The 57,671-nt window shown below is 40.9% G+C and carries 35 protein-coding genes, 2 tRNA genes, 3 rRNA genes and 5 pseudogenes (1 of these 45 running past the window's edge); 9 read left to right on the top strand and 36 right to left on the bottom strand.

Going from position 1 to position 57,671, the window contains the following annotated elements; translation table 11 throughout:
• Positions 1–41 precede the first annotated feature (41 nt).
• From rrf to DX009_RS10650, 8 genes are all read right to left on the bottom strand, one after another.
• Positions 42–156, bottom strand: a 5S ribosomal RNA gene (rrf, locus tag DX009_RS10615).
• A 144-nt stretch (positions 157–300) separates the two neighbouring features.
• Positions 301–3,202: ribosomal RNA gene (locus DX009_RS10620) — 23S ribosomal RNA — on the bottom strand.
• Positions 3,203–3,399: 197 nt separating this feature from the next.
• Positions 3,400–3,473: transfer RNA gene (locus tag DX009_RS10625), tRNA-Ala, on the bottom strand.
• Between the two features lie 101 nt (positions 3,474–3,574).
• Positions 3,575–3,648 (bottom strand) — tRNA-Ile (locus DX009_RS10630).
• 153 nt (positions 3,649–3,801) lie between these two features.
• Positions 3,802–5,332 (bottom strand): 16S ribosomal RNA (locus DX009_RS10635).
• Together the 16S, 23S and 5S rRNA genes with 2 tRNA genes alongside form the textbook arrangement of a ribosomal RNA operon.
• 647 nt (positions 5,333–5,979) lie before the next feature.
• Entirely contained in the window at positions 5,980–9,000 is a 3,021-nt protein-coding gene (locus DX009_RS10640; RefSeq protein ID WP_115084074.1) for a T9SS type A sorting domain-containing protein, read from the bottom strand.
• Positions 9,001–10,310: 1,310 nt separating this feature from the next.
• Entirely contained in the window at positions 10,311–10,481 is a 171-nt protein-coding gene (locus DX009_RS13395; protein WP_181792358.1) for a hypothetical protein, read from the bottom strand.
• An 817-nt stretch (positions 10,482–11,298) separates the two neighbouring features.
• Complete coding sequence (locus DX009_RS10650; protein ID WP_115084076.1) at positions 11,299–14,166, bottom strand: CARDB domain-containing protein; 2,868 nt, start codon at positions 14,164–14,166, stop codon at positions 11,299–11,301.
• 1,736 nt (positions 14,167–15,902) lie between these two features.
• Here DX009_RS10650 and DX009_RS10655 point away from each other — a divergent pair.
• Together DX009_RS10655 and DX009_RS13400 are read left to right on the top strand one after the other, a co-directional pair.
• Positions 15,903–16,388 carry a hypothetical protein gene (locus DX009_RS10655; RefSeq protein ID WP_115084077.1) on the top strand — a complete coding sequence of 162 codons (486 nt, stop codon included), beginning with the start codon at positions 15,903–15,905 and terminating at the stop codon, positions 16,386–16,388.
• Positions 16,389–16,427: 39 nt separating this feature from the next.
• Positions 16,428–16,721: a hypothetical protein gene (locus DX009_RS13400; protein ID WP_181792359.1), complete on the top strand. Its 294-nt coding sequence runs from the start codon at positions 16,428–16,430 to the stop codon at positions 16,719–16,721.
• Between the two features lie 448 nt (positions 16,722–17,169).
• Here DX009_RS13400 and DX009_RS10665 read toward each other — a convergent pair whose 3' ends face one another.
• From DX009_RS10665 to DX009_RS10695, 7 genes are all read right to left on the bottom strand, one after another.
• A complete protein-coding gene (locus DX009_RS10665; RefSeq protein WP_115084168.1) occupies positions 17,170–19,992 on the bottom strand; it encodes a M16 family metallopeptidase in 2,823 nt (940 codons plus the stop codon).
• Between the two features lie 75 nt (positions 19,993–20,067).
• Positions 20,068–21,324, bottom strand: coding sequence for a DUF4876 domain-containing protein (locus DX009_RS10670; RefSeq protein ID WP_115084079.1), 1,257 nt, complete (start codon positions 21,322–21,324; stop codon positions 20,068–20,070).
• 32 nt (positions 21,325–21,356) lie between these two features.
• On the bottom strand, positions 21,357–22,889 hold the full coding sequence (locus DX009_RS10675) for a DUF6850 family outer membrane beta-barrel protein (protein WP_115084080.1): 1,533 nt from the start codon (positions 22,887–22,889) through the stop codon (positions 21,357–21,359).
• A gap of 161 nt (positions 22,890–23,050) precedes the next feature.
• Positions 23,051–23,428, bottom strand: a complete 378-nt coding sequence (locus DX009_RS10680) for a hypothetical protein (protein WP_040595746.1) — start codon at positions 23,426–23,428, stop codon at positions 23,051–23,053.
• 57 nt (positions 23,429–23,485) lie between these two features.
• On the bottom strand, positions 23,486–26,209 hold the full coding sequence (locus DX009_RS10685) for a TonB-dependent receptor (protein ID WP_115084081.1): 2,724 nt from the start codon (positions 26,207–26,209) through the stop codon (positions 23,486–23,488).
• A gap of 226 nt (positions 26,210–26,435) precedes the next feature.
• The gene (locus DX009_RS10690; RefSeq protein ID WP_245944639.1) at positions 26,436–27,566 is read right to left on the bottom strand and encodes a leucine-rich repeat domain-containing protein; all 1,131 of its coding nucleotides are present in this window, start codon (positions 27,564–27,566) and stop codon (positions 26,436–26,438) included.
• A gap of 435 nt (positions 27,567–28,001) precedes the next feature.
• On the bottom strand, positions 28,002–28,538 hold the full coding sequence (locus tag DX009_RS10695) for a cob(I)yrinic acid a,c-diamide adenosyltransferase (protein WP_115084082.1): 537 nt from the start codon (positions 28,536–28,538) through the stop codon (positions 28,002–28,004).
• A gap of 436 nt (positions 28,539–28,974) precedes the next feature.
• On the opposite strand from DX009_RS10695, the gene htpG reads away from it, so the two are divergent.
• The 6 genes from htpG (at position 28,975) to DX009_RS10725 (ending at position 37,451) form a co-directional block, all read left to right on the top strand.
• Complete coding sequence (gene htpG, locus DX009_RS10700) at positions 28,975–31,032, top strand: molecular chaperone HtpG (protein ID WP_115084083.1); 2,058 nt, start codon at positions 28,975–28,977, stop codon at positions 31,030–31,032.
• Positions 31,033–31,211: 179 nt separating this feature from the next.
• Positions 31,212–31,403: a DUF6722 family protein gene (locus DX009_RS10705; protein WP_115084084.1), complete on the top strand. Its 192-nt coding sequence runs from the start codon at positions 31,212–31,214 to the stop codon at positions 31,401–31,403.
• 685 nt (positions 31,404–32,088) lie between these two features.
• Positions 32,089–33,432 (top strand): YihY/virulence factor BrkB family protein, encoded by a 1,344-nt coding sequence (locus DX009_RS10710; protein ID WP_115084085.1) that lies wholly within the window; start codon positions 32,089–32,091, stop codon positions 33,430–33,432.
• A 1,490-nt stretch (positions 33,433–34,922) separates the two neighbouring features.
• Entirely contained in the window at positions 34,923–35,783 is an 861-nt protein-coding gene (gene map, locus DX009_RS10715) for a type I methionyl aminopeptidase (RefSeq protein WP_006045817.1), read from the top strand.
• Positions 35,784–35,855: 72 nt separating this feature from the next.
• Positions 35,856–36,890: a tRNA (adenosine(37)-N6)-threonylcarbamoyltransferase complex transferase subunit TsaD gene (tsaD, locus tag DX009_RS10720; protein ID WP_115084170.1), complete on the top strand. Its 1,035-nt coding sequence runs from the start codon at positions 35,856–35,858 to the stop codon at positions 36,888–36,890.
• Positions 36,891–36,902: 12 nt separating this feature from the next.
• On the top strand, positions 36,903–37,451 hold the full coding sequence (locus DX009_RS10725; protein ID WP_115084086.1) for a CinA family protein: 549 nt from the start codon (positions 36,903–36,905) through the stop codon (positions 37,449–37,451).
• A gap of 1,144 nt (positions 37,452–38,595) precedes the next feature.
• Here DX009_RS10725 and DX009_RS10730 read toward each other — a convergent pair.
• The 3 genes from DX009_RS10730 to DX009_RS10740 form a co-directional block, all read right to left on the bottom strand.
• Positions 38,596–38,817, bottom strand: coding sequence for a hypothetical protein (locus DX009_RS10730; RefSeq protein ID WP_115084087.1), 222 nt, complete (start codon positions 38,815–38,817; stop codon positions 38,596–38,598).
• A 706-nt stretch (positions 38,818–39,523) separates the two neighbouring features.
• Positions 39,524–39,688, bottom strand: coding sequence for a rubredoxin (gene rd, locus DX009_RS10735; protein ID WP_115084088.1), 165 nt, complete (start codon positions 39,686–39,688; stop codon positions 39,524–39,526).
• A gap of 109 nt (positions 39,689–39,797) precedes the next feature.
• Positions 39,798–42,185 carry a TonB-dependent receptor gene (locus DX009_RS10740; RefSeq protein ID WP_115084171.1) on the bottom strand — a complete coding sequence of 796 codons (2,388 nt, stop codon included), beginning with the start codon at positions 42,183–42,185 and terminating at the stop codon, positions 39,798–39,800.
• Positions 42,186–43,440: 1,255 nt separating this feature from the next.
• Between DX009_RS10740 and DX009_RS10755 the strand changes: the two genes are divergently transcribed.
• On the top strand, positions 43,441–46,467 hold the full coding sequence (locus DX009_RS10755; protein WP_115084091.1) for a C10 family peptidase: 3,027 nt from the start codon (positions 43,441–43,443) through the stop codon (positions 46,465–46,467).
• A gap of 984 nt (positions 46,468–47,451) precedes the next feature.
• Here DX009_RS10755 and DX009_RS10765 read toward each other — a convergent pair.
• The 18 genes and pseudogenes from DX009_RS10765 to DX009_RS13765 all read right to left on the bottom strand — a co-directional run.
• Positions 47,452–47,748: pseudogene (locus DX009_RS10765) on the bottom strand (RHS repeat-associated core domain-containing protein); the annotation flags it as partial.
• Between the two features lie 614 nt (positions 47,749–48,362).
• Positions 48,363–48,590 (bottom strand): annotated as a pseudogene (locus DX009_RS10775) (RHS repeat domain-containing protein); the annotation flags it as partial.
• 28 nt (positions 48,591–48,618) lie between these two features.
• The gene (locus DX009_RS10780; protein WP_115084094.1) at positions 48,619–49,104 is read right to left on the bottom strand and encodes a hypothetical protein; all 486 of its coding nucleotides are present in this window, start codon (positions 49,102–49,104) and stop codon (positions 48,619–48,621) included.
• A gap of 25 nt (positions 49,105–49,129) precedes the next feature.
• Positions 49,130–49,543 (bottom strand): annotated as a pseudogene (locus DX009_RS13785) (RHS repeat-associated core domain-containing protein); the annotation flags it as partial.
• A 49-nt stretch (positions 49,544–49,592) separates the two neighbouring features.
• Positions 49,593–49,958 carry a hypothetical protein gene (locus DX009_RS13190; protein ID WP_181792360.1) on the bottom strand — a complete coding sequence of 122 codons (366 nt, stop codon included), beginning with the start codon at positions 49,956–49,958 and terminating at the stop codon, positions 49,593–49,595.
• Positions 49,959–50,128: 170 nt separating this feature from the next.
• The gene (locus DX009_RS10795; RefSeq protein WP_181792361.1) at positions 50,129–50,551 is read right to left on the bottom strand and encodes a hypothetical protein; all 423 of its coding nucleotides are present in this window, start codon (positions 50,549–50,551) and stop codon (positions 50,129–50,131) included.
• 268 nt (positions 50,552–50,819) lie between these two features.
• A complete protein-coding gene (locus tag DX009_RS10800) occupies positions 50,820–51,311 on the bottom strand; it encodes a hypothetical protein (protein ID WP_115084098.1) in 492 nt (163 codons plus the stop codon).
• 194 nt (positions 51,312–51,505) lie between these two features.
• Positions 51,506–51,946 (bottom strand): annotated as a pseudogene (locus tag DX009_RS10805) (RHS repeat-associated core domain-containing protein); the annotation flags it as partial.
• A 13-nt stretch (positions 51,947–51,959) separates the two neighbouring features.
• Positions 51,960–53,117 carry a DUF2931 family protein gene (locus tag DX009_RS10810; RefSeq protein WP_115084100.1) on the bottom strand — a complete coding sequence of 386 codons (1,158 nt, stop codon included), beginning with the start codon at positions 53,115–53,117 and terminating at the stop codon, positions 51,960–51,962.
• A gap of 474 nt (positions 53,118–53,591) precedes the next feature.
• Positions 53,592–53,847 (bottom strand): annotated as a pseudogene (locus DX009_RS13895) (phage baseplate assembly protein V); the annotation flags it as partial.
• Between the two features lie 109 nt (positions 53,848–53,956).
• A complete protein-coding gene (locus tag DX009_RS10820; RefSeq protein WP_115084101.1) occupies positions 53,957–54,604 on the bottom strand; it encodes a hypothetical protein in 648 nt (215 codons plus the stop codon).
• Entirely contained in the window at positions 54,592–54,966 is a 375-nt protein-coding gene (locus DX009_RS10825; protein ID WP_040595737.1) for a hypothetical protein, read from the bottom strand. The genes DX009_RS10820 and DX009_RS10825 overlap by 13 nt, the downstream gene beginning before the upstream one ends.
• Positions 54,939–55,316, bottom strand: coding sequence for a cytidine deaminase-like fold-containing protein (locus tag DX009_RS13560; RefSeq protein WP_006045788.1), 378 nt, complete (start codon positions 55,314–55,316; stop codon positions 54,939–54,941). Before DX009_RS13560 ends, DX009_RS10825 begins: the two co-directional genes overlap by 28 nt.
• Positions 55,280–55,660 carry an RHS repeat domain-containing protein gene (locus DX009_RS13760; RefSeq protein WP_277354352.1) on the bottom strand — a complete coding sequence of 127 codons (381 nt, stop codon included), beginning with the start codon at positions 55,658–55,660 and terminating at the stop codon, positions 55,280–55,282. Before DX009_RS13760 ends, DX009_RS13560 begins: the two co-directional genes overlap by 37 nt.
• Positions 55,661–55,668: 8 nt before the next feature.
• Positions 55,669–56,298: a hypothetical protein gene (locus DX009_RS10835; protein ID WP_025000581.1), complete on the bottom strand. Its 630-nt coding sequence runs from the start codon at positions 56,296–56,298 to the stop codon at positions 55,669–55,671.
• 127 nt (positions 56,299–56,425) lie between these two features.
• Complete coding sequence (locus DX009_RS10840; RefSeq protein ID WP_115084102.1) at positions 56,426–57,073, bottom strand: RHS repeat-associated core domain-containing protein; 648 nt, start codon at positions 57,071–57,073, stop codon at positions 56,426–56,428.
• Positions 57,064–57,411: a hypothetical protein gene (locus tag DX009_RS10845; RefSeq protein ID WP_006046532.1), complete on the bottom strand. Its 348-nt coding sequence runs from the start codon at positions 57,409–57,411 to the stop codon at positions 57,064–57,066. The genes DX009_RS10840 and DX009_RS10845 overlap by 10 nt, the downstream gene beginning before the upstream one ends.
• An 8-nt stretch (positions 57,412–57,419) precedes the next feature.
• Positions 57,420–57,671 carry the end of an RHS repeat domain-containing protein gene (locus DX009_RS13765; RefSeq protein ID WP_338091494.1) on the bottom strand. It continues 411 nt past the right edge of the window, so only the last 252 of its 663 coding nucleotides appear in the window; its start codon lies beyond the right edge, outside the window; the stop codon is at positions 57,420–57,422.

Here is a 57,671-nt window from a genome sequence, read left to right on the forward strand (position 1 = left end):
AAAAAAGCCCTGACTACTTTCGTAATCAGGGCTATTAAGAAAAAAGGCAGCTACCTACTCTCCCCACATTGCATTGCAGTACCATCGGCGCAATCGGGGCTTAACTTCTCTGTTCGGAATGGGAAGAGGTGGAACCCCGACGCAATAACCACCTAAAATAATGCTAGTGTTAATAATATATACGATATTATAGAATAAATATAATAAACCAAATATAAAATACACTGTATAAGTGACTATGCCACAAGCAAAAACTAATAAAGAAAAGTAAAAATACGATTCTTAAAGTATAAACACACTGAATGAAAGTTTTGGGCAATTAGTAGTGCTCGGCTTTGACATCGCTGTCTTTACACCTACACCCTATCAACGTCATAGTCTATGACGACCCTTATGAGGAGTTCTAATCTTGCGGAAGGCTTCGCACTTAGATGCTTTCAGCGCTTATCCATACCAGACTCAGATACCCAGCGGTGCACCTGGCGGCACAACTGGTAAACCGGAGGTCTGTCCACCACGGTCCTCTCGTACTAGTGGCGGCACCACGCAAAACTCCAACGCCCACGATAGATAGAGACCGAACTGTCTCACGACGTTCTGAACCCAGCTCGCGTGCCACTTTAATGGGCGAACAGCCCAACCCTTGGACCTTCTCCAGCCCCAGGATGTGACGAGCCGACATCGAGGTGCCAAACCACCCCGTCGATATGAGCTCTTGGGGGGGATCAGCCTGTTATCCCCGGAGTACCTTTTATCCTTTGAGCGATGCAGTTTCCATACACTTGCACCGGATCACTATGCCCCAGTTTCCTGCCTGCTCGGCATGTCTGCCTCCCAGTCAAGCGCCCTTATGCCATTACACTCTATGAGGTCGGTTACCAATCGACCCGAGGGCACCTTTGGAAGCCTCCGTTACGCTTTTGGAGGCGACCACCCCAGTCAAACTACCCACCAAACAATGTCCACGAAAGTACGTGTTAGACCTCAGACAGCCAAAGGGCCGTATTTCAAGGATGGCTCCACACACACTGGCGTGCATGCTTCAAAGCCTCCGGCCTATCCTACACATCGGATGACCAAGGTCAATGCTAAGCTGTAGTAAAGGTTCACGGGGTCTTTTCGTCCCATCGCGGGTAATCGGCATCTTCACCGATACTACAATTTCACTGAGATCATGATTGAGACAGCGTCCGGATCATTACACCATTCGTGCAGGTCGGAACTTACCCGACAAGGAATTTCGCTACCTTAGGACCGTTATAGTTACGGCCGCCGTTTACTGGGGCTTCAATTCAAACCGTCGACATACATCTAAGCTCTCCTCTTAACCTTCCAGCACCGGGCAGGTGTCAGGCTGTATACATCATCTTTCGAGTTAGCACAGCCCTGTGTTTTTGTTAAACAGTTGCCTGGACCTATTCTCTGCGCCTCATTAAAAATGAGGACCCCTTATTCCGAAGTTACGGGGTCAATTTGCCTAGTTCCTTAACCATGAATCTCTCAACGCCTTAGTATGTTCTACCCGACTACGTGTGTCCGATTACGGTACGGGTTGCTCAAACATTAAGCTTAGCGGATTTTCTTGGAAGTATGATTACCTGTACTATCAAAGCTCTCCGAAGAAAACTCTGTACTATAGAAGATCAGCTCTAAATGCGGATTTGCCTACATCTATCTACACCTAACTTCTTTAACGCCCATATCCGTAAGGGCGCGACAGTGTCACTGCTCCGTCTCCACATCGCTGAATGAGCAAGTCACGGAATATTAACCGTGAAGCCATCGCCTTCGCCATTCGGCTGAGACTTAGGACCCGACTAACCCCAGGCTGATTGACATCGCCTGGGAAACCTTAGTCTTACGGCGAGGGGGAATCTTACCCCCCTTTATCGTTACTTATACCTACATTTGCGTTTCTATACGCTCCAGGATCAATCAATATCACCATTCAACGCATATAGAATGCTCCCCTACCGATACTTTTTATATACAATGCTATCCCGCGACTTCGGTATCTGACTTATACCCGATTATTATCCATGCCCGGACCCTCGACTAGTGAGCTGTTACGCACTCTTTGAATGAATGGCTGCTTCCAAGCCAACATCCTAGCTGTCACCGGGACCAGACTTCGTTAGACTAACTTAGACAGAATTTCGGGACCTTAGACGACGGTCAGGATTCTTCTCCTCTCGGGGACGGACCTTAGCACCCGCCCCCTTACTGCACGACTACAGTCCGTGAGCATTCGGAGTTCGTCAGGTCGCGATAGGCGGTGAAGCCCTCTTGACCTATCGGTCGCTCTACCTCTCACGGAGAACATCGCACGCGGCACCTAAATGCCTTTCGGGGAGTACGAGCTATCTCCAAGTTTGATTGGCCTTTCACTCCTACACTCAACTCATCGGGAAGCTTTTCAACGCTTATCCGTGCGGTCCTCCATTCTGTGTTACCAGAACTTCAACCTGGTCAAGTGTAGATCACTTGGTTTCGCGTCTACCCCATCCAACTATACGCCCTATTTAGGCTCGCTTTCACTACGGATACGGGGCTGAACCCCTTAACCTCGCTGGACATGGTAACTCGTAGGTTCATTATGCAAAAGGCACGCCGTCACATATATATATGCTCCGACCGCTTGTAGGCGTATGGTTTCAGGAACTATTTCACTCTCCTCATTGGAGTGCTTTTCACCTTTCCCTCACGGTACTAATTCACTATCGGTCTCACGGGAGTATTTAGCCTTACCGGATGGTCCCGGCAGATTCATGCAGAATTACTCGTGCTCCGCACTACTCAGGGATTCACTACGTCTCATCAAGCTTCGGATACAGGATTATCACCTTATATTATTGAACTTTCCAGAACATTCTCCTCACTTTCAAAGTACGATATCGTGACCCTACTACCCCTATCACGCATTACTACGTCATAGGTTTGGGCTTTTCCCCGTTCGCTCGCCACTACTAGGGGAATCATTAAATTATTTTCTTTTCCTACAGGTACTAAGATGTTTCAGTTCCCTGCGTTTGCTCCCATAAAAAATATATGGGTGACTATCCTTCAGACAGTCAGGTTGTCCCATTCGGAAATCCTCGGATCAAAGATTATTTGCATCTACCCGAGGCTTATCGCAGCTTATCACGTCCTTCATCGCCTCCGTGAGCCTAGGCATCCGCCATACGCCCTTAATTACTTTCTATTCATTTTATATACTACCAAACTATAATAATAGTGGTAGCACATTCATGCTCATACTTTCAGCTGTATTTTGAAATCTAATTCTAATCCTTCTTGTATAAACAAAAAGAAATTACTTTACTTTACAGTCTTGCTTGTGTCAATATGTCAAAGAACGATATCAATGATGCAACGGGAAAACGATGCAAAAATGATGAGTGGAGAATAACGGATTCGAACCGTTGACCCCCTGCTTGCAAAGCAGGTGCTCTAGCCAACTGAGCTAATCCCCCGAAAAGAAATTTTAAGAAGTATAGTCATCTATCAACATTGACTAACGTCGATGTGTTGTCATCTGCCTTGATGCCTAACAACATTGACTAACGTCGATGTGTAGTCCCAGGCAGACTTGAACTGCCGACCTCCACATTATCAGTGTGGCGCTCTAACCAACTGAGCTATAGGACTGAGTTGAGTAAGAGCCGAGTGGCTTCTACCTGGCTTCCTTCATTTCTATATTGTAGAACAAAGATGCGAGTACAAGAAGAGAAAACTTCCTAATATCTATTATTTATATGGTGATAAACATTTAGATAATACAAAAATAAAAGTCCTATCCAGAAAGGAGGTGTTCCAGCCGCACCTTCCGGTACGGCTACCTTGTTACGACTTAGCCCCAATTACCAGTTTTGCCCTAGGTCGCTCCTTACGGTTACGAACTTCAGGCACCCCCGGCTTTCATGGCTTGACGGGCGGTGTGTACAAGGCCCGGGAACGTATTCACCGCGCCATGGCTGATGCGCGATTACTAGCGAATCCAGCTTCGTGAGGTCGGGTTGCAGACCTCAGTCCGAACTGGGACCGGCTTTTAAGATTTGATGCAATTTACATTACACCATCCCTCTGTACCGGCCATTGTAACACGTGTGTAGCCCCGGACGTAAGGGCCGTGCTGATTTGACGTCATCCCCACCTTCCTCACACCTTGCGGTGGCAGTGTTCCCAGAGTGCCCAGCATTACCTGATGGCAACTAAGAAAAGGGGTTGCGCTCGTTATGGCACTTAAGCCGACACCTCACGGCACGAGCTGACGACAACCATGCAGCACCTTCACAGAGACCCCGAAGGGCATATTTATCTCTAAATAATTCCTCTGCAATTCAAGCCCGGGTAAGGTTCCTCGCGTATCATCGAATTAAACCACATGTTCCTCCGCTTGTGCGGGCCCCCGTCAATTCCTTTGAGTTTCACCGTTGCCGGCGTACTCCCCAGGTGGGATGCTTAATGCTTTCGCTTAGCCGCTAACGCCAGGCGCTAACAGCGGGCATCCATCGTTTACTGTGCGGACTACCAGGGTATCTAATCCTGTTCGATACCCGCACCTTCGAGCTTAAGCGTCAGTTACACTCCCGTATGCTGCCTTCGCAATCGGAGTTCTTCATGATATCTAAGCATTTCACCGCTACACCATGAATTCCGCATACGTTGCGTGTACTCAAGTCTGACAGTTCGCGCTGCAAGTTAAATGTTGAGCACCTAAATTTCACAACACGCTTAACAAACCGCCTACACTCCCTTTAAACCCAATAAATCCGGATAACGCCTGGACCTTCCGTATTACCGCGGCTGCTGGCACGGAATTAGCCGGTCCTTATTCATACGATACATGCAATAACGCACACGTGCATCAAATTATTCTCGTATAAAAGCAGTTTACAACCCATAGGGCCGTCTTCCTGCACGCTACTTGGCTGGTTCAGGCTTGCGCCCATTGACCAATATTCCTCACTGCTGCCTCCCGTAGGAGTTTGGACCGTGTCTCAGTTCCAATGTGGGGGACCTTCCTCTCAGAACCCCTACTGATCGTCGCCTTGGTGAGCCTTTACCTCACCAACAAGCTAATCAGACGCATCCCCATCCTTTACCGATAAATCTTTTATTCATATCTGATGCCATCAATGAACAATATCGGGTATTAGGCCGTCTTTCAACGGGGTATCCCCAAGTAAAGGGCAGGTTGGATACGCGATACTCACCCGTGCGCCGGTCGACGTCCAAAATGTGCAAGCACATAATGCCGTTTCCCCTCGACTTGCATGTGTTAAGCCTATAGCTAGCGTTCATCCTGAGCCAGGATCAAACTCTCCATTGTAAAATGTCTTTTATAAAAATATATAAACATCACTATAAAATAGTGATATATATATCTAAATTCAATATCTGCTCAGAACTAATTATCCAGTAATATCAAGTTTATACACCTATAATAAATTAACTAGGACGTTTCTTTTACCCATCTGATACTATATATAATAGCAACAGACGCTTCTTGTACTACTTCTCTGTCTATGTAAATCTTTTCAAAGAACGATGCCTTATTAACAACTAACAGATAAACTGCTTGCCGTAAAAGCGAGTGCAAAGGTATGACAAAAAATAATAACCACCAAACTTTTATAAGAAAAAAGATAAGCAGATGCTATATTTTTAGTTTCATTAACAGGCGAATTTGTTTTACACATTATATTATATAGGGGGGCATTATGCATTATATAGGGAGACATTCTGCATTATATAGGAGGACATTTGGTATTATATAGGGGGACATTCTGCATTATATAGGAGGACATTTGGTATTATATAGGGGGACATTATGCATTATATAGGAGGACATTATGCATTATATAGGGGTGACATTTGGTATTATATAGGAGGAGCATTTTGTATTTTAGTAGAAACTTTTATGGGGCACAAAGCAAACGTGCCCCATTTTTTTGTTATTGATTATCTATTTTTCTTTTAGTTGTTGATAATTATTTTCTGTGTTAGTTTTTGGTTATTATATTCTATTAATACAATGTAAATGCCTGATGGAATGCCTTTTAACTGAATGGCACCCTGTTTTTCTTTGGCTATTAGCTGTCCGTTTACAGCGTATAGACTCAGTTTTCCTTTTGCATTCAGTTTTATTTCGTTTTTGTTTACTGTTAGAATTGATTTGTTTATTACTGGTTTTATTTCGTTGGTTAAATTGGCAACGAATGGTATTGTTGGTGTTGATTCTCGCCCATCGTTGTAGTATGCCACAACGATATATTCTGCTTTGTCGATTGGTTTTCTATCGATGTAGCGTGTAGATTCGCAAGGAATGCAGGTATTATTCAGTTGAATGCCATTTCGAAAGATGTTATACCCAACAAGTCCATCGTCTTCTTGTTCTACAACATCGTCTGGGTTATCGGTTATATTACCTGTTATTCGCCAGCAACAAGAGCCTTTTTCTGTGTCGTTTCCATAAAAGTCGTGCACTGTTTGCCATGTTTTACCGTTGTCTTCAGAGTAGATATCGCTTTTTCCGGCTACGAAATATGTGGAGCTTTCGTAGGTTAGAGGTATTTGGTCGGCATCGTAATCGTGTATTTTAATACCTACAATTAGTTCTTTTGAACCGTCTATTTTGATGGGTTTATTAAGTTTTTGGGTTATATTTTCGTTGAAACTAATGTTCTCTATCTCTTGTTCGCAAACAAGTTTTCCATCTTCAAACACCACAACTGCCGCATGAATGCCTTTCTCTTCGTCCACATCGTCGTAATAATTAAGGTAGGTTGTTACCGATGTTAAGTATTTTCCATTATACGGTGCGAGTTCGTTTGGTGTGAATTTGTTTGCTCCAATAAGTTCGTTTCCTTCGTTTCCGAGCGTATATCCAGGTGCTTCTGGTTCGAAAAGATAGTTCAGCAGATAGCTGTTTTTATTGTTTTTCCACATCAGAAACACGTTGTTATCTATTATTTTTCCTGTAAATCCTTCGGGTGCATCTACGTTATTTCCGCTCCCTATCATAATATTGTCTAAATAGAAATAATAGCTTACTCCACCTTTTCCGTGTTTACGAAATTGTATTTGGAACACTTTTCCTGCCACTTGTTTTGTTAAATCGAATGTCAGAATGCCTTCTAAGTGTGGCAATTCTTTCACTGTCCACTCTTTAACCACATTCCACGACTTGCCACCATCTATAGAATAGTCTACGCTAAGTGTGTCTTTAGTTAGATCGGGTTCCTTATTTCCTTGTACATTTTCTTCGTTACAAAGTGCCAAAAACGAGCATTTCACATTGTTCACGTGTGTTGCATCAATAGGTCTACTTACCATTCTCGATGAATAAGGTTGTAGTGTACACGCACCAGAAGTTAGTCCCATTGTACCCATGTGCCCCACTTGGGCTGCCACTATCCATTCGGTGTCAGCCAAATCGCCATATTCTCTGGTTGTAGTCCAGTAGTTTGCTTGTAGCGAGCTCCGCTCAAAATTCTCGAAAAGTGGGAACGAATAGTTTTCAGGAATAGCTATTTCGTTAGGATTTGAACGTGGCGAAAGCAATTCTTTTCCCTGTTTATCGGTGTATATAGCCTCGATTGCGAACTTACGATAGCCTGCATAAACATCGTTTAATGTTACTTTCATTTCGTTTTTCAGTTCGTTCAGTGTTACTATTTTATCGCCGTCGCAATACACATTATATCCTTTCAGTGTTAGTTGCTTATATTTTTCTTTTTCCATTTCCCACGAAAGTTCTACCTTATGCAGTCCTGTTGATGTTGCTTTGGGTTTGTTTGGTGTAGCAGGAATTTCTATTTCGTGTTTGCTTACGCCCACTATCCATGCCTTGGGAGTTTGTCCAGACGCTACATTTACATCTTTATTACCTGCTATAATGTTGCCATCTGCCGACACTGCAGCAGGAAAAGCTTGTGCCTGAGCCTCGTAGTTTAAAGGAAATGGCAACCTTAATTGCTGATTGAAGAGGTAAAGATAATAGGTGAAATCGAATATTCTGTCAGACGAATACTGGTACCAGAAGTTTCTATACGACATTCCGCCCATGCTAAAAGCATCATACGTTATTGCGCCAAACACATCGCCATTGTCTGCCACAGTGGGTATGCGCATCTGTTCGTTACTTTCAAAGGTGGGCAAAATGCGGTATGTGCCTTTCTCTACCTCGAAAAGTCGATAGTCTGAGCGGCTTGAAAGCGAAAAAATAAAGTATTTTCCATTAGCGCTCATATCTATCATACGCATCTGTTTTAGCTTTGCCAGCTCGGCATCTTCGTCTTTACACTTCACCGTATAGCACGTTCCATCTATCCAATAGCACGCTATGGCTTGTCCGCCACCCATTGCCAAACCTGCAATAGTGTGTCCGTCAGCCGATACACTAATGGCTATACCATATTCATAGCCCGATGGTAGTGCCAACTTCTCCATTTTCCAGTTGCCATTTGCTGTGCACGTCCATTTCAATGGATAGGCAAACGCAAAGTTAGAACATTTGCAATAGCCCACAACCACCTTGCCATCGTTAGATAGTGATGTTGCAAACGTACCATCTTCGTGCTGTTTTATTTTACTCATATCTAAGTCGCCGTAAGGCAATTTCACTATTTTTCCATCTTCAAACACTGCTGCTATGTTGGTAGGAGCGGTTGTTCCGTAGAAATCTATATAGTGTTCTAAATCTTTTACCGACCCACATAGCATTCCAAAATCGTTTACATCTCTAAACATTCCACAGGTTTTCCAATCGTCTGAACTATCGGTTGTTATCCATTTTAGTGCTCCGCTACCCACATTATACACGAAACTCTCTGTGCCAACCCCCGATCGGATTTTCGATGGGTTATATCCTACAACGTATTTCCCATTAGGAGAAATGGCTAAAGAATAGGTGTCGTCGCCTAAAAGCTTCACATCGTCAGCCTGCATACCACAGAAAAAGAATAGTAATAACATTAATAAAGATGCTTTTTTCATTGTAATAAAGTTTTTAGTTCCTTAATTTAGCAGTTAAATAACTCTCTTAAAAAGTAAGCTATCATAGCATTTTTGGTTACTCTATGCTCACATTCACCAGACTTTAGTTTACTATTGCACTGCAAACAACCGTAACAAAGATATTCTGATATATGGCAAAGATAAACAAAAAAACTGATAAGTCAAATTTTTTTAAAAGTTTTTTATTTTACAAATACATAATATTCAAGCAATAAATGTGTGGCGAACACACACGAAATACGTGGCGAACGGTTTGCGATTACGTGGTGAACATTCCACAAAATGCCAACGAACAATCCGTGAAATGCCCACATACACCCACGAAATATGCAACGAACACACCGTTAGGCGTAGGGGACCGATTCATCGTGCCCGTATCCTGACATAAACAAAAACGTGTATTTCCATAACCAAATATGTGTATTCACATTATTAAATACACACATTCATTTCACCAAATACGTATTTCCACATTATTAAATATATGCATTCATTTCATGGAATACGTGTTTTCATATTATTAAATATGTGTATTCATTTCACCGCACGCACATTTCCGTTTGCCATTTTGTGGGTACATTCGTATATGCGGGCACGATAAATCCGCCCCTACGGCTGCTGACGGTCTGCCAAAACATTGCTGACGGATTGCCAAAACATTGCGAACATTCCACAAAATGCCAACGAACAATCCGTGAAATGCGCAACGAACACACCGTTAGGCGTAGGGGCCGATTCATCGTGCCCGTATCCTTACGTAATCAAAAACGTGTATTTCCATAACTAAATATGTGTTTCCACATTATTAAATATGTGTATTCAAATCACCGAATATGTATTTTTACATTATTAAATATGTATATTCATTTCACCACACGCACATTTCCGTTTGTCATTTTGTGGGTGTTTCCGTATATGCGGGCGCGATAAATCGGCCCCTACGGCTGCGAACGGATTGCCAAAACATTGCGAACGGATTGCCATTTTGTGGGTACATTCATATACGCGGGCACGATAAATCGGCCCCTACGGCTGCTGACGGTTTGCCAATTACGTGGCGAACGGATTGCGATAACGTTGCGAACACACACGAAATGGGTTGCGAAACACCCCGCCAGGCGTAGGGGCCGATTCATCGTGCCCGTATCCTGACATTATCAAATACGTATATTCACGTCATCAAATACGTGTATTCACATTATTAAATACACACATTCATTTCACCAAATACGTATTTCCACATTATTAAATATATGCATTCATTTCATGGAATACGTGTTTTCATATTACTAAATATGTGTATTCATTTCACCACACGCACATTTCCGTTCGTCATTTTGTGGGTGTATACGGATATGCGGGCACGATAAATCGGCCCCTACGGCTGCGAACGGATTGCCAAAATGTTGCTGACGGATTGCCAAAACATTGCGAACATTCCACAAAATGCCAACGAACATTCCGTAAAATGCGCAACGAACACCCCGTTAGGCGTAGGGGCTGATTCATCGTGCCCGTATCCTGACATAACCAAAAACGTGTATTTCCATAACCAAATATGTGTTTCCACATTATTAAATATGTGTTTTCATTTCATCGCACACGCATTTCCACATTATTAAATACACATTTCCACATCACCACACACGCATTTTCTTCCCCCATTTTGTGGGTGTTTTCATATACGCGGGCACGATAAATCCGTCCATACGGCTGCTGACGGATTGCCAAAACATTGCTGACGGATTGACATTTTGTGGGTACATTCATATACGCGGGCACGATAAATCGGCCCCTACGGCTGCGAACGGATTGCGATAATGCTGCGAACGGTCTGCCAATTACGTGGCGAACGATTTGCGGTTACGTAATATTCGTATAATACTAATACTGTGTTTGTTCCACGAATGTTTATTGTTGGCAAAACAAAAACCACCTTTTTCCAATGTAAAAACTACCCTTTTGCACGACAAAAACCATACTTTTGCAACGCAAAAACCACCCTTTTAACGAGCAAAAGGGTGGTTTCTGTTTTTTATGAGTTTGGGAATAGGAACACCAAACTAATTGAAGTTCGTTGCTGTCAGACCAATTTCGCAAATGGCTAACTATTATTTAATGCTGAATTTTCTACATTATTTAATTGCTGTCAGACCAATTTCGCAAATGACTGACTATTATTTAATGCTGAATTTTCTACATTATTTAATTGCTGTCAGACCAATTTCGCAAATGGCTGGCTACTTTTTCCCTACTCCATTGCAGCACTGTTATGGCTTATTTTGCTATGTGCTTCTTGCCCTTTGTTATGTAAATGCCTTTGTAGTTGGCGTTTACACGACGTCCGGAGATGTCGTAACGTGGAGCATCTGCATTGGTTTCGTGTTCGTTTGCCGACACTTCTGTTATGCCATCGGCTGTGGTTACTTCTGCCGAATTAGAGAAACGGGCTTCGCCTTTGTCGTAAACGGCAGTTACGTTGTAGGTGTGTGCACCGCCCACTTCGTCGGTAAACTGTGTGGTTGGTACGGGTGTGGCGTTCACTTTTATGCCATCTCGATAGATGTTATAGCCCACAAGCGACAACTGAAGGGCTGCCGACGATGCTGGAAGATAGTTTATATCGTCTATAAGTGTAGCATATCCGTCTGTGCTCGATGCCACGATGGCAAAATATTTTGTGCCTTCTGGCAGTGCATATTCCGACTTTGTCCATGATGTAGGCACAACGTGCTTATCTTTTAGCACCTTAAAGTCGGCACGATTGAAGGTTTCTGTTGAGTAGAGAACGTTATAAGTTTCGCTGCTTGTGCCGTTGAATGCTTTCTCCCAGAGACTTATTGTTTGAGCCTTACCCGGTAGTTCGGGCGATACCAGCCAGTTTTCTGTTATGGCGTATGGTGCTCCGAAGGCAATAAGAACCTTGTTTCCGGTGTGTCCTTTCCATGCTTCGCCACTGGCAGGAGTGGTTGCCGAATAGTTGAAAACCGTCCAAGCTTGTCGTTCTCCCATACCTGGGAAGGTGCTTTCGTTAAATCCATACACGGTATGATTGTCCATATCGTATAGCAACCAGTCGCCTATTGCAGTGCGAGTAAAGTCTGGATAGGTTTCAAAACTCTCTGTAACAGCCTCGTCTGTGGTGCGTTGTGCATCGGGAGCAACCCATGTTAGGGTGTTTTTAGCCCCGGCAGTGGCTTTCAGTTGTTTAGCGGTTGGATACACAGGATATGCCACTTGCAAACTAACGGTGTCGGTAACGTTGTTTGTTGGGTCCTCGTCGGCATTGCCTTCTATGCGTGCATATAGATTAACCGCATTGCCAATGTTGCGTTGTGGTGTGAATGTGAGTGTTGTTTCGGCAGTTTTTCCGGGTTCAATAGAGTTTCCTTTTGCTGTAGCCAACTGTGTTTCGCCATTGTAAACAGCTATATTATAGTTTGTTGCAGGTGTAGAACCGTTGTTCGAAACCGCAACAGTTACGTTAGCAGCATAGTCTACTCGCAGTTTTCCGGGTGCCTCTTTCATTTTTATAGATAGGTCGTTCGCCTTGCGGTCGAATATTTTCACATTATCTATATATATATTACTGTTATAGGCTGTGCCCTTATAATCGAATCCAATTTGTACGAATTTAGCCCCCACAAACTTCTTTAGAGGAAGCTCTACCTTAATCCATTCGCGCACATTAGTATTGTCTAAGTCTATGGTAGCAATGTTTTCGGGAGTTCCATAGTCCTTTGCTACCCATATATTAAATACATCTTCCGAGTTCTGATGGGTTTTATAGTAGAACGATATCATAGGGTCGGTAGCCTGATTAAGGTCTATTAAGCCTGTTTCTAATACCGACCATTCGCCCTCTACCATAGGTGTGAAACCAGCAAATCCACCATCTCCGTCTTGCGAATAGCTCGATTCGTCGTGGAAAGGCGTCCATCTGCTACGCTTATTGTAGTCTACCAACCAGAAGTAAGATAGCTTTCCGTTAGCAAACGATTCGTTTATGGGCAGCTTATAAGGCTTTCCTGTAACAACAATATTAGAGTAAGTGCGTTCTCCTTCGCCAGCTTCGTTCACCGGAGAAACCACGTATGCCAATGCTTCTTGTTCGTCTTGAGCAGGTGGAGTGTCCTCGAATGTGTTGCTTTTCAGGTTCTTTGCTATTTCGGTAGCCTTACCACGTCGCAGCGTATAGGTAATGTTTTCAGGGTTTACGTATGCTCCGTTCGCACCCGTAGCCACCTTTTCCCATGTTATATGTGCCTTTCCGTTAGCATAAGTAAAGCTTAGTTTTGGCACGGCAGCAGGTATATCAATCCCCACAAAGGTATCTATTTCGGTAGAAGCACCCTCTCCGTCGGCACTAAAAGGTGTAATTTTATAGGTTGTTTTGCCGTTTGGCACATTGCTATCGGTATAGTTTAAAGTAGTTCCCGGTGTGGGATTTGCAAAACTTTTCACTAGTTCTTCTCCTCTAAAAATATCTATTTTAGACAATGCAGACAGTGTTGCGCCTGCCTGATTTTGTGTTGGAGCGGTGAACGAAATATCGGCAAAGTGTCCTCCATTGGGGGCTGGTGTAACCTTAGCATTGGCAACTGCTGCCGGAACACCATTGCCAAGCTTCTCTTTTAGTGCCACATTATAAATGTTTAAAGCACCTGCTTCTAATTGCATTTCGGTGTTAAAGTGCCACCCCAAATAGTATTCGGCATCGCTATCAACCGAGAACAACACCGTAACGGTTTGTTTTTCAATAAAGTCGGCAGGGGCATTTGTTTTGGCAGCAATGGTTTTTGTTAGTGCCTCTACGGTTTTGTTAGTACCCAGTTTCACCTCGTATGTTTCTGTAGCATTGGCAGTTTCGCCACTCACGGTGTACGAAAGTTCGTAGGTTTTGCCAGCTTTCAGGGGTATGGCAGGACTTAACAGCCAGTCGTTAGCGTCTTGCGTGCGCACACAAGATGCAGCAAAAGCTGTGTTACTAAACTTAAATGCCTGGTCGTCTACATTGGCATCAATCACCGTAAAACGGTCTAACGATTGTTCGTTGGTGAACTCTTGCGTCCACGGAAGCTTTACATTCTGTGCCTGTATACCCATTGAGCACAGCAAAAAAGCAGCTATTACACTTCTCTTCATATTCAGTATAGATTTTAATTTAGATAGATTTTTCGCTTACAAAAGTAGCTATTATTTTCTATAAACCTGCAAATTATTTAGAGAAAAGTATAAAGCAATGGTACTATTTCTCAATAATTAATTATCGTTTGTCAATAAATCGGAGTATAACAACCGTACTATCATCGTTCAAAAGGCTAATGTTCTGTTTGGGTACACAGTAAAAAAAAGAGAAAAAAAAGTTGTTTTTATTTGACAATACCAAATAAATGCCTTATCTTTGCAGTACATGTTAGAGGTAGACAAAACTATTTGTTAAATCTAGTATATATATAAAGGTGTTTCGAACGCTACTCTACACATTACCTCGAAAGGGGTTTTCGAACCAAGAAGGCATAATAAAAGAGAGCACGAAACGGTACAAAGAGAGGGCAAAACAAGCCCGAAGACAACACAACGTCGTGGCTATTGCGATGAGTTGCCCGTACAAAAATTAAGTTGAAATACCACTACATGGTAGGTTTTAGCTAGCTCGAGTAGCACGAAACCTATGTTCGCAGAACACAAAAGGGTGTTTTTCGGACAAGAAAACTAAAGCGAACCAACTGCAAAAGCAGTGTACGCAAAGAAGTAAAGAGTGTTCATTTAAAAATTTTAATGTGTTCGGAGGCTCACAACAAAGGGGCGGAAGAATGCGAAAGGAGTATTTAAAAAACAACAAAAGAGTGTCTGAGGGAAGCCAAAGATGTACTCGGAAAGAGCTAAGAACGTGTTACAACATACATAAACACATGTTCGCAGCAATGCCAAAAGCCGTTTGCAGCAACACGGAAAGTTGTTAGAAGCAAGGCGAAAACGTGTTAGAAGCAAGGCGGAAAACCGCTGAAAGCAACATACAAACGTGTTAGAAGCAATGCGAAAAAGGCTATTCGAGAATACAAAAAAAGGTTAGGAAGACACAAACAGCTACTCTGCAGATTCGTTTATGGATATCTGAAAACAACAGAAACAGTATTTGATTACCACAAAAATTACGTTCATATCATAACCAAACTATGTTAGCTGGTATAAAACAGAGTCTGCAGCCAATTAAAAGATACTAAGAAATAGGCGTGTTGGGTAGTCTTGAGACTCTAAAAAGATGGCATTTATGGTGCTTTGGGTGTGCTATACCCCTGAAGAAAGCCATACATACACCAGTTTGCAAGGCATTCTATATGTTCTAAAACAAGTAGAAACAGTAGGTGCAATAGGTGTTTCAGCTTACTTAAGAATGCTAAGATAACTAACAGAAGTGGCGCATAGCCCTCTCAATGACTATAAAAACAACAAGCAAAAAAGGAAATGCCGCGCCCTAAGAAGCATGGCAGAGCGGGGTAAAATGTACACCGTGTATTTCATTACTAAATTTAATTAACACTAAGAAAACGGTGGGGGGACACAATTTAGGTTGTGTTCCCTTTTTATTTTTGTGTATTTTCAAATGTGGTTATATTCATTTTCAGTGGTCATTAGTATGTTTATTCACACAAGAAGCATCGTAAATGGAAATAAATAAACACACCAACGCACACACCATACCATTTGTTTATGGTGCAAAATATACAGCAGCAAACAATACGCAATATCCATATATTGCGTAAATGTATGGCAACGAACAATACGTAAGGCATAGGGGCAGATTCATCGTGCCCGTTCTTCAATACAACCCAAATGGTTTTGATATGTCGAAATGATGCGAATTGCAATGCCATTTTATGCAATTACGTGGGTGCGATACAATGAATTGCAATATCAACGATGGGAATATGCAACGCCATTTGGTGGGTGTTCATGGGTACGGTATGAGGTATTACAATGCCATTTTGTGGGTGTTCGTGGGTACGGGCACGATAAATCGGACCCTACGCCTACGGAGTGGACGTGGCGATACGTGGATTATAATAAATAAAAATAACGAAATAGGTAACGCAAATATATATCAACGAACATTCCGCAATATTCATTTATTGCGCAAATGTATGGCAACGAACACACCGCAAGGCGTAGGGGCCGATTCATCGCGCCCGTTTTACAATCCGAACCAAATGGTTTTGATGTGTCGAAATGATATGAATTGCAACGCCAACAATGCAAATATGCAACGCCATTTTGTGGAATTTCGTGGACACGGGCACGATAAATCGGCCCCTACGCCTACGGGGTGGACGTGGCGAAACGTGGGTGAACGGGGCAATAAATAACAAAATGGGTAATACAAAATATATCAACGAACACATTATGTGTGGGTTATTTATTGCGCATATATATATCAACGAACATTCCGCAATATTCATTTATTACGCAAATGTAGGGCAGCGAACATTCCGCAAGGCGTAGGGGCCGATTCATCGCGCCCGTTTTTCAATCCGAACCAAATGGTTTTGATGTGTCGAAATGATGCGAATTGCAACACCAACAATGCAAATATGCAACGCCATTTTGTGGAATTTCGTGGACACGGGCACGATAAATCGGACCCCTACAGCTGCGAACGGACTGCCTATAACATTGCGAACGATTTACGAATAATGTAACACCCACCCACGAAACACCACAAAACACTCCGCCAGGCGTAGGGGCCGATTCATCGTGCCCGTATCCTAACATAACCAAAAATGCATATTCCCATAACCAAATATGCATTTCCACATTATTAAATACACATTTCCACATCACCACACGCACATTTCCGCTCCCCATTACGTGGGTGTTTTCATATACGCGGGCACGATAAATCGGCCCCTACAGCTGCGAACGGGCTGCCAATAACATTGCGAACGATTTACGAAATACGTAATTTTCGTATTGCACTTATTCTGTGTTTGTTCCACGAACGTTGGTTATTGGCAATGCAAAAACCATACTTTTGCAATGTAAAAACCCCCTTTTTGCACGCCAAAAACCATACTTTTGCACGGCAAAAAGGGGGTTTTTGTTTTTCGCTATAATGGTAGACGCTTTTGCAGATGCTGGAAAACGGTTTTACTTTGCAGGGGTTGTGGGTTGCGTCATTGTAACTTCTATGCAATTGTTCTGGTTTAGCAGATTGCGAAGAGTGGTACGAATGTCGTCGCAAGTCATATTTTCTACAATATAACGGAAGTCTGTATCTACGTCTATTCCATTGTATAGGTCGGTGTAGAGCACATATTCCCAATAGTTATTCATACGCAACACTTGGTTATACACCTTTAGTTCGTATGCTTTTACCTTATCGAGGTCTTGCTGCGATGGTCCTTCGGTAGCCATTTTTTCCAATTCTTTGTATACAATAGGTATTAGGTCGTTATATTTTTGTGGGTCTGTTTGGAATGCAATTCGTAGCAAAGCCTCATCGTCGGGGTGGTGTTGCAAGTTGCCCGATGCCTGTACGCTATACGTTCCTCCCTTATCTTCGCGCACCTTTTCGGTGTAAACAATGCGCAACAGTTGTCCTATGGCGTCCATTAGTAATTCGTTTCGGTTGTTGTATTCCATTTTTCCTTTTATCACAATGGTAGTAATGGCAGTAGGAGTAGTTTGTTTTTTATGGAAAATGTATGTTTTTTTGCCATCAACAAGCTTTGGTTCATACGTACCAATGGCTTCTTTTGTGTTGTTAGATGGCAGTGTTGCAATGTATTGACATAGCAATGGTTTCAGTTTGTTTATGTTTATGTTTCCCGTAAGAATAAGTTTGAAGTTGGCAGCATTAGCAAACAGTTCTTTATAAATGTGCATAATGCGGTTGTAGTTCACCCTTTTCAGTTGTTCTTTGTCCATCGATGCCATTCTGTTGGTAGCGTATGCCACTTTGTGTAGAGTGTCGTTGTATGCCAACATTGGGTTTACGTGTGCGTTAGTAAGGAACTCTTGTTGTTGTTCCATTAGGTTTTTAAACGCTTGTGGGTCTTTTCTGGGCTGTGTAAAGTATAGGTATACCAGTTCGAGAAGCGTTTTTGTGTCTTTCACATTCGATGTTCCTGCCATGCCTCGAGTATCGTTATCAATGAAAGGAGTTACGGTTGCGGTTTTCCCAGCCAGCATTTTTTCTAAGGTAAGGTCGTTGTATTGTGCCACCCCTCCTATGGTAGCTCCAGCCATAAGATAGGTTAAGTTTGGCATTTCGCTATCTGGATATATGTTTTTTCCGCCTAAACTAAATAGCTTTAGGTTCACTTCGTCGGGTTCAAAGTTGGTTGGTCGCACATAAACTTTCAGTCCGTTAGATAGTGTAAATTCGGTATATCCATATTTATAGGTACGTTCCGATATTATGCTACCAGGTTTTGGCAGTTTTGTTATAAGCCTTTCTGTTAGTGTGTTTTGTGTTTTATATGGTGTGTAGTGTTGTTTTTGAGCTTTTAAAATAGCATTTTCTATGCTGCTGTTAGTAGGCATTTTAAAGGTATTTTTGTCTGGTCCGAACATTGTTACTACCTGATTTTGGTTTGTAATAATAGTTTTTGCCAGTGCGTTTACATCGTCTATGGTAACCGTTTTGTCGAGTTTTCTCACCATTTCGAGTTCTTTTTCAGGGTCTATAATGGGTGTTTCTTCGAGGAAGTTCTGCACACATTGTTCCACAAATTCGCCATTTCGCCTGTTAGAACGGTCGTTATAGTCGTTCTCTGCATACGATAGCATTTCGGCTTTTCCCCTTTTCAGTTCATCTATAGTTATGCCGTTGGCACGTGCACGTTCCACTTCTCCCACCAGAAGTTGTATTGCTTCGATGACTTTTCCCTCTTTTAGTACGCCCGAAAGCTCGAAAGCATCTTTTGTAGATGCCAGAAAGAAGTTTCCACTTCGTACTGATGCCGATATAAAAGGTGCGTTTTTTGTTCTGCTCAACTCTTCTAATCGGTCGTTAATAGCCATTCTCAGAATGTTAGTTTTGTAGTCGTCGGCATAGTTTTGTATGGTGTTTCGTTCTTGTTTTGGTGTTACATCGCGTTTCATGTATAGTGTAAAATTCACGGTAGGCTGTTCTTTGTCGGTAGCCGTGTATAGTATCATCTTCTCGTTGTTACCTATTGGGTAGTAAATGCGGTGTACGGGATTTTGCGGAAGTGGTATTTTAGCAAACAGTTTTTTTATTTTTTCTTCTATTTTATCCTCGTTTATGTCTCCCACAACTATAATAGCTTGCAAGTCTGGACGGTACCATTTGCTGTAATAGTCGCGTAAATCGTTGTAAGGAAATGTTCTAACAATGTCTATATTGCCTATTGGCATACAGTCAGAATACTTTGTTCCGGCATAAATAACGGGCATAGCTTGTTCTGAAAGTCGTTGCATAGCCATACCAGAGCGGCGTGTTCGCCATTCTTCTTCTATCACTCCCCGTTCTTTGTCTATCTCTTTGTCGGTTAAAAGTAGTTCGTGGCTCCAGTCGTTTAGTATTAATAGGCACGAATCAATTACGCCTTCGCGTGTTACAGGTGCCGCCGATATGTTGTAAACAGTTTGGTCTACGCTGGTATAAGCATTAAGATTGGCACCAAACTTAATGCCTACGCTTTCGCACCAAGCCACTATTCCGGGTTGCAAAGTGTTGCCTGGGAAGTGTTTTGTGCCGTTAAATGCCATGTGTTCTAGGAAGTGTGCCAGTCCGCGTTGGCGTTTTTCCTCGAGAATAGAGCCAACTTTCTGTGCAATATAGAAGTCTGCTACGCCTTTAGTTTGTGCATTATGGCGTATATAATAGGTCATTCCGTTCGGCAAAATGCCCTTTCGTATGGTGTTATCGTTATCTATTTTTCCTTGTTGTGCATATATATTGCATGCAAAGAAAAGTGCTACAATGGTTAGAAAGTGTTTCATTTTGTTTTGCATATTTTGCTTTTTATGTTTTGTTTATATTGTTATTGTGGTTTGTTTTGCCAGCTTTTATGTTGTTTAAGGCAGCTTTGAGCACGATGGAACAGCGTTTGGCGTGAAGTCGTTGGTAGAGTTATTGGTATCAATCCACCCATTTTCGTTTCTTTTTCTTACCACAGCTTTGTTGTAACGAGCCTCATCAAAGTCTACATTTCCACAGTAAGTGAAGCCCTTATCTAGCCTTGCCGATATTATATTCCACTCGTATACGGTGGGAACGGCAAGGTTTACGGCATCTATTATCCACGCATTTGGCATGAAATATTCGTTTTCGTTCATTGGCACCACTATGTCTCCTTGTTTAAAAATGTAGCCAAATTTGTATCTATATTGCTTTGTATATGTGCTTTGGTCTACCATTGGGCGAGCCAATGCGTAGCTTTTTACTCCACGAGTGTGCATTACAAACGTTCCATTAAAGTTAGCATACCAGTTTAAAAGGTTGGGTACTTTGGGGTTATCTTGGTCTCCTTCGGGGTGCGAAGACTTGTCGTAGATTTCAAAATCTGCCTTTCTCAGGTCGAAAGAGTTAGGGTTTATGGGGCGGTGGTCTATGGCGGTGAGAGCTATAAGTAGTTCTTTTCCGGGCAGAACTGGTACATCGTGTCCGGTGCCAGGTATGACATAGATGGCAGAAATGGTCATTGCTTCGTTCCTAATATCGGGTTGATAGTCGTGTTTATCGTCGCTTGTGAAGAACGATTCTATGAAAGCTATCCCGTCAGCATACATTGTTGTGTCGCTATTATTGCCTATTTTGATGTACTGATCGTCGGTATACATAAACCCATCGGGGGTTGTTGTGCCGGTAAAGAATATTTCTGATATTACAAAACCCTCTTGTGCAGAATACACATTTAGGGCTATTTGGGTTGTTTTTGGGGGTTCGGCTGCGCTAATGGCTATGTTTTGGCATTCGGCTTTTACCTTTGCGGCTATGTTTTGGTTGTTTAATTTATAGTTTATAGTGCCTTTTACGGCTATGTTATAGTTGCCTTCGGGTACTGAAACTGTAGTTTCGAACTCCTTTCCAGCGGGTTTAAAGTTGGTAGCGGTATATTGTTTGCCGGTTTCTACATTGGTTAGCACGGCTGTTGCTTGGGTTAGTGTTGCGCCATTTATATTGAGTGGTATGGTGAGCGCAAGGCTATGGTTTGCTATTTGGGGTTCTATGCCGTTGTCGTTATAGTTTGTGCACGATGCGAAAGCTATGCAAAGCATTGCAAATAGTGCTAATATTGGGTTTTGCTTATGGCTGTTTTTGTTTATATTCATTGTTATATTGTGTTGTTATAATTGGGTTTTTGTTAGAAAGTTACCCCCATTGCAACATTTGTTTCTACCTGATGTAGCAAGGCAGAATGGCTATAAGCGAAGGCTGTTTTTAGGAAAACGCCTACCCCTTTCCACTGTTTGGGCTGATGATAGACGGCGCATTGTGTTGCCAAAGTCCAGAGATGCGCTGTTTTGGTGGCATATATGTTGTTTACAAGTTGTGTTATTTGCTTATCCATAATGGCGTATGGCATAACAATTCGTTTAGAGTTGTTGTGGAAATAGGCAGCATTTGTGTTCCATTCTATTTGCCATTGTGCTGTGTTTTGGTGTTTTTGTTGTGTTTTGTTGCACCATAACCACTGCCAACCGAGCCGTCCGTAGGTTTTTGCAAATGCCATTTCGCGTCGCAAATCTATGTATTCCGAATAGTCGTTTAGCCACCCTAACTGTGCGTTAAGCATTATTTTCGATTGGTTGCCTGTGCTTAATGCTCCGCCCAAATGGTAGTCGGCTTTGTTGTTTTGGTACATTGAGAGTGTTATAAGCGACTTATATTCGGTGCTCGACGAGCTTCCTGCTATGTATTCTTTACCTCGCCGGTGTTCCATACGGTATCCTGCGAAGAGTGCCCACCGCCATTTTCCTTCGTGTTTCCAGCCTGCTTGTGCTGCCATAGTGGTAACTTCGAGTTTGCTAATGGGTAGTGCGTTAAGTTCGGTAAGTATGTTGTTGTAAGGCATATATGTTCCTTCGATTGACAAATATGCGCCACTGGTGTTTAATGGAGTTAGCTGTAGGTCGGCAATGGTGCCTGTTCCTTTATAGTACGACGAGCGTATTGCACCTGCAAAGCGCACATAGTTGGTTCCAAGTCCCGTCATGTGGTATTCTGGAACTACGCCCAAAGGGTTGTAAAAGTCTACATTGTTGGTTTGTTTATAGGTGTGCATACCCACTCCTGCCCCTATATTGTAGTTTCCATAAGCACGAGCCAGCCCCACACGTAGGGTCAAATCGGTTGCTATTCCTCGTGGTCTGGGGTCGATGGTTCGGTATTCGTGTTCGGCTCTAAAGTTTATTTTTGCTCCAAAGGTCCATTGTTTCAGCTTCACGGCATAGCCTCCGTAAAAGGCATATTGCTCGTTTTGCAGGTCTCCTCCAATGGTATCTGCCATTACGTATGGGTATAGTTGTTCGTAGTCGGAGGTGGAATTGAAACGTATATTGCGTATTTTTCCTGTTTTGTAAGATGCTCCTCCCCATACGGTAGTGGTAGCATTGAGATGCAAATAAGAGCTTACGGTTGCATTGCCCAGTGTGTGTGCATTGCCCAATTGTGGTTGTTGTGGAATGTTGGCATGTTTATAGTTCAGGTTCAGATACATTTCCGATAGCGATGTGGTGTACACGTTGTGCATAAAAGCTGGGTTGTGCAGGGCGTTGTCTAACACTTTTGTCCACTGGTTTTGGTGTTCGGCAATTGCTATAGTGTCTTTTTCGTGTGCTCTTATGGGCGAAAACAGCAAACAACAACAAAGGGTTATAAATAGGTATCTTCTCATTTCGTATTTACATAAGTAGGTGGTTGAATTTCAAAAGTATGGTTTTTGCATTGCAAAAAGGTGGTTTTTGGCGTGCAAAAAGGTGGTTTTTGTTTTGCAAAAAGGGGGTTTTTGTTTTTGCAGGAATTATATAGTTTATACATACCAATAGTTTATTGTTTTTACATAAATAGTATATTGGTGCGTATTTGTGTGGGGTGAGCAACAATTTCTATATAGTTTTCCGATGCTCTATAGTATTTTACGCCTTCTGTTCCGTCTGCCATTCGGTATCGTATGGTACCTTCGGCGTCCATCATATATGCTCCTCGCAACACGTTAATGGTGGCAGTGTTTTCTTGAAATGTGGAAACGGTGTAGCTTCTTCCATTCGATAGGTTTTTAAGCACCACAGTTCCTTGCATTTCTATGGGTGTTATAGTGTCGGGAACTTGCAGTGTTACCATTGCTTGCGTATAGTAGTCGTCGTCTTTTTGTGTACACCTTATTGCCAGTAAGGGTAGCATAAGCACAACCATAATGTAGAATAAGCATTTCATTGTAGTGTTTGTTTTTATGTGTTTGGATAGGCGCACGGTGTGCGTTTCCGTATTTTTCTATAGTTTTACGTTCATTTCCAGTCCGAAATATGGTGTTACATATCGCCTTATAACAAAGTTGTTGCGTTTGTAATCGGGGTGTATGTCCCACAGTTTGTTTACAAATAGTGCCACCATAAGCTTGTTGTTGAAGAGTTTTTTGGTAGCCTTCAGGTTCAAATCCATACTAAATGGAACGGTTTGTCGGGTAAACATTCCATCGGTATAGGTTCTAACGAGATATTGTAAGTAGGTATCGTGTGTGTCGGTTTCGGTGTATGGGTGTATGTTTCCGTTGGTATCCATATATTTCAACGGCATATTTTCTTTTCGCATAGACTGTTCTGCGGTGAGCCAAACACATTGTGCCGATAGCGAGAAGCCCAATTTGAGTTTTGGAATGGTGGTATCGAAGGTGAAATTGGTATTTACCATTTCTCTTATAAAGCCATCGTCGTCTTTGTATATGCCCACTATTTCGAGTGGTTCTCCACCCACCATCTTAGCAGGTTTGTACATTATGGGTTGCGAATTGTGGTATTCGGTGCGAAACCAAGCCCCTGTTATGGTGAGCCTAGTATTGATAACAGGAAAGCGAACTGTGGATAGCACCCACTCTAAACCTTGTTTATAGGTTCGACTACCATTAGAAGCGTGGTCGTAAGCCCGCATTACGCGCTTTGTTTGGTAGGGCAATGTGCTAATATCGGGACGGTTTGTAAGTGCATCGGGGTCTATTCCGGAGGCATCAAACTCCTTATAAGCGTATGGAGCATATACTTCCATAGTGCGAAAACCCGATTTCATGTCTTCCACAAAATAGGTTAGTGTGAGCCTGTTTCCACCCCACTCTACATCTGTTTTGGCTTCCCACTTTAGGTTTCGTGCCGCTTTCAGTGCCGTGTTAGTAGGGTCTACCACGTAAGTTTGTAGGTACATACGCCTGTATTGTGGGTTTTCGTGATAGTAGTTCAGCTCTACTATGTCCATATAGGTGGGTTCTGGATAGAGCAAATCTATGGTTGGAAACATACTTTGCCAGCCTATTCCGCTCGAAAGGCTCACTGTTATGGGGCGTTGGCACAGGTTAAACGATGGAAAAGTCCACCCTGCATTCAGTCGTGGGTCTATATTCACCTTATTATATATGGCAAAACGTTTACTTATACCCAGCATTGTTTCGGCTCGCACGCCCATTTCTATGTCTAATTTGTGGTTTCCTATGCCTTTACTAAGGGTTTCTTCTATGTAAGCAGCCAATGTTTGCGAGGCTGGAATGTCGGCATATCGGCGCGGACGATACGATGCTCCGGTGTAAACGGGGTGCAAACGGTCGAACATTTGACCCTCTCCGAGGTTGCGATCCATCTGGTAATCGGTTCCCACAAGCATAGTGTTAGAGAGTCCTTTTATGGGTAGTGTAAAGTTGGCGTTAGCCTTTAGATACACGCTAATGGGTTTTCCGTCTACCGTATGTGTGGCGGTATATTTGTAAGGAGATATTAACACGGCATCGCTTTCGCCGTTTGTCATGGTTGTTGCTGCGGGTGTGTCGCCGTCTAACTGTACAAGTTTGGTGCGTTCTAAGCGGTTTCGTTCGTACGAAAACGATGCCGACAGCTCGCCATTGGTAAAGAAAGTTTGGTTGTTTTTGCTATTTATGGCAAACACAAAACTGGTTGCATAGCGGTTGTAGGTAGACTTATACTTGTCTATTCCCCCATGGTTGAACTCTGGATCTACCTTATCGTTGTCGAACGAACCACCATAATCTACATTCAACGAGGCGTTATAGCGCATTGTTTCTGTGTTCCATTGTTTGTTAAGACGTGCCGAAAGGGTGATGCGTTGGTAGGTTTCGAGCAGGTTTCGCGGCTCTGCTTTGTTGTCAAGATAGTCGGCACTGAGGTTGAGCGATAGTTTTTTAGATTGCCACTCAAAGGCTTTTGCCAAATAAAACAGCTTCGAATCCATATCGGCTTTGAACCTTGCGGAGAGGAAATTGCCACCTTTTGTTCGCTTAACCTTTACTAAACCGCTGGTAAGATCGCCATATTGCACCGACGGAATGCCTCGCACAATGGTTACTTCTTGTATATCGTCGGTAGAAATAGTACGCATATCTACTCCCGCATTTGTGTAGTTCCGTTTGCCAGATGTGCGATCTACTGCTCCCGAAAGGTATTGCATGTTTCCATTTACGCTAACTGGTGCACCGTCAATAATAAAGCGTGTGCCCAGAGAAGAGGTGTTATACTGGTTGCTTGCTATGGGCACTTCGCGCAAATTTATGGTGTTTGGCACATTAAGATGTGGGTCGTGTGCTCGTCCTCCTGGTAAAAGTTCCAGCAAATCGGTAAAGCTTGAGGGCTGCAAATGCTCCATTGCTTGCTTGCTAATGGTGGAAACGCTCGACAAGCCTCGCCCTTCTTGTGCGGTAACAACCACTTCTTGCAAACTGTTTACGTCTAAATTTAAATGGTAAACTGCCCCTTGTTTGGGCACCACTTGTAGGGGTTTGTAGCCTATATAGGATATTTTTACCTGCTGATTGAAGCCTGTTGATAGTAGGAAACAACCGTTTTGGTCGGTTACGGCTACTATTTTTTTTGTGTTAAGTGCCATAACTGTTGCGCCTATAATGGGTTGCTGTGTGCCTGCTTCTAACACTTTGCAACGCATTTGGGCTTGTATCTGACTACAAAATAGGCTTACAAGGAGCGTAAATAAGAGTTTTTTCACCTTATATTAAATATTTTTTTGTTGCTATTTACAATGTTTGTGGGGTTTAATTGTAGGGAGCACGGTTTGTTGCCTGTACATTTTTTATATGCCAATGCACCACATTCGCAATTCTACAACAGCAGAATTGTGTTTCGCAAATGGTTGTTATGCATTTAAAAGTACCAAAGTTTCCATGCAAAAAGCGCACGGAAACTCTGGTTTTTTACTATATACGAAAATGTTGTTACCTGACTACTATTTTCTTACCTCCATGTATATAGATGCCCTTTTGCACGGGTTGAGCTATGCGTCGGCCGTTTAAGTCGTACCAAGCACCATTATCTTTGCTATTCATAGTGGCGTTGCTGATGCCAGTAGCATCGTCGCCGTCAAACTCTTTCCACGTAAATAGGTCCATAGAACCTGTTGCTTGCTTTGGTGTCCACCCACGTTCTTTCACTGCTGTGGCTTGTTTTACGGTTAAAGAATTGTGTTCTTTGTCGTAAAGTTTGTTGTAAACGCAGAACTCTCTCTCGTTTCCTTCGGTTTCTTTTACCAGAGATGCTATAAGTTTATCCATTGATTCGCCAGCCAACTTGTTGCCCCAGCACGACAAGAACTCTATTCTTGGATTGTGTGAAACGTCTAATTTGGTAAGACTATTCTGGCTACATTCTAACCTTTCGAGGTTCGGATTCTCAGAAACATCTAAGTTTTCAATGCCGTTTCCATTCACCCATAGTTCCTCAAGAAATAGAAGTTTTGTTACGTCAATGGTTCTTAGGTTTTGGTTTTCGCCTACATTAAGAGTTCTAATGTTAGGACTATTGCTCAAATTAAGTGCCGTAATTTGTGTTCCTTGCAACGATATTGCTGTAAGGTTTTGGGTGTTTTCTAAATTAACTGTAGTGAGTTCTTTGCAATAGCTTGCCCAAACCACGCTTAAGTTTGTTGCTTTAGAAAGGTCGATAGTGGTAATTGGATTTTCGTTTACCCGTAGTTCGCGCAGTTCGTTAGCCTTACTTAGGTCTATAGAAGTTACACCTTGTGCTGGCATAGAGAGGTAGTCAGCATCGCCATGAATGGTTATTTCGGGTGCATCTACCGTGAAAAACACTTTCATTCCTGCCACGCTTATGTTGCTTGCACCGTCTATAGAGAAGTTATCGCCTATGTTCGGGTCTTTGTCTTTTGTGTCTCCGTCTTCGTCTAAACCGTCGAAAATAAGCATTTCTATCGTCATTTTCTGTCCTATTGGTGTGTTTGTTTTAAATTTAATTACACCATTTCCCACCGCAGCCATAGCATTGGTGAACGAAAAAAGTAGTCCGCACACGAACAACAAAAAGTAGTTTTTTCTCATAATAACTATCATTTAGAATTTGTTTTATAATATTTTTCTTTTGCAAATGCAAAGTTAGTAAGATATAAAAAGGTGGGCAATACCCAAAAATAGGTAAATATTATATTGCCAAATAGCACCAACGCAACGCCATTTTGTGGGTGTTTCGTGGGCGTGGTACGATGTATTGTGATGCCATTTTGGGGTATTACGTGGGTGCGGTATGGTGTATTGCAAAACAAAAAACACTCTCTTAAAAAACAAAAACCATACTTTTGCAATGCAAAAACCTACTTTTTGCACGCCAAAAACCATACTTTTGCAACGCAAAAAGGGGGTTTTTGAAAACCCCTTTCTATAGTGCTGTGTTTCAGTATGATAGGCTGTGTTAGACTAAAGGGCGGTGAGCACACACCAAAAGCCATTTTTGGAATGTGTTAAACAAGTGGTAAGCTGCTTTTTAAACCCCTATCTGTCTATGCCATTACGCGACAACACTCCTTTGGTGGTGTAGTAATGCTTCACCTCTTGCATATCTGTTACAAGGTCGGCATAGGCAATTAGTTGTTTCGGAGCATAACGACCAGTAAGCACAACTTCGGTTTTTGGGTCTCTGTTTTCTAATGCTTGCATAAGTTCGTCTATGCTAATAAGTTCCATGTGTAGTGCTATTGTTATTTCATCGAATATCACTACGTCCCATTCTCCCGAGCTAAGAAGTTCTGCACACCGTGCTAATCCGTCTTGAGCGTGCTGTTTATCTATTGCCGAAGGGGCGCGCGTAAGTAGGCAACCATTACCAAATTGCTCTATAGAAAGGTTGTCTATGAACTTGGCAATACGTGTTTCGTTGTATTGTATCGACTTCATAAACTGTCCTATAAACACTTTTTTGCCTGCCATACATGCACGTATGGCTAGTCCAAAGGCTGCTGTGGTCTTCCCTTTTCCGTTGCCCGTGTACACTTGAACCTGTCCCCGATCTGCTGTTCTCTTTACATTCATATAGCCAATAAATGGATATGTGGTGTGGAAATTTTGGTTTTCGCACCCTATTTTGTCCGATAGTTAATTATTGTTACACCATTTTTAGTCTCTCTAATCTATCATGTTTGTCTAAGTTTTTAGCCTTTCGAAGCATAGAGAATAACTGCATTTCAATGAGTCTGCCACAACATAGACATTTAAAACAATGCCCATTCTCTGTTGTTATTTAGTTTTGGCAAGACCATTTACTGCTACAAAAATAGGAAAATAAATAGAAAATATGGCATAATAAGGGTTATAATTAGAATAATGTTAGATATTTTCACATAATGAAAGTATAGATATTAAAAGCAAAACAAAACATTTTTGCGATGCAAAGGCACATCTACAGCATTTTGGCACACCATTTGTATTGATACAGGCAGATAGAAATTAACAAATAAAAATATATAATATGCAAAAAGGAAAAATAGGTGTAACAACAGAGAATATATTCCCTGTTATTAAGAAATTCCTCTATTCAGACCACGATATCTTCCTTCGCGAGTTGGTATCTAATGCTGTAGACGCTACACAAAAGCTACGTACGCTTGCCGCAACAGGCGAGTTTAAAGGCGAAACCACCGATTTGAAGGTTCGTGTAAGCCTCGACGAGAAGGCAGGAACACTCACCGTGAGCGATAACGGTATAGGTATGACGGCAGAAGAGATAGACAAATACATCAACCAGATAGCCTTTTCGGGTGTTACAGACTTCTTGGACAAGTACAAAGACAAGGCTGAAGCCATCATAGGGCACTTCGGTCTGGGCTTCTACTCTGCCTTCATGGTGTCTAAAAAGGTTGAAATAGTAACCAAAAGCTATCGCGACGGGGCACAAGCAGTACGTTGGAGCTGCGACGGAAGCCCGGAATTTTCGATAGAAGATACCGAAAAGGCAACCCATGGCACCGATGTCGTGCTCCATATAGACGACGATTGCAAGGAGTTTTTGCAGAAACAGAAGATAGAAAGCCTGCTGAACAAGTACTGCAAGTTTATGGCTGTGCCTGTAGTTTTTGGCAAAAAGACAGAATGGAAAGACGGTAAGAGCGTGGAAACAGACGAGGATAACGTTATAAACAACGTGGAACCGCTATGGACAAAAGCACCCGCTGAACTGAAAGACGACGACTATAAGCAGTTCTATCGTACGCTCTTCCCAATGAATGACGAGCCTTTGTTCTGGATTCACCTGAATGTTGACTATCCATTCCACCTTACTGGTATTCTGTATTTCCCACGAGTGAAGAACAATATAGAGCTTCAGCGCAACAAAATACAGCTCTATTGCAACCAAGTATTCGTTACAGACCAGGTAGAAGGCATTGTTCCGGAGTTCCTTACCCTGCTTCATGGGGTGATAGACTCACCGGATATACCGCTGAATGTGAGCCGAAGCTATTTGCAAAGCGATGCTAACGTAAAGAAAATATCTACTTACATTACCAAGAAAGTGGCAGATAGGCTCAACGGAATATTCAAAGAAAACCGCAAAGAGTACGAAGAAAAGTGGCAAGACCTTAAGCTTTTCGTGAACTATGGTATGCTTTCGCAACCCGATTTCTACGATCGTGCAAAAGATTTTTCGCTCTTTACCGATGTAGATGGCAAGAACTTTACCTTCGAAGAGTATAAAACGCTTATTAAAGACAACCAAACCGATAAGGACGGAACGCTTGTTTATCTCTACGCAACCAACAAAGAGGAACAGTATTCGTACATTGAAACAGCTCGCGCAAAGGGATATTCGGTGCTGTTAGCCGATGGACAGCTAGACGTTCCTATGCTTTCTATGTTGGAACAAAAGCTCGAAAAGTCGCGATTTGTACGGGTAGACTCTGACATTATAGACCATATTATTGCGAAAAACGATGAAACAAAGGGCGAAAAACTTGGCGAAAACGATGCCGATACACTAACACAGGCGTTCCAATCGCAGATGCCTAAGGTGGAAAAAGCAGAATTTATGGTGAACGTAGAACCACTTGGCGAAACCGCTCAGCCTATTGTGGCTACACAAAACGAGTATATGCGCCGTATGAAAGAGATGAGCCAATACCAACAAGGTATGGGTTTCTATGCACAAATGCCCGACACATACACCATCGTACTGAACTCTGACCACGCCATTATTAAGCAAATTCTGAGCGAAAGCAATACTTCTACTGCCGAAAAACTGCAGCCTATACGTAGCGAAATTAAGGGTTTGCAGGCGCGCGAAGCTGCCTTGCGACAGGCACAAGGTAAGAAAAAGCCAGAGGAAGTTACCCAAAACGAGAAGGACGAACTAAAAAATACAGAGGACGAACTTACAAAACAGCGTAACGAAAAGAACTCTGTGATAGCCGATTATGCTAAAAACAACAATGCCATACATCAGCTAATAGACCTCGCTCTCTTGCAAAACGGATTGCTAAAGGGTGCTGCGCTCGACAAGTTTATTAAGCGTTCGGTAGACTTAATTAAGTAAACCGACAACGATAACACATAGTTTTAAACCTCGTTATATGGGATTTTCCTTTATAACGAGGCTTTTTTATATTGCAATAAAACACCAATAGCGATAGAAAGAAGGGCAAAATAAAAGATATTGGCTATTTTTTCTAAGAATAAGAACCGTAATACAAGAATTATTTATATATTTGCATTATGAAAAAAGAGTTCGGAAAATGGCTGATGGATATAGCAAAGTATATGGTAACAGCTTTGCTATTATCGACAGCTTTTGGTAGTATGGATCGCCTATGGGTGCTTGTTTGCGTTGTATTGGGTGCAGCATTAACCTTATGTTGGGGGCTCTATTTAATAGAAAAGGATAGTAATAAAAAGAAAGGAGAATAGTATGGGAGCAATAGTAGCATCGATTTTTGTTTCGCTGGTAGCAACAATTGGAGGTCTTTACTTTATGTATCAAGACAAAAAAGACCGTAAGTCCTAACGGAAAAGGATAGTAATTAGAAGTTAGGAGAATAGTATGGGCGCAGTAATAGTATCGATTTTTGTTTCGTTATTAGCAACAATTAGTGGTCTTTACTTTATATATCAAGACAGAAAGAACCGTAAATCCTAACGGAAAAGGATATTAATTAGAGGTTAGGAGAATAGTATGGGTGCTGTAATAGTATCGATTTTTGTTTCATTATTAGCGACAATTGGAGGTCTTTACTTTATGTATCAAGACAAAAAAGACCGTAAATCCTAACGAAAAAGGATAGTAATTAGAAGTTAGGAGAATAGTATGGAAACATTAGCAGTAGCGATTTTGCTCTTTGTGGGCGCAGTAATTGGACGTCTTTACTTTATGTATCAAGACAAAAAAAACCGCTGAATCTATGCCAATTCGCTGCTATCTTTAAGGCAAATGGCATACAACAACTTACTGAAACCCTATCGGCAAGTTGCAACATACATAGATATAAAAAGGTGAAATCGTTGTTGATTTCACCTTTTTTTATTAAGTTTGCACTGTGTTCTTTGCACTTTTGTAAAGAAGACACACCCTTTGAGAAACAAAAAAGGAACGAGAATGAAGATGGATATAACCAAAATAAAGAACTTTTTTACCACAGAAATGTGGCAGAAAACAGAGTATATGTCTAAACGTAAAGGTATTGCTATTAGACTGTTGCAGAAGTTTTACCTTACAATAAAGTTCTTTATAGAGCGCGAACACATAACTTTCGCAGCTCAGCTATCGTTCTCTACCATTATGGCAATAGTGCCAATTGCTGCCATGATATTTGCTATTGCCAACGGTTTTGGCTTCGGTAAGTTCATAGAATCGCAGTTTAAAGATATGCTTTCGGCACAACCCGAAGTGGCAAACTGGTTGCTAACACTCACACAATCGTATCTTACGCATGCCAAAACAGGCATTTTTATTGGCATCGGACTACTTATTATGCTCTACAGTGTGTTCTCTTTGATAAACACAGTAGAGCGTGTTTTCGACAGTATATGGCAGGTTAAGGGCACACGACCCATCAGTCGGGTTCTCATAGACTACACCGCTATGATGTTTCTGGTGCCAATCAGCATCATCATAATGTCTGGACTGAGCATATATCTCTACAGTTTCGTAGAAAATTTAAACGGTTTTTTATTTCTCGGAACCATTGCACGCTTCTCGCTACGCTATCTTCTGCCGTGGACAATACTAACTTTTATGTTTGTAGTGCTATATGTTTTTATGCCAAATGCAAAGGTTCAGCTTAGCAAAACAATAGGACCAGCTGTGCTAGCCAGCCTTTTAATGCTCGCCTTACAAGGGTTCTACATTCACGGACAAGTGTTTCTAACAAGCTATAATGCCGTGTATGGATCGTTTGCAGCACTTCCTTTGTTTATGTTATGGATGCTTATGTCGTGGTATATATGCCTCTTTTGTGCCGAACTCTGCTATATAAACCAGAATTTAGACTACTACCAATGCACTATAGAACCAAAAAAGGTTTCCTATAACCACTTTCTTGCAATGAGCGCCACCGTGTTAAGCTACATTTGCCAACGCTTTGCCAACGACGAAGAACCATACACGGCTTTAGAACTGGAGGAAAAAACGGGCATTCCTATACGTGTTACAATGGCTATATTGGACAGATTGAAAACCATTGAACTGATTACCGAAAACCATTTGCCTACAACTAACCGAGTTACATACACTCCTACGCACGACACTAACAACATTAGCGTGGGCGAACTGGTGGACCGTATGGGAACAGAACCTACACAAAACACCGAACTTAACCACCATTTGCCTGAATATGCATGGCAAAAAGATGCGTACAAAAAGGTGGAAACTATTCACAAAAACTATCTTAACGCTCTGAAAAACATAAATATTAAAGAACTTGTAAACACACAAACATAACACAACAACACGTCTGCAACGAATTATTCACCCACCAAATGGGAAATGTTTGTTGCGCATTTCGTGGGTGGACGTTGGGTGTTTCGTGGGTGTTTCGCATGTATTTCGTGGGTGTTCGTTGCATTTTCGTAATCCGTTGGGACACATTTGGTAAACCGTCAGCAGCCGTAGGGGACCGATTTATCGTGCCCGCATATACCTATTCGCCACGCATTCGCAATCTGTTTGAAATGCCTTCACGGAACGTTCGCAACGTGTTCATTCTCTGTATGTTACATATTCGCTATGCAAAAGTATGGTTTTTGCGCCACAAAAGTATGGTTTTTGGCGTGCAAAAACCCCCTTTTTACATTGCAAAAACCCCTTTTTGAAATACCAAAATGGGGTTCTGAATTTAGAGCATATACGGCAATACTAAAACACAGAATGTTTTTTGCTGCCACACAAATGGGCGGTGGATATGTAAAAAAAATGATTCGATAATGGCTGAATGTATCTTTACAAATTAAAAAAGCGGACTTCGCAGCCCGCAAACATTATATAAATTAGGGTATTAGCTAGTAAGGTATATAAGATTGTTTCAGGATAACGAGTGTAAATGTACACTATTTTCATTTAAAAACAAAATGTTTGTCGGCAAAAAACTACCTCTTTAACTAATTTTAAAATAGTGTGCGATAACAATCAGTATAGTCTACCCTTTTCAACAAATATACCATAAAATTAGAGTTACATAAGTTTTACATTTTAGGCACATATAAATGGCATTTAGAAAGCATAATAATGGAAACAGAAAACAAAAGTTATGGTAAAACAAAAACTAACAAAACAAAACGACACATTATATATATAGCAAAAATGTAAGCTATATACAACAAAAGTATAAGCTATATACAACAAAAGTATAAGCCATATTCAGCACGAGAATACAACCCAAGATGGCGAAGAAAAAAGTGGATATGGTGAAGTTTAAAGCATAAAAAGGCAATGGAAAAGAACCAAAATGGCGAAGAAAAAAGTGGCTAATAACAGAAAAGTTATCCTGAATCAATCGTCTTCTACCTAATCTATAACTTTAACTGAAGAAAACTTTAATAAACTTAAATATAAACATTTGAAGAGCATCACTGCCCCTGAGAAAAATCGTATACAGTGTTTTTAAAACACATTTTATAACAACTTACTTATTAGAAGTAACGTTTTTTCTACTTTTAAGATGGTAGCAAAGATAGTAATAAATACTTAAAACCACAAATAATTCACTGTTTTTATTCACTAATTTGCATTTAATTGATTTAAATCAAGTATTATATTGCAAAACAATACATATTTTTCCATAAAACTATACACCGAGAAAGCAAAAAGCCTTCTATAATTTCAACAAAACAAGTAGTTGGCTATCAAGATGCAGAAGAGATAAAAATGAGTTAATTCCTTTGCCATTTACATTTATTATAGTACTTTTGCAATGAAGTTTAAAAACGGTAACAATGATGTTTAAGAAGAGAAGGTGGCACTGTCTACCCGGGCAAGAGCCAACCGAAATGGATAAAAAAATAATGGAATTCGAGAAGAAAGGAAAGCTTGTACCTACTCGAAACCTTATAAAAACTCCCGAACAAATAGAAGGAATACGCCGTGCTGGCGTTGTAAACACAGGTTGCTTAGACGCCGTGGCAGATGCTATTCACGCCGGAATGAATACACAAGAGATAGACGATATATGCATGGCGTTTTGCAAAGAACACAATGCCACACCTGCATGCCTTAACTACGAAGGCTATCCAAAGAGTGTTTGCACCAGCATAAACGAGGTGGTATGCCACGGAATACCCAAAAAAGAAGACGTTTTACAGGAAGGCGACATTATAAATGTGGATATGACGTGCATTGTTGATGGCTATTTTGCAGATGCAAGTCGTATGTTTATTATTGGAAAAACTACTCCAGAGAAAGAACAATTGGTGCGTGTTGCAAAAGAATGCTTAGACATTGGAGCTGCAGCAGCTAAGCCTTACTCGTTCGTTGGAGACATTGGACACGCCATAGAAAAGCACGCCGAGAAGTACGGATATGGGGTTGTGCGCGACCTTTGTGGGCATGGCGTAGGCTTAAAGTTCCACGAAGAGCCCGAAGTTCTACACTATGGACACAAAGGAACAGGTATGCTGCTGGTGCCAGGAATGGTTTTCACCATTGAACCAATGATAAATCAAGGCACATGGAAAGTGTTTATAGATGCCGACGACCCATACGGTTGGGAAGTAATAACGGGCGATGAACTACCATCGGCACAGTGGGAACACACCTTTGTTATGACCGATAACGGGGTAGAAATACTTACACACTAAGCCAAAAACACAAAACAGCAACATAAAAAGGCTACACAGACGGTGCGCAAACAGCACAAGAAGAAAACAATAATGAAGAAAAACGAGGATATTTATATACTTGGCATAGAGAGTAGCTGCGACGATACCAGTGCAGCAGTACTGAGAAATGGTGTCATTCTTAGTAATGTTACAGCCTCACAAGACGTACATAAGGCGTACGGAGGCGTTGTTCCAGAGCTGGCTTCACGGGCACACCAACAAAATATAGTGCCTGTTGTAGACCAAGCTCTTAAGCGTGCCGGCATAACAAAGGAACAATTGTCTGCCATTGCCTTTACACGCGGACCGGGTTTAATGGGAAGTTTGCTCGTGGGTGTTAGCTTTGCAAAAGGCTTTGCAAGGGCTTTGGGCATACCACTAATAGACGTAAACCACTTGCAAGGACACGTTTTGGCTCACTTTATTAAGGAAAACGACGACGATAATAGCCAACCTCCATTCCCATTTATATGCCTTTTGGTATCGGGAGGCAACTCGCAAATAGTTAAAGTTAATGCTTATAACGATATGGAAGTACTGGGACAGACCATAGACGATGCCGCTGGCGAAGCCATAGACAAGTGTTCTAAGGTGATGGGATTAGGATATCCCGGCGGACCAATCATAGATAAGCTCGCCAGAAACGGCAATCCTAAAGCATATAAGTTTGCCGAACCAAACGTTCCAGGCTACAATTACTCGTTCTCGGGACTAAAAACGTCGTTCCTTTACAACCTTCGCGAGTGGATAAAAGCCGATCCTGACTTCATAGAACACCACAAAAACGACCTCGCAGCCAGTTTAGAGTTTACCATTGTAGACATTTTAATGAAGAAATTGCGTAAAGCTGTTAAAGACACAGGCATTAAACACGTTGCCGTAGCAGGCGGAGTGTCTGCCAATAATGGGTTGCGCAACGCCTTTCACGACCACGCTGCACGCTTCGGATGGACTATATACATACCCAAATTTAGCTATACCACCGACAATGCGGCTATGATTGCCAGTGTGGGAACATTTAAATTTAAAGACGGAAAGTTTGCTTCTATAGACCTTCCTGCCTTTAGTAAAGTTACATTTGAATAGATATTAACGACTATGGAATTTGAAAGTAAGATATTATCGCGCCAAATTGGCGACCTTATTTATGCCTCTGGCTATTCGCTTGGTACGGCAGAAAGCTGCACAGGTGGACGCATTAGCGAAACCATTATTGCTATTCCAGGTGCCTCTAACTATTTTAAAGGGGGCATTGTGGCATATACCGACGAGGTGAAAATGCACCTATTGGGCGTTTCTGCCGACACTTTGCAAGAACATACTGCCGTTAGCGAAGAGGTAGCAAAGCAGATGGTGAGTGGCGCTATTGATGCTTTACAGGTAGATTTTGCCATCGCCGTAACTGGAGTTGCAGGACCTGGAGGTGGTACTGCCGATATTCCTGTGGGCACAATATGGATTGGATATGGATCGAAAGACGACATTCGAACATTCAAAATTACCGAAAACTTCGGACGAGATATTAATCTTGCCATCGCAACCAATAGGGCAATACGCCTAATGCTCGACTTCTTAAAAGAGAAACTCAACGATAAAAAAACAGAAGAAGATAACAACGAACACGCTGTTCCTGATATGAAGGCGTAAAAAAACATTGCGGTTACAACCATCGTAATATGCCATAAAAAAGCATTACAGATAGTTGCACACACCAAACAACAACAGATTGCTATGCTGTACACACAGTTCAAGCAATCTGTTTTTTAGTTTCTACCCACATATACCCTATTCACCGCAATCTAAAACAATATTTGGCAAAATTACAAAAACACACGTGTGCGAACACACTATATAATTGACGCACGTCAAGAAACCAGTTTTTATTTAAAAAAATACGCCAAAACATTTTTCAGTATCGCCAAACCTGCGTACCTTTGCATCGTCATTAAGACAAAAAGGTTATTAGATTGTTTAGGTTAATAGTAATAGATTTAGGTTTTTAGTTGTTTTATTTAAGGAGAACAAAAGAGATTGTTCAAAGTAATAGGATTAGTTTAAGGTAATAAAAAATTAGATTGAATAAAGGATAACATACGATGCGAGATTTTGAGGGGAACGCCGAGAGGCGCGAACCTACAAATCAAGCTGAGTTAAAAATGGGCATCTTGCCTGTTTAAACTAACGAAAGCGCGAGACTGTGATGGTCTGGCGCTTTTGCGTTATACCCCATTTTGCAAAGTGTTTACCACAACTAAAAACTAAAATGCACACCAAACCATAATGCCACTGCACCTTGTTTCCGCCAAATTCAGCATCAGAATGCGATGGCAGTACACCTTATATATAATACCACACTTCGTTGTTCCGTGTTCTTTGTTTAGTATATTGCATTTCAAAAAGGGGGTTTTTGCAATGTAAAAAGGGGGTTTTTGCACGCCAAAAACCATACTTTTGTGGCGCAAAAACCATACTTTTACATAGCGAATATGTAACATACAGATAACTAACACATTGCGAACATTACGTGAATGTATTCTGAACGGATTGTTAATAATGCAACGTCCGCCCACGAAATATGTGGCGAACATTCCGCAAACACCCACGAAACATTACGTCAGGCGTAGGGGCCGATTCATCGCGCCCGTATCCTAACATAACCAAATATACATATCCATTTCACCGAATACGCATCTTAACATTATCAAATACATATATCCATTTCATCTCAAACGTGCATTCGTTCCCCATTTCGTGGGTACATTCATATATGCGGGCACGATAAATCGGTCCCCTACGGCTGCTTGTGGTTTGCCATTACGCTGCGAACGGATTGCCAAAACATTGCGAACGGATTGTTAATAATGCAACGTCCGCCCACAAAATGCGTTGCGAACATTCCGTGAATGTGTTCTGAACGGATTGCGAATGCGTGGCGAATACGTATATGCGGGCACGATAAATCGGCCCCTACAGCTGCTTGTGGTTTGCCATTACGCTGCTGACGGTCTGCCAAAACATTGCGAACGGATTGTTAATAATGCAACGGCCGCCCACGAAATGCGTGGCGAACACTCCGCAAACACCCACGAAACATTCCGTCAGGCGTAGGGGCCGATTCATCGCGCCCGTATCCTAACATAACCAAATATACATATTCGCATAATCAAATATGTGTATTCAAATCACCGCACATGCATTTTCATCTCCCATTTCGTGGGTGTATTCATGTATGCGGGCACGATAAATCGGCCCCTACGGCTGCTTGTGGTTTGCCATTACGCTGCGAACGGATTGCCAAAACATTGCGAACGGATTGTTAATAATGCAACATCCGCCCACGAAATGTGTGGCGAACATTCCGAAAACACCCACGAAACATTCCGTCAGGCGTAGGGGACGATTCATCGCGCCCGTATCCTAACATAATCAAATATACATATCCATTTCACCGAATACGCATTTCCGTCCCCCATTTCGTGGGTATTTTCGTATTTGCGGGCACGATAAATCGGTCCCCTACGGCTGCTTGTGGTTTGCCATTACGCTGCGAACGGATTGCCAAAATGTTGCGAACAGATTGCTAAAACAATTCAAACGGATTACGATAACAATTCTAACGGGCTGCTGTAACGCTGCAGATGCCTATAAAAAACAAAAAAGGCACGTGGCAAAAAACCACGTACCTCCCATAAATTTATTAACTTTAAAATTTTTAGAAATTACTCTTCAACTACTGAGAAGTCTTCTTTTGAAACTCCGCATAGTGGGCATACCCAATCGTCTGGGATATCTTCGAAGGCTGTTCCTGGTGCTATGCCACCGTCTGGATCGCCTACTGCTGGGTCGTAAACATACCCGCAGGTATCGCATTCATATTTTTTCATAACGTCTTTGTCTTTATATTCGTTGTTAAATAACGCTACAAAGTTAGTAGTTTTATGTAATTCTTACAAGTTATAACGGTTAAATTATGTTATTGTTTCTATGTTTTTTTTAGAATTCCACCGATAGTTTTGCGTTTATTTGTCTACCTGTTAGATAGTTAGGTACGGCATATTGCTGTCCCGAAATATCTGTAATCCAGTAGTAAGAGTTTACGTTGCTAATGCCAAAAAGGTTCAAGCAGTCTACGCCTACCCACACATTGCGGAATATAGAGTGGTGCGAACCATCGTTATTATCAAATATTCGGTAGCTCATACCTATGTCGGCGCGTTTGTAAGCAGGTGCTCTAAACGAGTTAGAACTTAGTTCTTGGTGTGGCGCAGAGAAAGGAAGGCCGTCTGCATACGCCAGTTTCAGCGACATTCTCCACCGTGTTGATCCAGGAAAATAGTCGGTAAAGAAGAGGTTAAGGGCAAAACGCTGGTCGGTTGGTAGGGGTACGTTCTTGCCATTTAGCTTCATTGCGGTGTTCATAACACTTAAAGTGAGCCACGAATCGGCGCCTGGTACAAACTCGCCGAATAGTTTTAGGTCGAGTCCGGTGGCGTGTCCGGAGGTTTGTTTGTCGCCAAAATAGGTTACTTTAACGTTGTCTACCGTGTAAGGAACCAGTCGTGATATGGCTTTATAGTATGCTTCGGCAGTGAATTTGAATGGTCTGTTCATCATTGTAAAGCGGTAGCTCATAGACGCTAATGCGTGTATAGACCGTTGCGAACGTGTTTTTTTGTTCAGCGAGGCATATATTACGCCATTCACGGTGGCAGTATCACGCAGTTCTTTATAGAAAGGTGCCTGATAGTATAGTCCTGCTGCCACACGGAACGATAGGTTTCTGTTCCAGCCGGGTGTGATATTGAGCGATGCACGAGGCGAAACTATACTCTCTCCGTTAAAGTTCCAGTAGGCGTAACGCACACCATAGTTCAGCCTAAACAGTGTTGGTATAGAGTCGTTGGTTTTAAAATTCCATGTATCTTGCACGTATGTTTCAATGCGTTTTGCGTTTAACGTGTTGCGAGCGCGTAGCGAATAAATCATATCGAGTGTTTCTCCGTTGTGCGGAATGTTGTATCCGGCAGAGTCGCGATACTCATATTCGGCAGAATTTTCCTTTATTTTCTCCATCTTATAGGTGAAAGCGCCTTCTATTTTGTGGTTTCCTGCACGGTGCAACAGCATTAATTTAAGACTTTTAACGTCTGCTTTAAGATAGTCGCGTGAGTGTTGCATGTAGGTTCCCACCCCTAAGTTCTCCGAAGTTTCGGTTTGTGTGAGCCAATATTGCCCCTGAATGTCGTATCGTTGTTGTTCTTTGGTAGAGAAAGCCGATGCTATTAGCGACACGTCTGTGTGTTTCGATAGGTGTCGGGTAATGTTTAGCGAGCCGAAGAAGGTGCGGAAGAGGTCTTTTTCCTTACCATCGAAGTATACTTTAAACGACTTTACATTCTTTAGTGTACCAAATTTGGTTTCTCTGTCTTCGGGTTCGAAGTTGTAGTTGTTATCCGATATGTTCCCAATAAAGTCTATTTGCCACCGTTTAGATGGTTGCCACGACATATAAGTTTGGTAGTCTAAGAACGAAGGGTTATACTCTCCCTTTGTTTCTAACGTACCCAAGAGGTATCTATTTGTTTTATATCGAAGTCCGTTAGTCCATGTAAGCTTCTTCGATGATAGTCCAAAATATGCGCTTGCGCCCAACATCGATGCTGTAATAGAGCCTTCTGTGCGTTTAGGACGCTTATAAGTGATGTCTAAAGCCGAGCTCATTTTGTCGCCATACTTAGCTTCGAAGCCTCCCGTAGAGAAGCCAACACGGTCTACAAGGTCGGCATTTATAACAGAAAGACCCTCCTGTTGTCCGCTCCGAACCAAGAAGGGGCGATACACTTCCACATTATTTATATATACAGAGTTCTCATCGAACGTTCCACCTCGTACATTATACTGCGACGAAAGTTCGGAATGGGTAGACACTCCTGCCTGTGTTTGCAATATTTCTTCCACTGCATTGCCCGAAACAGACGGGTTTCGCTTAGTAGCTTCAACCTTTATTTCTTCGGTAGTTCCATGTTGTGGTGCGTGCGCTTCTACCACAACCTCTTCCAATTGGTTGTCGTTTGCAAGCTGAATTTGTAGAGTTTGCTTTCCTTGTGGCTTGTGCAACACCTTCACTTTGCTCTTATAGCCCAGCATAGAGAAGCGTATTTTAACCGAATCTTCACTCTGTAGCTGCATATTAAACTCGCCTTTAAGGTTGCTCATCGTAATTTTTCCTTGCGAAGCAACAATCACTGAAGCCAGCTCTATGGGGTTTCCATCTTGGTCGGAAACCTTTCCTTGCAGCGTAAACGACTGTCCCATAGCGTTTCCAGCATAGAGCAGGCACACAAACAACAGCACAATGGATAGAAATTTTGCCTTATTCATACTATGAATAACGTCTGTTTCTAACATTTATTGTATTGCTACATCTACCCGAAACACAAAAACAATGCAACCACCTACTAATTAAGGCTTTGCAAAAACCCACTTTTTGCACGCCAAAAAGGGGGTTTTTGCAATGTAAAAAGGGGGTTTTTGCACGCCAAAAACCATACTTTTGTGGCGCAAAAACCATACTTTTGCACGGCGAATATGTAACGTACAGAGAACGAACACGTTGCGAACATTACGTGAAGGCATTCTGAACGGATTGCGATAATGCTGCTGACGGATTGCCAAATGTGTCCCAACGGATTGCGAATGCGTGGCAAATACGTATATGCAGGCACGATAAATCGGCTCCCTACGGCTGCTAACAGATTGCCAAAACATTACTTACAGATTGCCAAAATGCCCACAACGGATTGCCAAAATGCCCACAACAGATTGCCAAAACACAAACAACACAAACACAAAAACACTACCATTGTGCACCACCCTACTGTTACCTATTTTATAAAACACACATACAGCCTCACACTAATACACATTATATATAACATTATGCACATTTTTAACTGTTTGCGAGAACATTTAGACAACACAAAAACAGCCGAAACTTATTTAAATATTAATTTATTAAAGATATGTAAACGTTTAATCTTTTTCACTTTATAAAGTTGTTTCTTTCAACAAAACATTCTATTTTTGCCATTGTTTAGTGGAACTCTTACGCTAATTAAAAACCAATCGCCTAAGAAAAGAGTCCACAACAAACTGAAAACAAGAGAGAACATAGAGAGAATAACATTAACTTAACATGTAAAAAATGAACAGAGAGAACAACACTTTACACAGCTTGTCCGAATATAGGACACCTGAAAAAAGCGAACCCGTCTGACTTTCATTCAAGACAGATACTGCAAAAAGCCACTGCAACAACTATAATGCAAAAGGGGCTACCACTACTATGCAAAAGCAGAAAGGCTTTTTAGCAACACAAAAAAAGCGTTCTCGAAAAAAAAGTACGTACAAAAACAACTTCGAAGACTAAACAAAAACTAGAGAACGCCATTCCAAATACATAAAGAAAAGGCGCCCTTTTACTGCAGAAAAGGACTAACCTGTATGTTAATATTAAGCATATTCCACTGGCTTAACAACAAGCAACACGGACTATGTAGGGGGTGTTGTATGCCCATTGCATAACAAACAAAAGGTGGAATGTGGAGTTACTAACAATTATTCAACTAATTTTTTTATGAAAAAGCATTTTCCGCTACTAACGCTATTACTAGGATTAAGCGTTACAACAGTAGCCAGCCCTATTCAACCACAACGGGCTAAGCAGTTAGCAGAGAACTTTTTTGGAGGCATTAAAGCACGAAAGGCTCCGCTAAAAATTACTTATCAGGCACAAAACAACGCCAACACAGGAAACAGTCTCTACTACATCATCAACAGAGACAACAATCAAGGCTTTGTAGTTGTATCGGGAGACACCAGAACAAGAGCCATTTTGGCTTACGCTGATAAGGGTAATCTGGACGAAGAAACTCTTAGAGACAACCCAACAGTGGCTGGAATGTTTCAAGAATATGCCGATCAAATAGAATGGGCACAGCAAAATGTGAAGGACGTTCCATCGCAATCGTACAAGCGTTTGGCAGCTCGTGGAGACTATAATGAACCTAAACACATTATAGAACCACTATTGGCGGTAGACAAAAACAACAGAGAAATGTTGCTGCCTACACCTATTAGCTGGGGACAACGATGGCCTTTCAACGCTTATAGCCCAAGCATTTTGTACAACGGAGTATCGTATAAAACAGTGTCGGGCTGTGTTGCTACTGGTATTTCTACCGTTTTAAGATGGCACAAATGGCCAGCTCGTCCAACAGGTTCTACATCGTATACATGGGAAAGAACTAGAAAGCAAATGCGAATAGACTACGATGCACAACCAGCATACGACTGGAACAACATGCCAGAAGGGGTTACAGGCAACGGATACGACCGAGCTACCAACAGAAAACTGAACAATACGCAAGCCGACAACATAGGTAGACTGCTAAGAGATGTGGGATATGGTGTGCGAATGAACTTTGGTCCACCCGAAATAGGAGGTAGTGGCGCATTGCTAACTGCTGCTACTTCTACACTTGTTGATAACTTTGGATACGACGGAAGACTATCGTGCCTTATGCGTTTCAACTATTCTGACAACCAATGGTGGGCAGGAATACAAGACGAACTTACCAATTATGGACCTATTGTATATGCTGGTTTCTCGCAAGCTGGAGGACATTGCTTTGTTATAGACGGATTGGCAGAAGACCGATATGTACACGTTGATTGGGGCTGGAACGGCATGTCTAACTGCTGGACCTCTATTGATGTGCTGGAACCAGATACTCATGGCGATGGCGGAGGTGTAGGAGCGTTCTCTAAGGGGCACCAAATGCTACGCTATTTAATGCCTGGAAACGGAAACTTTGAAGCTATTACGGTTTCAAAAGGACCAAAACAAACTACATTTGCACGCGAAAACAACCAGTCTATTGAGGTTACTTTCAAGAACAATAAGGTTCAATACTTCTATGGAACATTCCGTTTGCTTATTAGTAAGGCTGGTATGAACTCGTTCCAAACACTTGCTCAATCGTATAAAGTTATGGTAAACGGAGACGCAGAACGCTCTTACACATTCAGCGCGAACCTTTCGAGATTCCAAGATGGACAATACGACTTACGCATAAGCTATTCGGCTGACGACGTTACATGGACTGATATTAAAGAAAACATTGCTACTATTACAATAGGAAACGGTAAACCTGACCCTAAACCAGAACCTAACCCTGTGGTTAAAAACCAATTTAGCATTGCACAAAAGTGCCAAACTACACAGGTGAAGCAACAAAACAACCAACAAATACAGGTGGCTTTGAAGAACAATAGCACCGATGCATACTACGGATACTTTAAACTTGTTGCGAAAAAAGCTGGTCAGCAAAACGAAATACAACTAGCTACAACATCAAGTAAGGCGTATATGATGGCTGGAGACACTAAGAATATTTCATTCAATGCCGACTTTAGAAACGTTGAAAAGGGTGCTTACGACCTCAGAATTGCATACGTTGCAAACCAAAAATGGACTGAAATTGACGAAAGTGCAGGATACATTAACGTAAATGCTAACGCTATGGGAGCTAAAATTGTAGCTACTACTATGCTGCCTACACTTTCTACAAACGAAGGAGAACCTATTAAGGTGGAAGTTCCTGTAATGAATCAGGGCGACGAAGACTATAATGGCAAGGTGCAACTGCTGGCTAACGGAAACGTTATTTCAGAAGGTAACGCTACAATAACTGTTGAAGAAAAGGTGGTTTTGGCGTTCAGCACAAACAATGCTGCCTTTAACAACCTAAAACAAGGCACCTACAAACTATCGGTTGCATACAACAACGGAAACAAAGTAATGTATGGCACCACCGAAAACATAGGTACACTGGTTATAAAAACTAAGAATAATTCGGACCCAGCCAAAGGCGATGTTCGTCTAAACTCTGCCTTCTTCTATCAAAATGGTAAATATGTGGGAAGCAAATACTGCACCGTTGCAAAAGATGCCGACCTAGTTATAAAGGCAAATCTATACTCTTCTAACGGCTTTAACGGCCCAGTTAGAGTGTTTATTACCGACCAATATGGTAGCAAAGTGGCTAGTAGCAACGCATTGCAGACGGTTCAGAACATAACAATAGGTCAATATGGAAGCGGATACATAGAAGTTAAATTCAACAAAAACGAACTAACAAGCAACCACTACTACGTTTACATTGCATACAACGATGGAACTAAAGAAGTGTTTAGGTCGTGGGACGGCGTAGCTTTCTATGTTAGCAAAGGCAGTTCTTACCGTGGCAGAACCTATTATGGACTATACGACATGGGCATGACCGTATGCACAGACAACATGCCAACGGGTATTACATACATACCAGTAGGCATTGACAACGTGAATGTGGCTGCAGGATCTACCAACGGCATAGAAAACATTAACGTACAGAACGTTAAACTATACCCAAGTATAGCAAACGAAACTGTAACAATAGTAGCCGACGCTGCTGCTACTGCCTATATATACAACGCAACAGGCACAAAAATGGCAACCATAGCACTGGCTCAAGGCAACAACACTGTAGACGTTTCGCAGTTTACACCAGGTATATACCTCGTGAAAGTAAACAAAAACACACTGAAATTTATTAAGAAATAACATCTCTAAAGGGCTATATTGCAACCAACAAACGGCTGCTTTATAGCCCAAAACTCTATCGTCAGCATCTAAAAGTCATACTTTTGCAATACCCCCCTTTTTGTTGTCATAGTGCAAATATACTTTTTTATTAATAATTATAACTAAAACCCCAAACTTAATTGGAGGTCAAGTTGTGCACTTTTGTTTGACAACGTACCCCGAAGTTATGCAAGTGCGGACATTCTCTTCTATGCCATCGATAGCTTGTTGGCGGACACCGGAAACGTCTAAACATTTGCGAGCTTAAGTATATCATTTAATTTTGTTTGTCTAACTTAATGCCAAGCCGGTATTATTGATTTAACAAATGAGGTGTCAAATTTTCCCAAGGTATCATTCCTCTTCTTGTATATAAGCTTTTCATTACATTTTTTCAGGCTACATAGATAAAAAATATTACCATCTAATGATAGTATTAAGTCTCTAGTACAGTTATTATTTAAATCTTTTAGGTATAGGGAATCCTTGCGAATTCTATACCGTAAATAAATTACAGTATCCGTCAAGCAATCAAACATAGCAGTAGAGTCTTTATAAAAAGACAATTCTATGTAAGCAATCGGTTTAACACCTTTACTAACTAGTTCCCAGCGTCCTACTATTTCCTGAGGATCAATTTCTCTCTTTTGGCTACAAGAAAAAAACTGGAATAAAAAAGGTATTAAAAAGATTAAAATGCAAAATCTAATCCGAGACATGTCCAATGTAGGCTTTCCCATTTCTGAATTTTAATTTATTAATTTTTAAATGATCAATATCTTTTTGTGTTACCTTTCGTTTTGCAGGATTTAACGTACCTCCTTCTGAACCTGGCTTGGCTTGAGGATTATATTGGTAGCGCTTATCAACTAACAGTTCACCGTATGGCAGGTAAGCATCATACTGCGTGATGTTGGCTTTGTCGTCTGTGATGTAAGACGTGCTGCCTAAATGATCACTGTGATAGAAGAAGGCTTCCTCTTTCGTTGTATCGTTTGGAATATATCCATAACCAGCCTTACCATAGGTATAAGTAACACGGTTGAAGAGATTTTCAGGATAAAGCACCTCATAGAGTCGCTCGAAGTCGTAGGTGTAAGAGATATAACCCTTGTCAGATATCGACTTCCTAAGCTCTGCCGTGAGCTTCGTCAAGAGGTTGCCTGCCGCATCATAGGTCATATTCGTTTCACCCGCAAACTGATGGTGAACCATCAGTTTGCTGTAGAGAAAGATGTACCAGTATGGCTGCCTAAACAACCCGTTATTCCAAAATAATATTTCTTCCATCCAAAAAATAGAGTCTAAATCTATTGTTGCACGACGATATAAACGAAATATCTTTTGAATTTATTCTCATCCTCTTTGAAGCTATTTTCCTAAATAACACTCTATTAATATTGGAGGAAATTCTTATTGGACATCCACGATAAAAAAATATATACTTCTCCTTATGATCTTTTCTATTAGAACACAATTCCATCTCATACATATCTTTGACAATTTTCTTATCAATTAATGTATACACTGTTATAAGTCTGTAATTTACTGATTCGCCATTAATAAATATGAGACTATTCCTATATTTACCCAGGTAACTTGGCAGATATTTATGGTATGATATATTTCTTATTATAGAATACTCATCTATAAATTTATAATGATTTATTGTAATCATCACATTTAATGTACTATCATTTAATTTGCAGTATGAAACAGAGCTGTTGCTATCAGGATAAACAGAATCTGGCAACTTGCTTTGAGCCTTACAACTGCTAGCAATAAAAATTGCTATAATCGCCGCTAATGTACAAATATAATATTTCATATTTTAAAAAGAATACTTATACGTTTCAACTTTTTTCTGTCCATTTCTCCGTGCCGTTACCAAACTTCGTATAGACAGTATGACCCTCCTTATCGTAACCTATCCTGTCAACAATAACGGTCTGACGTCCCTGTTTATTGCTCGTCAGACTCTCCACCTGTCCGGCAGCATTGTAGTGATAAGTTACCACTTCACCGTCAGGATAAGTCATTGTCTGCACACGGTTCCAGCTGTCGTAGGCGGCACCATAGACATAAGTCCTAATATCCGCCACGCTCGCCATAAATGGTTTGGTAACTCTCTTAGTGTGGATAGAAACCGCCATTGTTTGGGTATATTCTTTTTATCTCATATAAACAGCCTTTAATGTCTACATATCTTCCATAATCCCCTCTGTAGTCATACTCTGTGTCTTTTTTTATTTCTATGAATTTTGAACAGTCATTTTTGTCAGGAATCGTATTTGTTCGATAGTAGCTGTTAAAGAAGCAGGGAATATCGAAAATACATTTTTTTTGTAAAGTAAAAGTGTATTTTACCCCTTTCTTTAAATGACAATTATATAGAAGCCCTCGATCAATAACATTGTGATGAATACTGTCATAAGGTAATCTAAGGTTCATTCTTATAGTATCTCCATCTGTTTTTAATATTAGCTCTTTATTTAGGAAGCTTCTATTTTGAGTTCCCTTGTACTGATAACCAATATAAGTTAATGATAGTTCTTCTTGTGCTTTGCAATGACAAAGAACAAGTGACATTATTACATAAAACATTATAGTTTTCATACTTAAAGTACTTTATTTGCAGACTTCAACTTTCCAGTAGACGACACTGTCGTTTTTTGTTTCCTACCAGACTAAGAGTATAAGTTTCTTTGGCATCTATACCAGACTGAATGACATTTATTAATGTCTGAGACCTGTTTCCCTTGAAATCTATATCAGTGCCTTTGTATATAAGTTTATCGTTTTCAATAGCATAATTGTTTCCAGTGGATGCATATAACATCTTGATATATTCTTCTTGAGCTTTTTTGTTTCCAGGCAGGAAGATCTCTCTCCCATCAATATCTATAAACTTTACAGGATTCCCTGCGCAATACACATAGCTTCCAATATTTAGATATTTCTCTGCCAACACATCCACCCCATACCAAATATTTGTTACAGGATTCAAATACCTTGCACCGTAATAGTACAAGTCTGTCTCCTCATCGAACTGTTTGCTACAACTTATGGAAGCCGAATACAGTTCTTTGCGCTTAGCACATTGCTCATATCGTTTTTAAAATACTATATGACTTATTTGATTGAAAGACAACAAAAGTTGCGTTATCTTTAATAACAACTTCGATATAATTTGGGCTTATGACATATCTATTTGTCTTTTTCTCTTTGAAATAAAAACGACTATCATGCCATTTAATTCTTTTGTATCTTTTCTTTTTATTTATTAAGGATATATCGTCCCATCTATCAGAATAGTAAATTGTATCAGATTTTTGCTTACTAAAAATCAAAGAAATCTCAGTTGTCTCATCTTTTGAGATTTTAAAATCCATACTATCTATTTCAAGTAATTTCGATGTTCCAATGCAAACATATGCATAATCTCTACAAAAAGGAGAATATATTGTCATAACCTGTTCTGTTACAGGAATCTTATAATATAGAGTTGTATTCTTGCACGAGTTGATTAGTGCAAAGAATAAAATTATAATTAAAAATTTTCCAAACCTCATTTTATTATAATTTTACTTCAGAAGAATGTCAAAAACAGTTCTTTTAAAGCCTATATCCATATATACACTTAAAAGATATTTTTAATCCTATTATACAAATATTTTCCAAGTGCTTTTAAACCATCATTAATGCTCTGCACCAGATTAGTTGCCTTTTGGTTAGGAGTATAATTTTTTATATTACTACCCATGCGCCAACCGTAATTTTCTGCATTTCTCGTAGACAGTCCTTCTATCGTTGGTTTACCCGAAGACTTACTTTGGTATGCATCAAAAGCAGTTCGTGAAGCCTTCCAACTCATACCATTTATTCCTGCTATGTATCCGGCTGCTATGTTACCTACATCTCTTGCTGATGTAAATATAGTCTGTCCATTCCCTGTGATGCCAATAGGCATACCTCGGTATATATCTTTACCATCATCGACTGTATTGATTGTCCCATTTGAATATTTAAAATCGTACAAATGCCCTGTCCTTACATTAGTCATATAGTCATTAAATAATGAAGGTTTTTTGCTTTGCGACTTTCTTAAGCGATAGAAGAGATAGCAAACTAAAGATATAGACAAAAAACCAGATATACTATATACTCCCATTGGTTCAATCTATCTATTATTCGAATTAGTATCTTTGTGGTTCATTCAGCAATTCAAGTGGCACGACAATCATACAATGCGTATAATCAGAGTTTGATACATGTTTAATCTCTTAATCCATACGCATAGCGTCTCATCAAATTTATTTTATTGCTTCTAATTAATCTATCTTCATTCGAAATACCTTTTTAATTTTCTGCTCTTGATTCAGTACAAACATATAATAGTATTGCTGAAGCGCAGTATTTATTACAGATTCATAATTAACCGATTTACCATATTCTTGTAACCGATAAACTTGAGCAAGGAAAAAGCCATCTTTTATCCTAGAGAAAAAGATACTATACTCTGTCTGTGGGGAGAGCTTATTAAAATTCCTATCCAATATCGAAGAATAAACATCTGGAGTTGGCTTATCTTGCTTTTCATGAAGAATCTCTTCTAATGAACTATTCTTTACTGAATCAATAAACATAAAACAATCTAAGTCATAGGCGATACCTGAGACTGCAACTTCTTTTTGTAAGATATCTAAATCTGCAGAGATAAAGGTAATAGCACTCTGATACAAAGACAGACTATCTACTGACTGTGAATTTGCACACAGCGGGAACAGCAACACAATGATATTCAGACAGAGATTCTTTTTCATTTCCTTACGTTTATTTCTATATATTGTGAAAAGGGAGAAGGGTTCATTCCCATCTTTATACTATTTAAAGAACTTCTATCAAAAGGAAGGAAACTGCTTGTAGCCTTTTCATTTGGAATAATACTTTTATAGTTAAGCCGTTGACCAAAATTCTTCCATTGCATATTGAGTTCTTGCCTAATTACATTCATTGCATCAACATATTTAATTGGATTCCCTGCACAATAAGAAAATAAAGATAACTGTGAATATTTCTCGGCTAATCTATCCACACCATACCAAATACTTGACACAGGATTCATATACCTTGCACCATAATAGTACAGACCTGTCTCTTCATCGAACTGTTTGCCATTGAACTTATATGGCATCTCCTCACTTGATGAGTGTTCGTCAACTAATAGCTCCCCATAAGGTAGGTAAGCATCATACTGTGTGATGTTGGCTTTGTCATCTGTGATGTAGGACGTTGAGCCGAGGTGGTCACTGTGATAGAAGAAGGTTTCTTCTTTCGTAGTATCGTTTGGGATATAACCATAACCAGCTTGTGGGTCATCAGGGTTGCTTGGGTCATTCCAGCTTACAGGTGGACCGGGGTTGGTATTCGGTGTGGTGTTGGGGCGTGGAGTCTGAATCTTTTCCCATATGCTATTCACCTACATAATGAATATCTCCAGAATAAATATCTGGATGATTATTATAAAATGGCCATTTTTCCTCCTTTAAATGCTGTGGAGTTGTTCGAAAAACATGAATCTTTGTTTTGGTTAAGGGATACTTTTTACCACTCACTAACAAATAAATAGTAAACCAATTGTTATATTTGCTAACCTCAATCACCAACTTTCCCGAAGCTCCCTTAGCTTTGAAAGCCTCTGCATATCCCTTTATGATTTCCTCTTCATCAAAATAAAAATTTCCATCATAAATCGTAGTACCTACCTCCCATCCTGCCTGAATTTCCCTTACGCGAGGCAATACTGAAGGCATCGGCTTATTATCTCTATGCCAAAATTCTCCCGTAAGGAATCGGTAAAGATAATCAACATCCAAAACAGCTTTTTCATCTTCAAACTTAAATTCTATCTCATAGTTGTATTTCGTCTTATAGGTATCCCACAAACCATCTGACAAACCATTTCGTTTGAAATTCTCTTCCGCCCATGTGTAATCCCCAAGTCGCCCTTCACAAAACGCATCAAGCGTTTTGCGGTATCGATACCCATCTTCGTCAAAATCCTGCAATGGCACATTTACTTCCCTGCCAACAAGAGTATCACAGACCAATTCGCGTCGACCTATACCATCTACATAGAGCCACACATGCCCTTTGGGAAGCATATTGATCACAAAACCTGTAAATGCCCAATACCTCTTAGCTGGCCAATCATAATATTTTGTACGGAACTTTTGGCGTATCTTATCTTGTAGCTCTGATGAGAATTTAACATTAAGCCGATAAAACTTCTTTTCTAAATACGAAAGCCACACAATATCAACACTACTGGGGGCGCCCATTCCTCCGTTAGAGTCACTGCCCATATCTACCGTACCATCCGCTTCGCCCAAACCTAAACCAGTAAATCTCTCCATCACACCAACATATCTACCAGAGTTTCCTACGCCTACTCTTGCATAATGCACCTCCATGGGATAATTTCTTGAAGATGCAACGAGTGCCTCCCAACGAAAAGCTGTATCCATACCTTTATTATCTTCCTTTTTTGTTTTGTTTCCTAATCCGCTACATGCCGTGCTTATACACATAGCAAAGCTAACCATTATAACTATTAGTATATATTTCATAAAACTTTATTTATTCCTTTGTTATATCAACCTTAGTATTACTCTTTATATACAAACGATCTTGGGCACCAATAGTCGTAATTCCTTTCGTTTCGAATGTAGCGTTCTCCATAATATTCCCCTTAATAGAACCTCCTACATTCAGGATTGTATCTTTGTCTATATGACTGATATGATCGCCCGCAATGTACGTATGGTTGTCTTTCCCTACATTCTGCATAGCATTTCCATTTACCGAAACTGATGAATCTTTTTCAATGCTAACAGACGATTGCTCACCAACCTGCATCGTAAAATTCTTACCCACATTTACATTCATATTCTCTGATGCATTGATGTTGACATTCTTTGTATTGACATTTACTTCTTCGGCAGAAGATATGGTGATGGTGCCATTTAGTTCGTCAACAAAGATTTTGTTGGCACGAGTTGTCTGTAGGAGGATGGTGTGGGCAGTATCGTCAAAGGTGACGGTTGAACCGCTTCGGGTGGTAAGGCTTTTCTTGTGATTGGCAGCAAAGCCTCCGCAACCTGTCACTCCGTTAAACAAGCTACCCATAACGTATGGTCTTGCTGAATCACCATGACGGAAACCGAGGAGGACTTGGTCGCCTACCTCTGGAATGAAAACGAAGCCACGGTTGCTTTTTACGTCTTTGCTGCCACCACCATCTGGTGTCATCACACGCACCCAACTTGTTCGCATGTTGTCGGTTTGCCAGTCGTACCGCCAATTGCGGTGCAGCCCGTCGGGGAAGGTGAGCCGTATCAGTTCGTGCCGCTCGTCGTACGCCAGCGTGAAGGTGCGCCCCGTTAGTCAACTATTTCCAAATCCCGATTTACCCTTCTGCAATATTGTAGCTTTCTAGCGTCCAGACTTTATCTATCAGTCTATATCGGGCTGATAGCTGTGTCTGTTCGTCCACTTCCCACAATATGTCCTGTATTTTACCATTATCAGTATCCATGAACTTTTTTTGTCTTGGCTTTCCGAACAAAGCCATTGCACGATCGTAAGAAACATTCTCTATAACCGCCAACTTAAAACTGCCACTATCGTCAGGTAGGCAAAGGTTTTCAATGAGAAATAGGCGCATGTCCTCCACCAAATCTTTTTCAATGGGTTTGAGAACTGGCAACTTATATCTGTATTTCTTTATGTTCTCTGCAAAAAACGGGAAGAAATGCTTACCCATGATTCGCCGTTGCATTGCTATATTTTTCTTATATGGATGAAATTCTTCTTCGGACATTATCAAATCCATACCAAGATAATTGCAATCCTTCTCAAACCGGACTTTTGACCGGATGCCACGTGTGGTGTACAACGCTCTGAAACAAAAAGCGAACTCAAAATCTATTTGAGGATATTTCCTTTCTATTGTTAATGAAAATGCAACAAGTTCCTTGCCTATTTCACTAACCTTTACATAGCTAGGTGAATCAATTTGAATACTTACTCTGTTCATAATTTTTAATGATAGCATTTATTACCTGCTGGCTTTTTAAACAACACTTGCAAGATATAATCCAAGTTATCAAATGGCTGAGCAATGCTTATTATGAATGTATTGGGTAGATTTCCCTTTGTTGGATTGTCTACTTCAATTGTCAAAACAGAATCTTCTAATCTGAACCCTATATTATTGACATTGGAATACAAGAAATAGATTTGGTCGTTATATTCAAAATATATCTCTTCATCATAACTCAGCCGTGTCAATGATAAATATCCACATTTATTATTTAAAAATGTAAGTTGCATGATCTCTTCCCAATACTCTTTAGGGTTGATATCTATTTTTTTATTGCAAACAAACTTCAATGGCTCACTTCTGCAGCTCTCCATGATTTACCTCCATTTTTTACTTGATTTATTTCTTCTCCTTCAAATCTATATATTTTACCACTATTTAATTCATGTATTTCTAACTCACTTATACCCATAGATTTGGCATAATCCATAATAGCGGGTCTGCAACTTGGGCATATATCTAATCCCTCCACCATCAAAGTCGCTTTTCCCCCTCTTAGCCCCAAATCCTTGGCTTGTTTCATTGCATCTATTTCTGCATGCATACTAAACGTATTGGAATTTGTGTAGCCCAAATGTTGTAACTCAGGAATAGGACTCTCTATTCTTGGAATTCTTTGGGTTGGGTTTACTCCTTCAAATATTTTACCATTAATTTCAAACAAAGCAAATACATCAAGCCCCAATGGATCGATCCAACCATTTGTATCTTGGCATACCCATACAATGTAGGGTTGCCACCTGCCAACCCTATCGGGTCTTGGCTAATGTAGTTGTCCGAACTTGGGTCGTAGTAACGGAACCGATTATAATACAATCCCGTCTCCGCATCCTCATATTGCCCTTGATACTTGAAAGGAATGAACGCCGAAGGGCGTTTTCGCTGTCGTCCGTAGATGTCCAGTTCCTGTTCCCACACCTTGTCGCCCTGCTTGTCGTAGGCCTGCATGGGCGTACCGAGGTAGTCGGACACGATGGAGAAACACTCACCGTTGGCAACTATTTCCAAATCCCGATTTACCCTTCTGCAATATTGTAGCTTTCTAGCGTCCAGACTTTATCTATCAGCCTATATCGGGCTGATAGCTGTGTCTGTTCGTCCACTTCCCACAATATGTCCTGTATTTTACCGTTATCAGTATCCATGAACTTTTTTTGTCTTGGCTTTCCGAACAAAGCCATTGCACGATCGTAAGAAACATTCTCTATAACCGCCAACTTAAAACTGCCACTATCGTCAGGTAGCCAAAGGTTTTCAATGAGAAATAGGCGCATGTCCTCCACCAAATCTTTTTCAATGGGTTTGAGAACGGGCAACTTGTTTCTGTATTTCTTTATGTTCTCTGCAAAAAACGGGAAGAAATGTTTACCCATAATCCGCCGTTGCATAGAAACGTTATTCTTATAAGGATTAAATTCTTCTTCGGAGACTATCAAATCCATACCAAGATAATTGCAATCCTTCTCAAACCGGACTTTTGACCGGATGCCACGTGTGGTGTACAACGCTCTGAAACAAAATACAAAGCCAAAATCTATTTGCGCGTATTTTGTTTCTATCACTAAAGAAAACAATCGAAGGTCTTTACTAATCTCACTAACTTTCAGAAAGTTTGGAGAATCAGAAGTAATTCTTACTCTATCCATAATATTAATGAAAACATTTGTTGCCAGCGGGCTTTTTCCCAAATCGTTTTTCAAATTTCTTTATACGACTTGTCTCAGAATTTGGAATGGAACTTTTGCCGATTTATTGGGGGAATACTGTAAACGCTTATATTCTAAATTGTTCTTGTCTCAGCCATTTCTTAGTATATCTATTTTGAATTTCAGTACCATCTTTTCTTGTTCTGAAATTAGTTGTTTCCCCTATTTTCCAAGTATCTCCTTCTTTTAGATATGTTTTGCCCACGGGCTTATCATTCCCCCATTCATATACATCATAATAACCATCCTTCGTTGCCACTAATTTGTATACTTCGGCAGTCAACCCTAGAACATCATTCCAATAGTTTACGTCCGACACGTATGCGTACAACGTAGGATTGCCACCTGCCAACCCTATCGGGTCTTGGCTGATATAACTCCCTGCATTCGGATCGTAGTAACGGAAACGATTATAATACAATCCCGTCTCCGCATCCTCGTACTGCCCTTGATACTTAAACGGAATGAAGGAGGAATTATTGTTGTCCTTCCTGCTCTTTCTACCGAAGCTGTCGAGTTTCTGCTCCCATACCTTGTTGCCCTCCTTGTCGTAGGCTTGCTGGGGCGTACCGAGATAGTCGGAGATGATGGAGAAACACTCACCGTTGGCAACAAGCTTGGCGGCAGGTACGAACGTGTCTTGGTCTCTTCCATCTATTCGTGCTGCGAACGCTACTGCAGGGAAGTCGTTATAGTTATAGTCTTCTATAACCATCTTCCAATATCTAAACTGTTATAAAAAAAATCCAATTGTGCCTTCATCATTTTTGTATCCCCTAGAATATTTTCTAACGCCTTACCATATTTTTGTACGTCGTCAGCATTACCAATATAATTCGTTAAAACACGAATACCGTTTACATAGACTTCCTCCTTGTCTTGATTTGAAAGCATAGAATCATTCGAAACAGATGCTATAACTTTTATGATATCATCTTTCAGCTTATCATATTTTGTTAAGCAAAGTTTAGCTTCTTCTATGGTGTTACAAGGAGTACTATCTAAAGTAGATAAAGATTTCTTTATTTTACATAGTTGTTTTATATAATCCATAATATAATTTAATGATGTTTCTTTACAACAGTATATGCTTCTTTTGGTATTTCCCCATCAATAAGGACCTCAGCATCCTTTGTCGCATATCCAAAAGCTTTTCCTTGTAAGGGTTTTCCTGTCTGTGGATCAATCCCATTAGAAATATCTATAATTTTCTTTGGTTCAATTTTATCTGTATTGATAGCAATAATGGTGGATTTGTTGGATTTTGCATAGAACTCAGCTCTGTCCATCTCCTTTGTCGTAGATATATATTG

Source organism: Prevotella pallens, from assembly GCF_900454935.1.
GTDB classification, from domain to species: domain Bacteria; phylum Bacteroidota; class Bacteroidia; order Bacteroidales; family Bacteroidaceae; genus Prevotella; species Prevotella pallens.

Excerpts from the sequence above, each read along its gene's own strand:
- DX009_RS10640 (WP_115084074.1), bottom strand. The coding sequence starts at position 9,000 with ATGAAAAAAGCATCTTTATTAATGTTATTACTATTCTTTTTCTGTGGT.
- DX009_RS13395 (WP_181792358.1), bottom strand. The coding sequence starts at position 10,481 with ATGTTCGTTGGCATTTTGTGGAATGTTCGCAATGTTTTGGCAATCCGT.
- DX009_RS10650 (WP_115084076.1), bottom strand. The coding sequence starts at position 14,166 with ATGAAGAGAAGTGTAATAGCTGCTTTTTTGCTGTGCTCAATGGGTATA.
- DX009_RS10655 (WP_115084077.1), top strand. The coding sequence starts at position 15,903 with ATGCAATTACGTGGGTGCGATACAATGAATTGCAATATCAACGATGGG.
- DX009_RS10665 (WP_115084168.1), bottom strand. The coding sequence starts at position 19,992 with ATGAAACACTTTCTAACCATTGTAGCACTTTTCTTTGCATGCAATATA.
- DX009_RS10670 (WP_115084079.1), bottom strand. The coding sequence starts at position 21,324 with ATGAATATAAACAAAAACAGCCATAAGCAAAACCCAATATTAGCACTA.
- DX009_RS10675 (WP_115084080.1), bottom strand. The coding sequence starts at position 22,889 with ATGAGAAGATACCTATTTATAACCCTTTGTTGTTGTTTGCTGTTTTCG.
- DX009_RS10680 (WP_040595746.1), bottom strand. The coding sequence starts at position 23,428 with ATGAAATGCTTATTCTACATTATGGTTGTGCTTATGCTACCCTTACTG.
- DX009_RS10690 (WP_245944639.1), bottom strand. The coding sequence starts at position 27,566 with ATGATAGTTATTATGAGAAAAAACTACTTTTTGTTGTTCGTGTGCGGA.
- DX009_RS10695 (WP_115084082.1), bottom strand. The coding sequence starts at position 28,538 with ATGAATGTAAAGAGAACAGCAGATCGGGGACAGGTTCAAGTGTACACG.
- htpG (WP_115084083.1), top strand. The coding sequence starts at position 28,975 with ATGCAAAAAGGAAAAATAGGTGTAACAACAGAGAATATATTCCCTGTT.
- DX009_RS10705 (WP_115084084.1), top strand. The coding sequence starts at position 31,212 with ATGAAAAAAGAGTTCGGAAAATGGCTGATGGATATAGCAAAGTATATG.
- DX009_RS10710 (WP_115084085.1), top strand. The coding sequence starts at position 32,089 with ATGAAGATGGATATAACCAAAATAAAGAACTTTTTTACCACAGAAATG.
- map (WP_006045817.1), top strand. The coding sequence starts at position 34,923 with ATGATGTTTAAGAAGAGAAGGTGGCACTGTCTACCCGGGCAAGAGCCA.
- tsaD (WP_115084170.1), top strand. The coding sequence starts at position 35,856 with ATGAAGAAAAACGAGGATATTTATATACTTGGCATAGAGAGTAGCTGC.
- DX009_RS10725 (WP_115084086.1), top strand. The coding sequence starts at position 36,903 with ATGGAATTTGAAAGTAAGATATTATCGCGCCAAATTGGCGACCTTATT.
- rd (WP_115084088.1), bottom strand. The coding sequence starts at position 39,688 with ATGAAAAAATATGAATGCGATACCTGCGGGTATGTTTACGACCCAGCA.
- DX009_RS10740 (WP_115084171.1), bottom strand. The coding sequence starts at position 42,185 with ATGAATAAGGCAAAATTTCTATCCATTGTGCTGTTGTTTGTGTGCCTG.
- DX009_RS10755 (WP_115084091.1), top strand. The coding sequence starts at position 43,441 with ATGAAAAAGCATTTTCCGCTACTAACGCTATTACTAGGATTAAGCGTT.
- DX009_RS10780 (WP_115084094.1), bottom strand. The coding sequence starts at position 49,104 with ATGAAAACTATAATGTTTTATGTAATAATGTCACTTGTTCTTTGTCAT.
- DX009_RS13190 (WP_181792360.1), bottom strand. The coding sequence starts at position 49,958 with ATGACAATATATTCTCCTTTTTGTAGAGATTATGCATATGTTTGCATT.
- DX009_RS10795 (WP_181792361.1), bottom strand. The coding sequence starts at position 50,551 with ATGACTAATGTAAGGACAGGGCATTTGTACGATTTTAAATATTCAAAT.
- DX009_RS10800 (WP_115084098.1), bottom strand. The coding sequence starts at position 51,311 with ATGAAAAAGAATCTCTGTCTGAATATCATTGTGTTGCTGTTCCCGCTG.
- DX009_RS10810 (WP_115084100.1), bottom strand. The coding sequence starts at position 53,117 with ATGAAATATATACTAATAGTTATAATGGTTAGCTTTGCTATGTGTATA.
- DX009_RS10820 (WP_115084101.1), bottom strand. The coding sequence starts at position 54,604 with ATGCTATCATTAAAAATTATGAACAGAGTAAGTATTCAAATTGATTCA.
- DX009_RS10825 (WP_040595737.1), bottom strand. The coding sequence starts at position 54,966 with ATGGAGAGCTGCAGAAGTGAGCCATTGAAGTTTGTTTGCAATAAAAAA.
- DX009_RS10835 (WP_025000581.1), bottom strand. The coding sequence starts at position 56,298 with ATGGATAGAGTAAGAATTACTTCTGATTCTCCAAACTTTCTGAAAGTT.
- DX009_RS10840 (WP_115084102.1), bottom strand. The coding sequence starts at position 57,073 with ATGGTTATAGAAGACTATAACTATAACGACTTCCCTGCAGTAGCGTTC.
- DX009_RS10845 (WP_006046532.1), bottom strand. The coding sequence starts at position 57,411 with ATGGATTATATAAAACAACTATGTAAAATAAAGAAATCTTTATCTACT.